Here is a 57,671-nt window from a genome sequence, read left to right as displayed (position 1 = left end):
TCTGCGTTTGCAGAACGTGCCATGGGATCAGGCGTTGGACCTGGTGCTGAAGACCAAGGGGCTGGATAAGCGCCAGGTTGGTAATGTATTGCTCGTTGCTCCGGCAGATGAGATCGCCGCTCGTGAGCGTCAGGAGTTGGAGTCGCAAAAGCAAATTGCTGAGCTGGCTCCGCTGCGTCGTGAACTGATTCAGGTGAATTATGCCAAGGCTGCTGATATGGCGAAGCTGTTTCAGTCGGTCACCAGTGCTGATGGTGCATCATCCGATGCCCGTGGTTCTGTAACGGTTGATGATCGCACTAACAGCATTATTGCTTACCAGACGCAGGATCGCCTGGATGAGTTGCGGCGTATCATTGCCCAGCTCGACATTCCTGTGCGTCAGGTAATGATCGAGGCGCGTATCGTCGAGGCCAACGTGGACTACGACAAGGCCTTGGGTGTGCGTTGGGGAGGGGCAACTCGTCGCGGAAACTGGAGCGTCTACGGCAAGGACGGTGCAACTTCCTTCGATAATGAAAGCGGGCAGGTCTATTTGCCGGGCACCGATACGGTAGGCAACGTTTCGCTGCAGGATGGTGTGGCTCCTGTGCCATTCGTCGACATGGGGGTTTTGGGCAGTACTTCAGGTATAGGCATCGGCTTCCTTACCGACAATGTGACACTGGATCTACAGCTGTCGGCCATGGAGAAGACCGGTAATGGCGAGATTGTCTCCCAGCCCAAGGTTGTTACTTCGGACAAGGAGACAGCGAAAATCTTGAAGGGGCAGGAAGTGCCCTATCAGGAAGCCAGCTCTAGTGGCGCGACCAGTACATCCTTCAAGGAGGCGGCTCTCTCCCTAGAGGTTACTCCTCAGATTACTCCGGATAATCGCATCATCATGGAAGTGAAAGTAACCAAGGATGCGCCAGACTTCGCCCGGGCCCTGCACGGGGTGCCGCCGATCAACAAGAACGAAGTCAATGCCAAGGTACTGGTCAATGATGGCGAGACCATTGTGATCGGTGGGGTGTTCTCCAACACCCAGACCAAGGGTGTAGAGAAAGTCCCATTCCTTGGTGACCTGCCATTCTTGGGCCGAGTGTTCCGTCGTGACATCGTCAGCGACAACAAGGCCGAGTTGCTGGTTTTCATCACTCCGCGCATCATGAACAACCAAGCCATTGCCGTGAACCGATGACCTAAGTGCGGAATGTAATCCTCGTTGGCCCGATGGGAGCTGGAAAAAGCACCATCGGGCGTTTGCTTGCCAAAGAACTGCGCGTGCCTTTCAAAGACTCCGACAAGGAGATCGAGCAGCGTACCGGTGCCGATATTCCCTGGATCTTCGATGTCGAGGGCGAGCAGGGTTTTCGTGAGCGGGAGCAGGCGGTGATCGCCGAGCTCTCGCAGCAGGACGGTCTCGTGCTGGCCACGGGGGGCGGAGCGGTAATGCGTCCCGAGAATCGCCAGGCTTTGCATGCGGGAGGGCGAGTCGTCTACCTGCATACCTCCGTTGAGCAGCAGATCGACCGGACTTCGCGTGATCGTAATCGTCCGTTGTTGCGTACGGCCAATCCGGCTCAGGTGCTCAGGGATCTGATGGCCATGCGCGATCCTCTGTATCGGGAAGTTGCCGATATCATCATCGAGACGGACGAGCGTCCGCCGCGTATGGTGGTTCAGGAAATTCTCTCGCGTCTGGAAGCCTTGTCGCCCCGTTAAAGCGTGGGGCGAACTGCGCTATCCTAGTGGCCTTTTTATTCTGGGGGCCTCATGCAGACTCTTCACGTTGAACTTGGCGAGCGCAGTTATCCCATCTATATCGGCGCGGGTCTCCTGGCAGATCCTGAGTTGCTCACGCGCCATATCGGCGGACGGCAGGTGGCGGTGGTCACCAATGAGACCGTAGCGCCTTTGTATCTCGAAACGCTTATGCGATCTCTTGAGGGTTTCAAAGTCGCCTCGATCGTGCTGCCGGATGGCGAGGTGTTCAAGAACTGGGAAACGCTACAGCTGATTTTCGATGGCCTGCTGACGGCCAGGCATGATCGGCGCACGACAATTATCGCTCTGGGTGGCGGCGTCATCGGCGACATGGCGGGCTTTGCTGCTGCCTGTTACCAGCGAGGTGTGGATTTCATCCAGGTGCCGACGACGTTGTTGTCTCAGGTGGATTCCTCGGTGGGAGGCAAGACGGGGATCAATCATCCGCTGGGCAAGAACATGGTCGGCGCGTTCTATCAGCCTAAGGCGGTGTTGATTGATACGGCCAGCCTGCGCACCCTGCCGGAGCGCGAGCTTTCCGCTGGGTTGGCCGAGGTCATCAAGTATGGCCTGATCTGCGATGAGCCCTTCCTGGTATGGCTGGAGCAGAATATACCGGCCTTGCGTGCGCTTGATCAGCAGGCGCTTACCTACGCTATCGAGCAATCCTGTGCGGCCAAGGCGCGTGTCGTCGCTGCGGACGAGCGTGAGTCGGGAGTGCGCGCCACTCTCAATCTCGGTCACACCTTTGGGCATGCTATCGAGACCGAGCAGGGCTACGGCGTGTGGTTGCATGGCGAAGCGGTCGCCGCAGGCACGGTGATGGCGCTGGAAATGTCCTATCGCCTGGGCTGGCTGTCGGCGGCGGATCGAGACCGAGGCATACGCCTGTTGCAGGCTGCCGGGCTGCCGGTGGTGCCGCCGCAGGATATGACGCCTGCGCAGTTCCTCGAGCATATGGCAGTGGACAAGAAGGTGCTCGATGGTCAGCTGCGTCTCGTGTTGCTCAGGCGATTGGGTGAGGCTGTAGTGACCGCCGACTACCCGCGTGAAATTCTAGACGCCACGCTGCGTAGCGATTACGCAGCGCTGGCTCAGTCGTCCAACTCTTGAAGAGTGATCCATGACCAGTTTGCATGCTGACGAAGCTTTCCTGGCGCATTACCAGTTCAGTCACGACCCCTTTGCGCCACGAGTACCTGGTTTCAAGTTCTTCCCGGCGCAGCGCAAGCCGGTGCTTGGGCAATTGCATCATCTTGCGCGTTACAGTCAGCTGTTGCTGGCTGTGGTCGGCCCTGAGGGAAGTGGCAAGACCTTGCTGCGTCAGGCGCTGGTTGCCAGTACCAACAAGCAGGCCGTGCAGAGCATTGTCGTTGCACAGGGGGCGACCACGGCTGACGCGCTGCTGCGTCAAGTGGCTCAGGGGTTGGCAATCGCTCAGGCCGACGTGCGCTCGGTATTGGCGCAGGTTGCACAACTGGCGCTGACCGGGCAGGAGGTTTATCTACTCGTCGATGATGCCGATCAGTTGGATGACGCTGCCTTGAAATGCGTTCTGGAGCTTGCTGCTGGCAATGCCGACGGGCGTCCGCACATTTTCCTGTTTGCCGAGCGGGGACTCCTGGCGCGTCTGGAGGCGCTGGCGGATGGCGAGGAGTGTTACCACGCCATCGAGCTGCAGCCCTATACCGAAGATGAAACGCGTGACTACCTGGCGCAGCGGCTCGAGGGCGCTGGTCAGGGTATTGATCTGTTATCTGATGAGCAGGTCGAAGACATCCATGTGCGCGCTCAGGGGTGGCCTGGAGCGATCAATCAGGAAGCGCGTGAGCTGCTGGTCGAGCAAATGCTTGCGCAGCGTGCTGCCGGTCGCGGCGTTGGTGGCGGTTTTAACTTACCGAAAAAGCACCTGCTGGCGTTGGCTGTCGTCTTGGTTGGCGTCGCCGCTGCCTGGATGATGCAGGGGCGTGAGTCATCCTCGCCTGCGCCGGTGGCCAGCAGTTCGTCGTTGCCTTTGCAATCATCCGCGCCCGCCGCCGAGGTTCAGGAGTCTGCGCAGGCTTCTGCAGAGAAGGGGCGTGCGCCAGCTATCGAATTTGCCGGCACCAGTCAACCACTGCCTCTGCCGCTGGTGGGGGAGTCGCAAGCCGTGATTCGCCAGCCTCTGGCTGAGGCTGCCGGGGAGGCGTTGGATAACTTTGAGCCGCCGGCTACGCCTGAGCCCTCGACAGTCACGCCGCCGCCTGCGCCAATGACTGCTGCACCTGCACCTGCACCTGCACCTGCACCAGTGAAGCAGCCTGAGCCTGTTGCGGCAAAGCCCGCACCAGCGGCCGCTAAACCAGCGCCTGCGCCTAAGCCTGCGCCCGCTCCGGCTGTAGCCTCAGGTGCTGCGGCGACCAACTGGTATGCGCAGCAGCCGGCGTCCCGCTATGCCTTGCAGGTACTCGGATCGCGTTCGGAGGCCAATATTCAGGCGCTGGTGCGTGAGGGGGGTAGCGAGTACCGCTACTTCAAGAAAATCCATCAAGGGCAGCCGCTGTACGTGCTGACCTATGGTAGCTTCTCCAGTCGCGACGCCGCTCAGGCGGCGGTGAAAACCCTGCCCGCCAAGCTGCAGGCGGGTAAGCCCTGGCCTCGTACGCTGGGTAGCATTCAGCAGGAAATGAGCCGCTAAGCGCTCTGTCTCAAGATGATCGCTTGGTCGTTAGCACGACCTTGCGGTCTTATCCTTCGTTTTTGCGACATAAATATTCACCCCTTCGTCACGAAAATTTGTGACGCCATGGGTGGATATGTACAATGACCTCCCTTTTGCCCATGCAAAGCACGCCCGTGCCTGTTATTCGGGTTTAAGCAATTGAATTAGAAAGTAATTTGCCTGAAGTCTAGGCAGCCTGGTGAGAGTCCCCCCTATGAAAGCAGGTTTGTACCGTCCTGATGAGTTCAAGGATAACTGCGGCTTCGGCTTGATCGCCCATATGCAAGGTGAACCTAGTCATCACCTGCTCAAGACCGCTATTGAGGCCCTCACCTGCATGACTCACCGCGGCGGTATCAACGCCGACGGCAAGACCGGTGATGGCTGTGGCCTGCTGATCCAGAAGCCCGATCAATTCCTGCGCGCTGTTGCCCGGGAACAATTCGGCGTCGAACTGCCTGGGCAATATGCCGTGGGCATGGTGTTCTTCAATCAGGATTCGGCCAAGGCCGAAGCCGCGCGCGAGAACATGAACCGCGAAATCCTCGCGGCTGGTCTGCAACTGGTGGGTTGGCGCAAGGTGCCGATTGACACCAGTGTGCTGGGCCAACTGGCGCTGGAGCGCCTGCCGCAGATCGAGCAGGTGTTCATCGGCGGCGATGGCCTGAGCGATCAGGAATTCGCCATTAAGTTGTTCAGCGCCCGCCGTCGCTCGTCGGTGGCCAATGCCGACGACAGCGATCACTACATCTGCAGCTTCTCGCACAAGACCATCATCTACAAAGGCCTGATGATGCCGGCAGACCTGCAGCAGTTCTACCCGGACCTGGGTGACGAGCGCCTGCAGACCGCCATCGCGGTCTTCCACCAGCGCTTCTCCACCAACACCCTGCCGAAGTGGCCGCTGGCGCAGCCGTTTCGCTTCCTCGCGCACAACGGCGAGATCAACACCATCACCGGCAACCGCAACTGGGCGCAGGCTCGCCGCACCAAGTTCGCCAACGAGTTGATCCCCGATCTCGACGAGCTGGGCCCGCTGGTGAACCGCGTCGGCTCCGACTCCTCGAGCATGGACAACATGCTCGAACTGATGGTCACCGGTGGTATCGATCTGTTCCGTGGCCTGCGCATGATCATTCCGCCGGCCTGGCAGAACGTCGAGACCATGGACGCCGACCTGCGCGCGTTCTACGAATACAACTCCATGCACATGGAGCCCTGGGATGGCCCGGCCGGTGTGGTGCTGACCGATGGCCGCCATGCCGTGTGCCTGCTCGACCGTAACGGTCTGCGTCCGGCGCGGTGGGTCACCACCAAGAACGGCTACATCACCCTGGCCTCGGAAATCGGCGTGTGGGATTACCAGCCAGAGGACGTCATCGCCAAGGGCCGTGTCGGCCCGGGGCAGATCCTCGCCGTCGACACCGAGACCGGCCAGGTGCTGGATACCGAGTCCATCGACAGCCGCCTGAAGTCGCGTCATCCCTACAAGCTCTGGCTGCGCAAGCATGCTCAGCGCATCAAGGCGACGCTGGAAGACCGCGACCACGGTTCGGCCTTCTACGACCCGGATCAACTCAAGCAATACATGAAGATGTTCCAGGTCACCTTCGAAGAGCGTGACCAGGTACTGCGTCCGCTCGGCGAGCAGGGCCAGGAAGCCGTCGGCTCCATGGGTGACGACACGCCGATGGCGGTGCTCAGCCAGCGCGTGCGCTCGCCCTACGATTACTTCCGCCAGCAGTTCGCGCAGGTCACCAACCCGCCGATCGACCCGCTGCGCGAAGCGATCGTCATGTCCCTGGAAATCTGCCTGGGCGCCGAGCGCAACATCTTCAGCGAGTCGCCGGAGCACGCCACCCGCGTGATCCTCAGCAGCCCGGTGATTTCGCCGGCCAAGTGGCGCGCGCTGATGAACCTCGATCGCCCGGGCTTCGACCGTCATGTCATCGACATGAACTACGACGAGTCGCTGGGTTTGGAAGCTGCCGTGCGCAACATGGCCGACCAGGCCGAGGAGGCCGTGCGTGCTGGCAAGGTGCTGCTGGTACTGACCGACCGTCACATCGCCCCTGGCAAGCTGCCGGCGCATGCCGCGCTGGTTACCGGCGCTGTGCATCACCGCCTGACCGAGAAAGGCCTGCGTTGCGACTGCAACATCCTGGTGGAAACCGCCACCGCGCGTGACCCGCACCACTACGCCGTGCTGCTGGGCTTCGGTGCCTCGGCGGTGTATCCGTTCCTGGCCTACGAAGTGCTGGGCGACCTGATCCGCACCGGGGAAGTGCTGGGCGATCTGTACGAAGTCTTCAAGTATTACCGCAAGGGCATCTCCAAAGGCCTGCTGAAGATCCTGTCGAAGATGGGCATCTCCACGGTCGCGTCCTATCGCGGTGCGCAACTGTTCGAGGCGGTCGGCCTGGCCGATGAAGTCACCGAACTGTGCTTCCGTGGCGTGGCCAGCCGTATCCAGGGCGCGCGTTTCGTCGATATCGAGAACGAGCAGAAGCTGCTGTCTCAGGAGGCCTGGAACAACCGCAAGCCGATCCAGCAGGGTGGTCTGCTCAAGTTCGTTTACGGCGGCGAATACCATGCCTACAACCCGGATGTGGTGCGCACGCTGCAGGAAGCCGTGCAGCAGGGCAACTACGAGAAGTACAAGGCATACTCGACGCTGGTCGACACCCGCCCGGTGTCGATGATCCGCGACCTGCTCAAGGTCAAGGAATCCGCCACGCCGATCAGCCTCGACGAAGTCGAGCCGCTGCAGTCGATCTTCAAGCGCTTCGATGCTGCCGGTATCTCCCTCGGCGCGCTGTCGCCGGAGGCGCACGAGGCGCTGGCCGAGGCGATGAACCGCCTGGGTGGTCGCTCCAACTCCGGCGAGGGCGGTGAAGACCCGGCTCGCTACGGCACCATCAAGAGCTCGAAGATCAAGCAGGTGGCCACCGGCCGCTTTGGCGTGACCCCGGAATACCTGGTCAACGCCGAAGTGCTGCAGATCAAGGTGGCCCAGGGCGCCAAGCCTGGCGAGGGCGGCCAGCTGCCGGGCGGCAAGGTCAACGGCCTGATCGCGCGTCTGCGTTATGCGGTGCCGGGCGTGACCCTGATCTCGCCGCCGCCGCACCACGACATCTACTCGATCGAAGACCTGGCGCAGCTGATCTATGACCTCAAACAGGTCAACCCGAAGGCGCTGGTGTCGGTCAAGCTGGTGGCGGAAGCCGGTGTCGGCACCATCGCTGCCGGTGTGGCCAAGGCCTACGCCGACCTGATCACCATTTCCGGTTACGACGGTGGTACCGGCGCATCGCCGCTGACCTCCATCCGCTATGCCGGTGCGCCGTGGGAACTGGGCCTGGCCGAAACCCACCAGACCCTGCGCGGCAACGACCTGCGCGGCAAGGTGCGGGTACAGACCGACGGTGGTCTGAAAACCGGCCTGGACGTGATCAAGGCTGCCATCCTCGGCGCCGAGAGCTTCGGCTTCGGTACCGCGCCGATGGTCGCCTTGGGCTGTAAGTACCTGCGCATCTGCCACCTGAACAACTGCGCCACCGGCGTGGCCACGCAGAACGACAAGCTGCGCAAGGATCACTTCATCGGCACCGTCGAGATGGTGATGAACTTCTTCACCTACGTCGCCGAGGAAACCCGCGAGTGGCTGGCCAAGCTGGGCGTGCGTAGCCTGGAAGAGCTGATCGGGCGTACCGACCTGCTCGAAGTGCTGCCGGGCGAAACCGCCAAGCAGGGCAACCTGGATCTGTCGCCGCTGCTGGCCAGCGCGCATATCCCGGCTGACAAGCCGCAGTTCTGCCAGGTGCCGAAGAACCCGCCGTTCGACGAAGGCCTGCTGGCCGAGAAGATGGTGGAAATGGCCAAGGACGCCATTGCCGGCAAGACCGGCGGTGAGTTCGAGCTGAACATCGGCAACTGCGACCGCTCCATCGGTGCGCGCATTTCCGGCGAGATCGCGCGCGTGCATGGCAACCAGGGCATGAACGGCGCGCCGATCACCTTCCGCTTCAAGGGCACTGCCGGTCAGAGCTTCGGTGTGTGGAACGCCGGTGGCCTGCACCTGCGCCTGGAAGGCGACGCCAACGACTACGTCGGCAAGGGCATGACTGCGGGCAAGATCGTCATCACCCCGCCCGCTGGTAGCCCGTTCGCCACCGAGGACAGCGCCATCATCGGCAACACCTGCCTGTATGGCGCCACGGGCGGCAAGCTGTTCGCCACCGGTACCGCGGGTGAGCGTTTCGCCGTGCGCAACTCCGGCGCCCATGCGGTGGTGGAAGGCACGGGCGATCACTGCTGCGAGTACATGACCGGCGGTTTCGTCTGCGTACTGGGCAAGACCGGTTACAACTTCGGCTCGGGCATGACCGGCGGCTTCGCCTACGTGCTCGACCTGGACAACGGCTTTTACGACCGCGTCAACCACGAGCTTGTGGAAATCCAACGCATCAACAATGAAGCGATGGAGGCCTACCGCAGCCACCTGGAAAGCGTGCTGGCCGAGTACGTCGAAGAAACCGGTAGCGAGTGGGGGCAGAACCTGCTGGAAAACCTGGACGATTACCTGCGCAAGTTCTGGCTGGTGAAACCGAAAGCGGCCAGTCTGAAGTCGCTGCTGTCCAGCACCCGTGCCAACCCGCAATAAGAATGCGCCTGAAGTGGTTTGATGAGGTAATGCAATGACTGAACGTCTGAATAACGACTTCCAGTTCATCGAAGTCGGGCGCAAAGACCCGAAGAAGAAACTGCTGCGTCAGCGCAAGAAGGAATTCGTCGAGATTTACGACAACTTCAAGCCGGCGCAAGCTGCAGACCAGGCGCATCGCTGCCTGGGCTGCGGCAACCCGTATTGCGAGTGGAAGTGCCCGGTGCACAACTTCATTCCGAACTGGCTCAAGCTGGTGTCGGAAGGCAACATCCTGGCCGCCGCCGAACTCTCGCACCAAACCAACACCCTGCCGGAAGTCTGCGGCCGCGTGTGCCCGCAGGATCGCCTCTGCGAAGGTGCCTGCACCCTCAATGACGGCTTCGGCGCGGTGACCATCGGTTCGGTGGAGAAGTACATCACCGACACCGCCTTCGCCATGGGCTGGCGCCCGGACATGTCCAAGGTCAAGCCGACTGGCAAGCGTGTCGCAGTGATCGGCGCCGGCCCGGCCGGCCTGGGCTGCGCCGACGTGCTGGTGCGCAATGGCGTGACTCCGGTGGTGTTCGACAAGAACCCGGAAATCGGTGGCCTGCTGACCTTCGGCATCCCCGAGTTCAAGCTGGAAAAGACCGTGCTCAGCCGCCGCCGTGAAGTCTTCACCGGCATGGGCATCGAGTTCCGTCTGAACACCGAGATCGGCAAGGACGTGACCATGCAGCAACTGCTGGATGAGTACGATGCCGTGTTCATGGGCATGGGCACCTACACCTACATGAAGGGTGGCTTCCCCGGTGAAGACCTGCCGGGCGTCTATGACGCGCTGGACTTCCTCATCGCCAACGTCAACCGCAACCTCGGTTTCGAGAAGGCGCCGGAAGACTTCATCGACATGAAGGGCAAGCGCGTCGTGGTGCTGGGCGGTGGTGACACCGCGATGGACTGCAACCGCACCTCGATCCGTCAGGGCGCCAAGGCCGTGACCTGCGCCTACCGTCGTGACGAAGAGAACATGCCGGGCTCGCGCAAGGAGGTGAAGAACGCCAAGGAAGAGGGCGTGAAGTTCCTCTTCAACCGCCAGCCCATCGCCATCGTTGGCGACGGCAAGGTGGAAGGCATCAAGGTGGTCGAGACCCGTCTCGGTGAGCCTGACGCCCGTGGCCGTCGCAGCCCCGAGCCGATCCCGGGCTCCGAGGAGATTATCCCGGCCGAAGCCGTGCTGATCGCCTTCGGCTTCCGTCCGAGCCCGGCGCCCTGGTTCGAGCAGTTCGAGATCCAGACTGACAGCCAGGGCCGCGTCGTGGCGCCCGGGCAGTCGCAGTTCAAGCACCAGACCAGCAACCCGAAGATTTTCGCCGGTGGCGACATGGTGCGCGGTTCCGATCTGGTGGTGACGGCGATCTTCGAAGGCCGCAACGCTGCCGAAGGTATCCTGGATTATCTGAACGTCTGATTCCGCGCGGTAGCGAACGAGGCCGGCTTGATGTCGGCCTCGTCGTATCTGCTCCTTTACTGACCTGAGGCAATGGGCCGCAGGGTTATCGGCAGTAGGCTGTCTCCAGTACTTTTATCGAGGAGATTGCCATGCTTACCACCGCCATTTTCCCATCCCGCTATGTGCAGGGGCGCAATGCGCTCGAACAGTTGGGCGGCGAGCTAGCGCGTTTCGGCAGCACGGCGCTGGCCTTGCTCGATCCCTTCGCCGACGACCATCTGGGCGCTATTGTGGCCAGTGCCTGCGCAGGGCAGATCGACTGCCAGCGCGTGCGCTTTGCCGGAGAATGCTGCGATGAAGAGATCGCCCGGCTGCTGACCATGGCGTGCGAAAGCAAGCCACAGGTTGTGCTGGGAATGGGTGGCGGCAAGGCCTTGGATACTGCCAAAGCGCTGGCTTACGAGCTGGGCGTACCGGTGGCGATTGTGCCTACTCTGGCTTCCAGCGATGCGCCGTGCAGTGCGCTGTCGGTGATCTATACCGCGTCCGGTGAGTTCAAACGCTACCTGGTGCTGCCGCGCAACCCGGATCTGGTGCTGGTCGACAGTCAGGTGATCGCCCAGGCGCCGGCGCGCTTTCTCGTTTCCGGGATGGGCGATGCCCTGGCCACCTGGTTCGAGGCCGAGGACTGCCGCATTCGCGGCGCCGCCAACATGACCGGGCGACCTGGCCCGCGTACCGCCCATGTGCTGGCGCGGTTCTGCTACGACACCCTGCTGCAGTACGGGCCGCTGGCGCTGCAGGCTTGCCGCCAACAGGTGGTGACGCCGGCGCTGGAGCATGTCATCGAGGCCAACACGCTGCTCTCCGGGCTGGGCTTCGAAAGCGGCGGCCTGGCTGCGGCGCATGCCATTCACAACGGCTTCACCGCGCTGCCTGAAACCCATCACTACTGGCATGGCGAGAAGGTCGCCTTCGGTGTGCTGAGCATGCTGATGCTGCGCGACAGCGAGCCGGCGTTGATCGACGAGGTATACGACTTCTGCATCGCCATCGGTCTGCCGGTGACCCTGGCCGATATCGGCCTGCAGGATGTCAGCGACGAAGCGTTGCTGCGCGCCGCGGAGCTGGCCTGTGCGCCGGGCGAGAGTATCCACAACGAGCCGTTCCCGGTGGACGCCCGCAGTGTACTGGCGGCCATGCGCACGGCCGACGCCGAAGGGCGCCGGCGTAAGGTCGCCTAGCCACATCTGTATCCCCTGAACCTGCGGCACGGCGTCCTACGCCGTGCCTTTTGTTGTCTGCTCTGCGACAATGCGCACAATTTTTGTTCACTGTTTTCTGCTCGGAACCGCCATGACCGCTCTGAAGAACGACCGCTTCCTCCGCGCCCTGCTCAAGCAACCTGTGGACGTCACACCTGTCTGGATGATGCGCCAGGCTGGCCGTTATCTGCCGGAGTACCGCGCGACCCGGGCCAAGGCCGGCGACTTCGTGAGCCTGATGAAGAATCCCACGCTTGCCTGCGAGGTCACCATCCAGCCGCTGGATCGCTACCCGCAGCTGGACGCGGCGATCCTGTTCTCCGACATCCTCACTATCCCCGATGCCATGGGCCAGGGCCTGTACTTCGAGACCGGCGAAGGCCCGCGCTTCAAGAAAGTGGTCAGCAGCCTGGCCGATATCGAGGCGCTGTCGGTGCCCGATCCGGAGCGGGATCTGGGCTATGTGATGGACGCCGTGCGTACCATTCGCCGTGAACTCAATGGCCGCGTACCGCTGATCGGCTTCTCCGGCAGCCCATGGACGCTGGCCACCTACATGGTCGAAGGCGGCTCGTCGAAGGACTTCCGCAAGACCAAGGCCATGCTCTACGACAACCCGCAAGCCTTGCACGCGCTGCTCGACAAGCTGGCGCAGTCGGTTACCGCTTATCTGAACGGGCAGATCCTGGCCGGTGCGCAGGCGGTACAGATCTTCGATTCCTGGGGTGGCGCGCTGTCGGCAGCGGCCTATCAGGAGTTCTCCCTGGCTTACATGAAGAAGATCGTCGATGGCCTGATTCGCGAGCACGACGGGCGTCGTGTGCCGGTGATCCTGTTCACCAAGGGCGGTGGCCTGTGGCTCGAATCCCTGGCTGACACCGGCGCTGAAGCGCTGGGCCTGGACTGGACCTGCGACATCGGCAGCGCGCGCGCCCGTGTTGGTGCCAAGGTCGCCTTGCAGGGCAACATGGATCCGGCGGTGCTGTACGCCAAGCCGGCGGCGATTCGCGCCGAAGTGGCGCGCATCCTGGCCGCCTATGGTGCCGGTAGCGGCCACGTGTTCAACCTTGGCCATGGCATCACTCCGGAGGTCGACCCGGCTCACGCGGGCGCTTTCTTCGAAGCCGTGCACGAGTTGTCCGCGCAGTATCACCAATAAGCAGAACAGCGGCCGTGCAAGCGGCCTCTTTGCTATCGGCCGGGCAAGCTCCTCGCGCTTGTCACAGCCTTTGCATAGAATCCGAGGTCACTCAGGCTCAGGGAGGTGTGCGATGCGACGTGTGGTGTTCAACCAGAAGGGTGGCGTGGGCAAGTCCAGCATCGCCTGCAATCTTGCGGCAGTGAGTGCGGCGCAGGGCTACCGTACGCTGCTGATCGACCTGGATGCCCAGGCCAACTCGACCCACTACCTCACCGGGCTGACCGGCGAGGAAATTCCCATGGGCATCGCCGATTTCTTCAAGCAAACCCTGTCGTCCGGGCCGTTCGCCAAAAAGGGCAAGGTCGATATTTACGAAACTCCCTTCGACAACCTGCATGTGGTCACGGCCACGGCCGAACTGGCCGAACTGCAGCCCAAGCTTGAGCAGAAGCACAAGATCAACAAGCTGCGCAAACTGCTCGACGAGCTGGCCGAAGACTACGACCACATCTATCTGGATACGCCGCCAGCGCTGAATTTCTATACGGTTTCCGCCTTGATCGCGGCCGACCGTGTGTTGATACCCTTCGACTGCGACAGCTTCTCGCGCAACGCCCTGTATGGCTTGCTGGCCGAGATCGACGAGTTGAAGGAAGACCATAACGATGGTCTGGAGGTGGAGGGCATCGTGGTCAACCAGTTCCAGCCGCGCGCGACCTTGCCGCAGCAGTTGCTGGATGAACTAATCGCCGAGGGCTTGCCGGTGTTGCCGGTCAACCTGATGAGCTCGGTGAAGATGCGCGAATCGCACCAGGTGTGCACGCCGCTGATCCATCTGGATGCACGGCACAAGCTGACGCAGCAGTTCGTCGAGCTGCACGATCTGCTCAATCAGGCTTGAAGGTTTGTCAGCGATAAATCAAGGCGCCCGTGGGCTAATGCCAGTCAGTTAAGCCGTTGCACTCGATTTTTGTAGGAGCCGGCTTGCCGGCGATCCGCCATAAAAAGCATCGCCAGCAAGCTGGCTCCTACGAAAAACGCCCCCTCTACTGCAAGTAGGAGGGGGTGGTGACGAACTTATCTGATCAGCATTAGCCCGCGGGCGCCTTGTTCGTTAGCGCACCACGAACACGTCGCAGGGCGCCTTGTGCAGGAAGTGCTGTGCCAGGCTGCCCAGCAATGCCTGGGAGAAGGCGCTGCGGCCATGGCTGCCGAGTACCAGTAGTTCTGCTCGACGCGTCTTGATCTGCTCTTGCAGGCTACGCAGGATGCCACCCTGCAGCACCTCGTGGCTCAGCTTGGGACCTCCGGCCGGGAGCTTCTGCGCTTCGTCATGCAGTAGCTGATCGATCAGACCTTGCTGGGTCTGCAGCTGCAGTTCGACCTGTTGCGGCGTGCCCTTGTCCGGTTCGAATACATGCAGGGCATGCAGTTCGGCATCGCCAGGCAGCAGATGATAGGCCTGGCCCAGAGCGCTGCAGGCGCATAGGGAAAAGTCGATGGCGGCCAATGCCCGTTGATACGGCTGGAAGTCGTTGCGGGCGACCAGCAGCAGTGGCACGGTGCAGCGACGAGCGATACGGTCGAGGCTGGTGCCGGAGAAAAAGTCATGGCGCTGATGGTGGCCGCCCAGTACCAGCAGGTCGCAGCCGCTGTCCTGAACCTGTTGCAGCACCACTTCCGAAGGTTTGCCGCTGAGCATGCGCAGCTCGGTGCCGGGCGGGGTGTATTGGGTCAGGCTGCGATCCAGCGCCTGGCGCGCTTTCTCATGCTGGTCGCTGCTCTGGCCCGGGTCGAGCACATGGAGCATGGTCAGGCGGGCGTTATGCTGCTGGGCCAGCTGGGTGGCGCGGCATAGCGCCATGTCAGCGGTGTCGCGCAGGTCATGGGCGATGAGGATGTGCTTGAACATGGTGACGGCTCTCCTGCCGATACCCCTCGGCAATTTTATTGTGCCTGTTCAGATAGCCGCTCTTTTGACCTATGGCAAGGTCGGGGACTGTTACCGATTGCAAATGCAGGCAGCGGTGTCATTCAGCGTAAACGCAATTGGTAGTGGCCGCGACTTTCTGCGACCACTTCGCCGCTGCTGTCGGTCAGTTGCAGCTCCAGCAGATACTCGGCCTTGCCCTGCTGGCTGGCCTGTTCTTCCAGGTCGGCGATTGCTTCGGGCGAAAGGCGCGCCTCGACCTGAATGTCGGCGGTGGCCGGGCGGCGAAAGCGCAGGTTCATTTCCTTGATGACGGGGTAGAAGCGCTGGGCATCGAAGCTGGTCAGAAACAGGGCGCCACCCGGAATCTCCGCCAGGGTGAAGAGGGCGCCGGCGTACATGCTGCCGATATGGTTCTGGTTGCCTTGCAGGGGCATGCGCAGGCGCACGAAGCCAGGCTCCAGAACCTCGGCCTTGAGGCCGCTGCGTTTGACGAAGGCGATCTGTTCTTCGGTGAGTTGGCGGGCGATTTCAACAGGCAGCGGCATGGCGAAACTCCTTGAGCGGACGTTTTGCCAGACTAAGGGGCGGATAGCGCGCTGCAATTGACCGTAGCGCCCGTGGCGACTGACCGAAGTGCTCAAGCGCCCCAGGCACGATTGCATCCGAGCTATAGGTGCATCCTAAATGCCCTGTTGGCGCAGCCAGGCCTGCAGTTGCGGTAGCGGCATGGCACCACTCTGGCGGGCGACTTCGATGCCTCCCTTGAACAGGATCAGGCTTGGAATGGAGCGGATGCCCAGTTGCCCGGCCAGATTCGGGTTGGCTTCGCTATCGAGCTTGCCCAGGCGGCAGCGTCCCTGCAGTTGCACGGCGGCCTGCTGGAAGGTCGGGGCGAAGGACTGGCAGGGGCCGCACCAACTGGCCCAGACATCTACCAGTAACGGCAGGTCGCCCTTGAGTTGGCTGGCGAAATTAGCCTGCGTGAGGGTGATGGGTACACCTGGCAACACTTCGCTCTTGCAGCGGCCACAGCGTGGGGCATCGCCCAGGCGTTCGGAGGGAATGCGGTTGAGGCCGTTGCAGTGCGGGCAGGGAATCAGCAGGGGATCGGACATGGCGGCAGGCTCCGTGGGACATGCTCACTAGATGGAGCCGCCGCCGGCCGATATCAAGTCAGAGCGGGGTCAGCGGGAAGAACCAGGGGATGACCAGGGTGGCTACGCCCCACAGCAGCAGATTCAGGGGAATGCCAATTCTCATGAAATCGGTGAAGCGATAACCGCCGGCGTTGTAGACGAAGGTGTTGGTCTGGTAGCCGATGGGCGTGGCGAAGCTGGCACTGGCGGCGAACATCACCGCGACCACGAAGGCACGTGGGTCTACGCCCAGGTGTTGGGCCATACCAATGGCGATGGGGGTCACCAGTACGGCCACTGCGTTGTTCGACAGCACCTCGGTGAGGATCGAGGTGAACAGGTAGATGAAGCTCAGCATCAGCAGCGGTCCGGCCCAGGGCAGCCAGCCCATGACGTTCTCCACCATCAGCTTGACCAGGCCGACCTTGTCCATAGCGATGCTGATCGCCAGCATGCCGAAGATCAGGCTGAGAATCTTCCAGTCCACCGCCTTGTAGGCGTCCTCCACGTCCAGGCAGCGGGTGGCCAGGACGGTTACCGCGCCGATGATCGCCAGGCCCTCGATGGGCATCACGCCGAAGGCGGCCAGCAGCATCACCGCCAGGGTGGCACCGATGGCGATGGGCGCCTTGTCGCGGCGGAAGGCGCGTTCCTGCACGGCGTTGAGGCTGATCAGCTCGCCGTTGTCGGCGAAGCGTTTGATCTGCGCTGGCGTGCCTTCGACCAGCATCACGTCGCCGAATTGCAGTTCGAAGTCGTCGAGGTTGCCCTGCACGTTCTCGTCCTGGCGATGTACCGCGAGCACGGCGATGCCGTAGCGCGCGGTGAGGTCCAGGTCGCGCATCGGGCGATGGCTGTAGCGCGAGTTACGCCCGACTATGGCCTCGGCGAGGATCACGTCATGGCTGCTGATGGTCTCGAAGGCGTCGCCGCGGTTGAAGCTCAGGTGGCCGCTTTCGCGCAGTTCCACCACATCCTTGACCTGGCCATGCAGTACCAGACGGTCGCCGCTGGCGAGCAGGGTGTCGGCGTCCGGCTCGGTCAGCTCCTGCTCCTCACGAAACAGCTTGAGCACCTGCAGGCCGCTGCCGCCATTGAGATTGGCCTCGTGCAGGGTCTTGCCGATCATCGGCGAATCGTGCGGCACCAGCAGCTCGGTCATGAAGGTGCGCGACAGGTCCGGGCGCAGCTGACGCGACAGGGTTTCCCGCTCGGGCAGCAGGCGGTGGCCGATGGTCAGTAGATAGAGCATGCCGAAAGCGGCCATGACCAGACCCACGCCGGTGATTTCGAAGATGCCGAAGGGCGTCATGCCGGCCTTGCGTGCCACCCCGTCGACCAGAATGTTGGTCGAGGTGCCAATCATGGTCAGGGTGCCGCCAAGGATGGTGGCGTAGGATAGCGGGATCAGCAGCTTGGACGGCAAAGTACCGGCGCGGCGGGCCAGGGCAATAGCTACCGGGGTCAGAATGGCGACTACCGGCGTGTTGTTCAGGCAGGCCGATACCACCAGCGCGGTGACAGTGAGCCCTGTCAGTACACGGATCGGGCTGGTGCCGACCAGGTTGCCCAGCCAGTTGCCGAGGGCGTCGATGCAGCCGGTGCGCTCCAGGGCGGCGGAGAGTACGAACATGCAGGCGATGGTCACCGGCGCGGAGTTCGACAGCACGCTGAGCACTTCGCCCGGCGTCAGCAGTTGGCTGACCAGCAAGGCGGCCACGGCGATGGCCGCGACGATGTCCGGGCTCCACTTTTCGCGGACGAAGGCATAGAGCACCCAGATCAGCAGGGCGCCGACGAACAGCAGGGGCAGGGAGTCCCAGGGCATGAGCATCCTTAGCGTCGAATCTCGTGTGAGGTATCGGGCGCGCACCGGGGCGGCCTGGCAGGGCGCCAAGATAGTGGGCTTGTATTAGATAGTCTAAGAATGTTTGGAAAGGTTTATATGCCTTTTCGATTTAATGAATAAGGCATCCGGCTCTGCTGGCTGGCGCGTTATCACTCACCTGCGCCGGCCAGTTGGGTCGTGTGAGTGCAACCGCCGTCAGCGGTGGTGGATTTATCCTGCGCGGTCAGCGGGCGCTTGGTGCGCGTGGTGCACCCAAGGTTCAGGCGTCCACCCTCGTCTACGACGAGCAACTGATCTCCAGATGCTTGCCCCACTGTGGCGGGCGTTCGGCATAGCGCTGCATGTCCGGCTGCTCGTCGAAGGGGCGGGACAATACCGTGTGCAGCTCGCGCACCGGGGCATAGTCGCCCTGTTCGGCAGCCTCGATGGCCTGCTGAGCCAGGTAGTTGCGCAGGATGTATTTGGGGTTGACCGCGTGCATGCGCGCTTGGCGTTCGCTCTGTTGCCCACCCTCCAGCTCGCAGCGGGCCAGGTAATCGCGTCCCCAGGCGTCGAAGCCGGCGAGGTCGACGAAATCATCGCGTACGACCTTGAGCGCCTCGGCAGGGGCCTGTTCGCCGAGGCGACGGAAGAACAAGCTGTAGTCGGTGGATCTGCCCGCCTGCATCAGTTGCAGCAGGCGCTGGATCAGCGCGTCGTCATCCTCCTGGGCGCTGGTGAAACCCAGGCGTTTGCGCATCAGGTCGAGGTAGTGCGCCTGGTACAGCGGCAGAAACAGCTCCAGCGTTTCACGCAGCGCATCCACCGAGGCGAAGGGCGTCAGCGCCTGAGCCAGGGCGGCGAGGTTCCAGTGGGCGATGGGCACCTGGTTGCTGAAGCTGTAGCGCCCTGTGTCGTCGGAGTGGTTGCAGATGTGCTTGGCATCGAAATCGTCGAGAAAGGCGTAGGGGCCGTAGTCGAAGGTGATGCCGAGGATCGACATGTTGTCGGTGTTCATTACTCCGTGGCAGAAACCATAGGCCTGCCAGTGGGCGATCATCGCAGCGGTGCGTTCGATCACCTCGCGCAGCAGGGCCAGCCAGGGCTGCTCCTGCTCCAGGCAGTGGGGGAAATGGCAGGCCATGACGTGTTCACCGAGGGTTTTCAGGTGTTCGTGCTGGCGCGTGTAGTAGAAGTACTCAAAATGGCCGAAGCGCACATGACTTTGCGCCAGGCGCAGCACCATCGCCGCGCTTTCCCTTTTCTCGCGCCAGACCGGAGTGTCGGAGCCGGTGACGCACAGTGCGCGTGAGCTGGGGATGCCGAGGGCATGCAGATGTTCGCTGGCGAGAAATTCGCGGATCGACGAGCGCAGCACCGCACGACCATCGCCCATGCGCGAGTAGGGCGTCATGCCGGCACCCTTCAGGTGCAGGTCCCAGTGCTCGTCAGCGTCATTTATCACCTCTCCGAGCAGCAGGCCGCGGCCATCGCCAAGGCGCGGCGTGTAGCCGCCGAACTGGTGCCCGGAATAGACCATCGCACGTGGCTCTGCCTGTTCCCACAGCTTGTGTCCGGCGAACAGTTCGGCGAACTCGCTGCGTTGCGCTTCGGCAGGCTGCAGATCGAGCAGGGCCATGGCCGACTCGCTGACCACCACCAGACGCGGCTGCTCGATGGGCTCGGGCAAAACCTCGGTGGAGAAGGCGTCGCCGAGGCGGGCGAAGCGGTTGTCGAAGGTCAGTTGGTCGAGATTTTTCACCGGGGCTCCTGGCGCTCAGGGCGCTGCGGGCGGTTTGGGTGCTTGCTGCACGCTGGCGGCGCCGGCGGCCGCGGCCTGGGCAAGATCCTTCTGGTCGAGTTTCTGCTCGCCGTGCTGCAGGTTCTTCACGTACACCTCGACCTGGCGGAAGGCGATGTTGATGCCGTTCTTCGGGAACTCACGGTCGATGAAACGGTTGATCTCGTCGGTCGCCGGGTTGCGGTCGCCGAGGTCGCGCACATGGATGCGCAGTTCGTGGTCGAGCGTGCTCTCGCCGAAGTTGAGGAAGTAGACGATGGGCGCCGGCTCCTTGAGCACCCGCGGGTTTTCCTGCGCGGCCTGCAGCAGCAGCTTGCGCACCAAGTCGAGGTCCGAACCATAACCGACACCCACCTTGAGGGTGACGCGGGTGACCGTGTCGGTCAGCGACCAGTTGATCAGCTGACCGGTGATGAAGGTCTTGTTCGGAACGATGATTTCCTTGTGATCGAAATCGGTCATGGTGGTGGCGCGGATACGGATCTTGCTCACCGTGCCGGAGAGATTGCCGATAGTGACCACGTCACCGATGCGCACCGGGCGCTCGAACAGGATGATCAGGCCGGAAATGAAGTTGGCGAAGATCTCCTGCAGACCGAAACCCAGGCCCACCGACAGCGCCGCCACCAGCCACTGCAATTTGTCCCAGCTTACGCCAAGGGTGGACAGCGTGCTGACGATGCCGATAGCGACCAATGCATAGGTCAGCAGGGTCGTGGTGGCGTAGGCGCTGCCCTGTGCCAGGCGCATGCGCGACAGCACCAGCACTTCGAGCAGGCCCGGCAGGTTGCGCGCCAGGGCCACCGTGATGGCGACGATGATCAGCGCGCCGATCACGTCCATCAGGCTGATCGGCACCAGGGCCGCGTTATCCCCGGTGCCACTGCTGTATTCGTAGAGGTTGATGGTGTCGAGGTAGGTGAACACGCCGATCAGATCGGCCCAGACCGCGTACAGGCAGACCAGGAAACCGCCGAGCAGGGCCAGGCGGATCAGGCGCAGGGACTGCTGGTTGACCTGCTCGATATCCAGGGTCGGCTCTTCCAGCGGTGCTTCGCCGTCCAGGCTTTCCTTGCTCTGTGCCTGGCGTTTGGCCAGGGCGCGCTGGTAGGCCAGGCGCCGTGCCGCCACGCTCAGACCGCGTACCAGGGTGGCCTCGACGATCAGCAGGATGATCAGCAGGTAGAGGGTGTCGATCAGCCGGTCGGTGAGCTTGAGCGCGGTGTAGTAATAGCCGAAGGCGACCGCGCCGATCAGCGCCAGTGGCAGCAGGTTGAACAGCACGCCAAGGGCGGTGCGCAGCCCCGAAGCGTTCTCGCGCAATGGTGCGTTGAACAGCAGGTGGAACAGCAGCCAGGCCATCAGGGCGTAGCAGGTGATCACCACGACGATGCCGATCACATCGCCTGCCAGGCTCGCCGGCTGGTGCTCGGCGATGCTCACCACGGCCACCAGGGCCATCACCACCAGACCCAGACGACGTAGGTGCTGGCGGAAGAAGGTGACGTTGGCAGGCGGCCAGTGGAAGTGCAGGACGGCCACGCCATCCGGCGAAAGGATGCGGTGTAGGGTGTAGAACACCAGCCAGGCTTCCGCCATTTCGTAGAGCGCGGCGCCCAGATAGAGGTTCTGTCCGCGTGCATCGTGCAGCAGGGCATACCCGCACAAGGCGAGGAACAGGGTGACCGGCAGCGCCAGGATTATGTTGAGGCCCAGGGCCATCGGCGTGTGCAGCTGGCTGTCATGCTTGTAATGGCCGATGTCGCCATGCAGCGCGCTGAGCTTGTCGAACAGGTACTGGCGCCGCCAGAGGATCAGCGCGCAGAGCAGGATCAGCGGCAGGAACACCAGCGGACGCTCGATCAGGCCCGCACCCAGCTCGCTGATGGCCATGCCCCAGGGCATATCGGCCAGTTGCTTCTGGAATTGACGTGGCGCCGACTTCAGCCAGTCGAGATCCAGCGGCTTGTTGCTGGGAATCCAGAACATCTGCTCGTCGATGGTGGCGCGCAGGCTGCTGGCCGTGCTTTCCAGTTCCTTCTGGTTGAGCTGGAGGGTGATCGATTCGTTGAGCAGTGCGTTCAGCGAGCGGTTCAGGCGGTCGAGCAATTCACGCCGGGTCGTGAGCTGCTCGCGTAGCGCGTTGCGCAGTTCCGGGGTGACTTCTTCGCTCGGTTGGCCGCTGAGCAGGTTCTCCACATAGCGAGCGGGATCACTGATCTCTTCGCGCTGCTTGTTCAGCTCGAACTGATAGAGGCGAATGTCGGCGATCTCGTTGGCCAGCGAGCCGTCCTCGATCTTGAGTTTGGGCAGCGCCTGCTTCTGTTGGTAGAGAATCCTCGACAGCAGCAGGCTGCCCTGCAGCACGCGGATCTGCTCGTCCAGCGCCTGGTTGGCCTGGTTGAGGTTGTCCAGTTGCTGACGGGTCTGCAGGTTCTGCTCGGTCAGGGCGTTGAGGCGCTCCGTGGCGCGCAACAGATAGTCGGAAAGCTTGAGGTTGAGCGAGCTCTCCCTGGCCAGCAGACGGTCGGAACTGGCGCGCTCGGCCTCGCGTGACTGCTCGGCGACGGTCTGCTCGGATTCGGCGCGGCGTCGTTCGTTGATCAGGCCTTGCAGGGCCTGGCGCTCCTGCTCGGCGCGATTGATACGTTCTTCGAGCAGGGCGCGCTGAGCGCTGCCGAGATCCTGCAGCAGGCTGTTGCCGGACAGCTCCTGGCGGCGCAGTTGGGTTTGCGCGGCGAGCAGCGAGAGCTCGGCGTTGAGCTGATTGCGGCGCTCCTGGGTCAGTGCCTTGCCTTCGAAACGGCCGCTCTTGAGCGCGTCGTTGATCAGTTGGCTACGCGCCTGGTTCTGGCTGATCTCTGCCTGAGCACGTTCCGGCCGGGTCTGGGCGGTGATCACCAGGCTGTTGGCCTCGATGATCGCCTTGTTCCATTCGCTGATCTGGCTGGAGCGTTCGTTGAGCAACTGCTCGAGCTGGGCGAGCGAGGTGCGTGCATGGCGCGCGGAAATCTGTTGTTCGGGGCTGGATTTGAGCCTGTCCAGTTCGCGCTGGGCCTCGCTGATCAGGCGCGGAGCACTGTCGAGTTGTTTGCGTAGGTCGTTCAGGCGCTGCTCGGCGTTCTGCCGGTCCTGCAGCATGCGCAGGGTCTGCTCGAGGGTCTGCTTGAGCGCCAGCTGCTCGGCTTCCGGCAGTTTGCGGTCTGCCAGGCTGTCGAGGCTCTGCTGCACGTTTTCGATGTTTGGCGGCTCTTCGGCAAATGCCTGCGGCATGCCGAGACACAGGGCGAACAGGACGGCTGCTAGGGAAAGACGCGACAGATGCATGGTCGATTGAATACCAAAGTGGACGGTTGCGATTGAGGATACCGCGGCACAACGAAGGCGCGGGCCTGTTGGCCCGCGCGCGATGCTGATGCTAGCAGAGTCCCTGCCGGGAGTTTTGACCACCTGCTAGAAGTGCAGCCCAGGGCCCGGACGTGCGCCCTCGGGGAATCTGACGCCGACTTTGCGCACCTTGTTCCCTTCCATGGCCGCCACGGTCCAGGTCAGGCCCTGCCACTCCACCTGGTCACCGACGACCGGCTCACCGCCGATCTCGTGGGCGATGAAACGGCTCAGCGGCTGATTGCCCTCCAGCTCGTCGAGTTTCAGGCCGTAGAGCGCCGCGACGGCGCTCAGCTCGGCGTCGCCCTCCAGCACGAAATCGCCGAAGAAGCGCAGGTCCTGGCCACGCTTCGGCGCCTGGCTGAATAGCTTGCCGAGTGCCGGCAGGTCGTGCTCATGACCGATCACGCAGAGCAGGTCGCCCGCTTGCAGGCGTGTACTGCCCGAAGGGTGGAGCAGTTCACTGCCACGGAACAGCGCGGCGATGCGGGTACCGTCCGGCATGTTCAACTCGCGCAGGGCGGCGCCAATGCACCATTTTTCTGCGTCCAGGCGGTAGACGAACAATTCCCACTGGCTGGTCGGGTGTACTTCCAGGCCGGCACGCGAGATAGGTGCCGGCTCCGGCGGCACGGTAACGCGCATCAGCTTGGCGGCCAGCGGCAGGCTGGTGCCCTGCAGCAGCAGGGAGATGATCACGATGAAGAAGGCCACGTTGAAGAACAGCTGTGCATTGGGCAGGCCGGCCATCAGCGGGAATACGGCGAGGATGATCGGCACTGCGCCACGCAGGCCAACCCAGGCGATGAAGATACGCTCGCGGTCGTGGAAGGCACGAAACGGCAGCAGGCCGAGGAAGATCGACAGCGGCCGCGCGAAGAGAATCATCCACAGTGCCAGGGCCAGTGCCGGCAGGGCGATGGGCAGCAGCTCGTGCGGGGTGACCAGCAGGCCGAGGACCAGGAACATGCCGATCTGCGCCAGCCAGGTCAGGCCGTCGAGCATGTGCAGGATGCCGTGGCGCGAGCGGATCGGTCGGTTACCCAGCAACAGGCCACACAGGTAGATGGCAAGGATGCCGCTGCCACCGACTGCGGTGGTGATGGCGAAGATGATCAGGCCGCCGCTGACCACGAGCAAGGGATACAGGCCGGCGGCCAGCTCCATGCGGTTGATCAGCTTGAGCAGCAGCCAGCCACCACCCAGCCCCAGCAGGGCGCCGAGGCCGAACTGCTGCACCAACTGGATCGGCAGGTCCCAGCTGAAGCCGGTCTGGCCGCTGGCGAGCATGGCGATCAGGGTCACGGTGAGGAACACCGCCATCGGGTCGTTGCTACCCGACTCGATTTCCAGCGTGGAGCTGACCCGCTCGTTGAGGCCGCGTCCGCCGAGCAGGGAGAATACCGCCGCGGCATCGGTGGAGCCAACGATGGCGCCGATCAGCAAGCCCTCCAGCAGGGTCAGGTTGAACAGCCAGGCGGCGGCCAGGCCGGTCAGGCCCGCGGTTATCACCACCCCCAACGTCGCCAATGAGAGCGAGGGCCACAGGGCCACGCGGAAGCTGGAAACCCGGGTGCGCATACCGCCGTCGAGCAGGATCACCGCCAGCGCCAGGTTGCCTACCAGGTAGGCCAGGGGATAGTTGTCGAAGACGATGCCGCCGGGGCCATCAGTGCCGGCCAGCATGCCGACACCGAGGAAGATCACCAGAATGGGGATGCCAAAACGCGTCCCGAACGCGCTGACCAGAATACTGACCGCTACCAGCAATGCGCCGATCAAGAACAGATTATTGATGGCGCTGGCATCCAACTGCGCGTACTCCTGGCTGGGAAACGTGGGGCGCCGCTATGCATGGCGCGTGCCAGGGATTCTAACCGTAGCCTTCCTACCGCTGTCAAAAAGGTTATTACATTTTTCTAAATGGCCCCGAAGCGCCCCGCCTTTGGTCACCTCGGGGCGCTTGGCCCAACCTTAGAACCAGGCGTCCTGCATGCCCAGGCAGGTGTCGTCGCGGGCTTCGAGAATGGCCAGGTCATGGTGGCAGCTGGGTACTTCCCAGGTCAGGAAGTAACGCGCCGCCTGCAGCTTGCCGCGGTAGAAGGCCTGTTCTTCGGCATTGTCCGTGCGGGCCAGGCCCTGCTCGGCGCGAATCGCCTGTTCCAGCCAGCGCCAGCCGATCACCGTGTGGCCGAACACCTTCAGGTACAGCGCGGAGTTGGCCAGGCCCTGGTTGACCTTGCCGTTCATCAGGTCGCCGAGCAGGGCCAGGGTTACCGCCTGCAGGCGGGCCAGCAATTGCTCCAGCGGCTGACGCAGGGCAGTGAGCGATTCGTACTCGCTGGCGCGCTGGCAGCAGTCGTTGATCAGCTTGAGCAGCTGCTTGAGTGCGGCGCCGCCGTTCATCGACACCTTGCGCCCAAGCAGATCAAGCGACTGGATGCCGTGCGTACCCTCGTGGATCGGGTTGAGGCGGTTGTCGCGGTAGTACTGCTCCACCGGGTACTCGCGGGTATAGCCGTGGCCGCCGAGAATCTGGATGGCCAGCTCGTTGGCCTTGAGGCAGAACTCCGAGGGCCAGGACTTGACGATGGGCGTGAGCAGGTCGAGCAGCTCCAAGGCGTGGCTGCGCTCTTCGGCGGTTTCCAGGGTCTGGGTGTCGTCGAACAGGCGTGCGGCGTATAGGCCAAGATCGAAGGCGCCTTCGACGTAGGCCTTCTGCGTCAGCAGCATGCGCCGTACGTCGGTGTGTTCGATGATCGAGATTTGCGGGCTGGTTGGATCCTTGCCGTCCGGCTGGCGGCCTTGCGGGCGGTTGCGCGCATAGTCCAGTGAATACAGGTAGCCGGCGTAGCCGAGCATGATCGCGCCCATGCCGACGCCGATGCGCGCCTCGTTCATCATCTGGAACATGTAGGACAGGCCCGCATGCGGTTTGCCCACCAGATAGCCGACGCATTCGCCGTTGTCGCCGAAGTTCAGCGCCGTCGACGTGGTGCCGCGCCAACCCATCTTGTGGAACAGGCCGGCCAGGGTCACATCGTTGCGTGCGCCCAGGCTGCCGTCGTCGTTGACGTGGAACTTGGGCACCAGAAACAGGCTGATGCCCTTCACCCCGGGCGGTGCATCCGGCAACTTGGCCAGGACCATGTGCACGATGTTCTCGGAGATCGGCTGGTCGCCGCCAGAGATGAAGATCTTGTTGCCCTTGATGCGGTAGCTGCCGTCGGGGTGCGGCTCGGCGCGGGTTCTGATGTCCGACAGCGAGGAGCCGGCGTGCGGCTCGGTCAGCGCCATGGTGCCGAAGAAGCGGCCATCGATGATCGGCTGCAGGTAGCGGGCTTTCTGCTCCTCGCTGCCAAAGGCCTCGATCAGGTTGGCCACACCCATGGTCAGCATCGAGTAGGAGCTGGTGGCGATGTTGGCCGACTGGAAATGCGCGAAGCAGGCCTGCGACAGCAGGTTGGGCAGTTGCATGCCGCCATGCTCGAAATCGCGGGTGGCGTTGAGGAAACCCGCCTCGTGGAAGGCGCGCAGGGCCGGCTCGACCTCGGGAATCAGCACCGCGCCGCCGTCGACGTACTGCGGCTCGTGTTCGTCGTTCTTGCGGTTGTGCGGGGCGAACAGTTCTTCGGCGATACCGCGTGCGGTGCTGATCGCCGCCTCGAAGGTCTCGCGATTGTGGTCGGCGAAGCGCGGGCGCTGGGTCAGGGCTTCGGCGTCGAGTACTTCATAGAGTTCGAACGCCAGGTTGCGGGAACTGAGCAGGGTCTCGGACATGGAACGGGCCTCCAGATGATCGAGCGAGTCTAGGCAGGCGGTCGCCCGGCTGCCCAGCATCATCATTGGCCGTGATAGTCACTGGTTGGTGTATGTAGGGCGGGTGCAACCCGCCTTCTCGGTTATGGCGGGTTGCACCCGCCCTACGAGGTCATACCAGGTTGTCAGGCGAAGCCCCGTGCCAGCTTGCGCGTCAGCTCGGCTGCAGGCATGGGCCGACAACTCGCGACATTCTGCCCGGCCCACAGTGGTGAAAAGTCGCCGCTGCGCTGCGCCTCGGCCGCCGCGCGCAATGGAGCGATGGCCGCAGTGGCCAGGGGGAAGGCTGGCGCCTGCGTGCTCAGCGGCCCCAGCTCGCGCATCAGGCGATTGACGATGCCGCGCGCCGGGCGACCGCTGAACAGGTTGGTCAGCGCGGTATGGCGCGCCGCCGGGCTCTGCAGGGCCGCGCGGTGCAGGACGCTGGTCGTGGCTTCCGGGCACAGTAAATAAGCACTACCAACCTGCACGCCGGCTGCGCCAAGGGCCATGGCCGCCGCCACGCCACGGGCATCACTGATGCCGCCGGCGGCGATCACCGGTACGTCGAGGGCATCGACCAGTTGCGGCAGCAGGGCGAAGGTGCCGAGTTGGCGGCTAAGGTCGAAATCCAGAAAATGCCCGCGATGGCCGCCAGCTTCCAGTCCTTGGGCGATCACCGCATCGACGCCACGTTCCTGTAGCCACAGCGCTTCGTCCAGGGTGGTGGCGCTGGAGAGGATCTTCGCCCCGCTGCGGCGTACTCGCTCCAGCAGGTCAGGCTGCGGCAGGCCAAAGTGGAAACTGACCACAGCAGGGCGGAACTCCTCCACCAGCGCGGCCGCCTCGTCGTTGAACGGCAAGCGCCCAGGCCCGCTGGCAATGCTCGCCGGGTCCACACCCAGCTCGGCGTAGTAAGGCGCCAGGGCTTGGCGCCATGTCGCCTCGCGCGCTGCATCCGGCTCGGGTGGCATATGGCTGAAGAAGTTGAGATTGAACGGGCGCTCGGTCAGCTCGCGCATCGCCTGCAGTTCCTGGCGCAGGGCTACGGGGGTAAGCATGGCGCAGGGAATCGAGCCGAGACCGCCGGCCAGGCACACGGCGGCAGCCAGGCGGTGATCCTGCGAACCGGCCATCGGCGCCTGGATCAGGGGAAGTTCGCTGCCGAGCAGCTTTTGCAGGGGCATGGCGGGGTTCTCGCTGTCCGTGGAGGAGCAGGCAGCCTAGGCCTTGAAGGTGCAATGGAGCAAGTCACGATGCGAGTCGTCAGCGGCCTGTTAAACTGCGCGCCTGATTCGAGGACTCCCGCATGAACTATCGCCACGCCTTCCATGCCGGCAACCACGCCGATGTGTTCAAGCACCTGGTGCTGACCCGCCTGATCGCCCTACTGTCGCGCAAGGAGGCGCCCTTCGCCTACCTCGACAGCCACGCAGGACTCGGCCTTTACGACCTGCGAGGCGATCAGGCCAGCCGTACCGGCGAGTACCTGGAGGGCATCGGTCGCCTTTGGCAGGCTACGCAGTTACCGGATGCGGTGGAGGCCTACCTGGAGGTGGTGCGGGCGATGAACCTGGATGGCGAGCTGCGCTATTACCCCGGCTCGCCGGAGCTGGCGCGACTGCTCAGTCGCGAGCAGGATCGCCTGCAGCTTAACGAGAAGCATCCCGAGGACGGCCGCCTGCTCAAGGACAACATGCGCGGCGATCGCCGCGTCGCCGTGCACCTGGGGGAAGGCTGGCATGTGCCGCGGGCGCTGATGCCGACCCGCGAAAAACGCGTGCTGCTGCTGATCGATCCGCCGTTCGAGAAGGCTGATGAGCTGCAGCGCTGTGTCGAGGCCTTGAACGAAGCGCACGGACGCATGCGCCAGGCCATCGTCGCGATCTGGTACCCGATCAAAGATGAGCGGCAACTGGCGCGTTTTTATCGTGACCTGAGCAAGAGCGCCGCGCCCAAGCTACTGCGTGCCGAGCTTTACGTGCACACGCCGGACGATGCCACGCGCCTGAGTGGTTCGGGCCTGGTGATCAGCAACCCGCCATGGGGGCTGGAGGACGAACTCAAGCAACTGCTGCCCTGGCTGGCAGATGCACTTGGCCAGAGCCAGAGCGGCTGGCGCCTGGATTGGCTGATAGAGGAAGCGCCAAGCGGCAAGTCATAAGCGCGTAGCACGGATGAAATCCTGGAGCCGCGGCCCCCGATCCGCGGATTGCAGCCGGGCTACAAGGGGCTCAAGCGGGCTTGTGGTTGGGCTCGATGTGGTAGTTGAGGTTGCGCCGCGGGCTGAGGTACTCCAGCACCTCCAGCGGTAGCTGCGCGGGGCGCAGGCTGCGGGCGATGGCGAGCTTCGGCTCCTGGCCGAGATCGACGATCAGGGCTTCCTGCTTGGGAATGTCGGCGTCGTAGAGAATCAGCGTCTGCTTCAACGCCTGAGTCGGGTCCATGCCCAGCACCAGCGCATAGCGCTCATCGTCCAGTTGCACCAGGCTGCAGCGTCTTGCGCAGCAGCACAAGGGACATCTGCGCCGATGCCTGACTCGATACCTGGCTGGAAATGCTGCTCAGCTCCACGACCCGTTACCCGTGCTCAAGATTCAGGGGGTAGACATACGCCTGTTCCGCCGAGGCCGCAATAGCCGCCCGGATTCTTCGCCAGGTATTGCTGGTGATAGGTCTCGGCGTAGTAGAAGGTCGGTGCCTCGGTGATTTCAGTGGTGATGCTGCCCACTCCGGCCTTGTCCAGCTCAGCCTGGAAGCGTGCCTGGCTGGCTTTGGCGGCGCTCAGCTGCTCCTCGTCCTGGCAGTAGATCGCCGAGCGGTACTGGGTGCCCTGGTCGTTGCCCTGGCGCATGCCTTGGGTCGGGTTGTGCGCTTCCCAGAACACCTTGAGCAGCGCTTCGAAGCTGGTCTGCTGCGGATCGAACACGACCAGTACCACTTCGGTGTGTCCGGTCAGGCCCGAGCAGACCTCCTCGTAGGTGGGGTTGGGTGTGAGGCCACCGGCATAGCCGACCGCCGTGCTGAACACGCCAGGCTGTTGCCAGAAGCGCCGCTCGGCACCCCAGAAACAGCCCAGACCGAACACCGCCTGTTGCAGGCCGGCGGGGAAGGGCGCCTTGATTGGGTTGCCGTTGACGTAATGAGTGTCCGCTACTGGCATCGCCTCTGTACGGCCGGGCAAGGCCTGCTCGGCAGTCGGCAATGCATGTTTGTTTACGAGAATCTGGGAACGCAGAACCATGGCGGTCTCCTGAAAGTGAGTAGGTCGTGGACTATGCGCAGGGCGGTGTATTACGTCCGTTGGTCGGCCTGTGGCCGGCAGGGGTAGCGGCGCAGGCTGTCGATCAGTTCGCGGCCAGGAATCGGCTTGTCGAACAGGTAGCCCTGACCTACGTCGCATTGCTGGCGGCGCAGGAAACCGAGCTGGGCGCCAGTTTCGATGCCTTCTGCGACCACCTTGAGTTTGAGGTTGTGGGCCATGGCAATCACCGCTGAGGTGATCTCCATGTCGTCCTGGTTCTCGGGGATGTCCTTGATGAAGCTGCGATCGATCTTGATCACGTCGATGGGGAATTTCTTCAGGTAGCTGAGCGAGGAATAACCGGTGCCGAAGTCGTCCATGGCCAGGGTCAGGCCCAGGCTCTTGAGACGACCCAGTTGGTGGCGGGTGTCGTCGGTGGCCTCCAGCAGCAGGCTTTCGGTGAGTTCCAGTTCCAGCAGCCTGGGGTCGAGCTGTTCTTCATGCAGGATGGCGGCGATGGAGCCGACCAGATCCGGGTCGGAGAACTGTTTGGGCGACAGATTGATCGCCACCTGCAGTTGCCCCAGGCCAATGGCGGCGATCTGCTTGCTCATGCGGCAGGCCTGGCGCACCACCCACTTGCCGATGGGGATGATCAGGCCGGTTTCCTCGGCAACGCCGATGAACTGATCCGGGCGGATCATGCCCTTCTCCGGATGCTGCCAGCGCAGCAGCGCCTCCATACCCAGCAATTGCCCGCTCTTGAGGCAGAGTTTGGGTTGGTAGAAGACTTCCAGCTCGTTCTGAGTCAGCGCGCGACGCAGGTTGTTCTCGACGAACAGCTTGTAGTTGGCCTCGGCGTTCAGCGCTTCGGTGAACAACTGCATCTGATGTTTGCCGTTGGCCTTGGCTTTGTGCAGGGCGAGACCGGCGTGCTTCATCAGGGTCTGCGGGTCGTCACCGTGTTTCGGGGCGATGGCCAAGCCCACCGAGCCGGTGATGCTGATCAACTGGTTATCGACGAACAGCGGCTTGTCCAGGGTTTGCAGTACCTGATGAGCGACACGCAGGCCTGCGTCCTGATCGCAACCGTCGAGCAGGATGGCGAATTCGTTGCTGGCGAAGCGTGCCAGGGTGCCCTTGGCACCAAGACTGTTGCGCAGGCGCCGGGCCAGGGCCGAGAGCAGTTTGTCGCCGGTCTGGTGGCCGAGGCTGTCGTTGATCCGCTTGAAGTTGTCGATGTCCACCAGCAGCAGCCCGAGCGACTGAACATTGCGGGCGAAGCGCTCTTCAAGGCTGCGGATGAACGAAGGGCGATTGCCCAGATTGGTCAGGTTGTCGGTATAGGCCAGGCGTTCGATGCGCTGCTGGGCCAGCTTGGCCTCGGTAATGTCTTCGTAGATGCCGATGTAGTGGGTCAGTTCGCCATCGTCGCCATACACCTTGGAGATCGACAGATGGCCCCAGTAGGGCTCCTGATTCTTGCGCCGACTGCGGAATTCGCCTTGCCAGCTGCTGTGTTCGGCCAGGCTGGACTGTGCGTCGAACAACAGGTCGCTAAGGTTGGCCATGGCCGGTAGCTCGGACAGGCGGTGACCGCAGACCTCGTCGCTGCTGTACAGGGTGATGGCCGTGAAGCTGGGGTTGACGTACTCCACCCGGCCGTCGCGGTCGACCAGCAGAAAGGCGCTGGCGCTCTGTTCGACGGCGCGCTGGAACAGATGCAGGGCGCTGGTGGCGCTGCGTTTCTGCTGGTTGATCAGCACCTGGGCGAACTGATCGGCCAACTCGCCGGCGAAGGCGATCTCGTCGGCGTGCCAGGTGCGTAGGCCGCCGATGTGCTCCAGGCAGAGCACGCCGACCACTTCGCCTTCGATGCGTATGCTGGCGTCGAGCATCGAGCAGATATCCAGCGGCTGCAGGTAGCTGGCGGCCAGTTCGCAGGTGCGCGGATCGTGCTGGGCGTCGTGCGCGTCGATGGCGCGGCCGCTGTGCAGTGCTTGCAGGTACTGCGGGAAATTACGTGCGTTTATCGACGGTAGTTGTTCGTGGCGGTCCAGGTCGCGGCGGTACAGCGACACGGAATCCAGGTGATGACTGCCCAGCTTCCAGATGCCGGCGCGAGCGACACCGTAGACCTCGCAGGCGGCCTGGGTGATCAGTTCGGCCGCTTCCTGCTGAGGGTCGCTGGAGGTGTAGCGCTGGCGCGCCAGACGCACGATCAGCTGCTGCTGGGTACGTGAGCGGGCGAGGTGTTGCAGGTGGTCATTCTGGGTGCGCTGATATTGCTGCAGCGAGCTGCGCAGTTGCTGATTCTGCGTGTACAGCTCCTGTTCGGCAGGGGCGAACTGATCGAGGCTCTCGTCCGCTACCAGCAGATAGCCGCGCAGCAACTGGCGGTTGCGCTGTTTGAAGGGTTCGCCCATCTCCAGCAGGGTCAGAGCACCTTGCGGGGTATGTAGGGTGTAGCGCACCAGGTAATGCGGGCCTTGCAGCAGTTGCTGCTGGATGGCGTCGTGCAGGCGATAGCGCGCCTCGGGCTCCATCAGGCTGGCGTAGGGGGCATCCACCAGCGCGCAGAGATCGCTGGCGCTGATACCTAGCTGGCGTTCGCAGGCCGGGTCGAGAAACAGCAGTGCCCAGCTTGGCTCGTTCAAGCGCTCGAAACGCAGCATGCCGAGCCGCGAGGGCACTGGCAACTGCGTCACAACCTCGGCTGCCGAGCGTGCGCTGGCATCGGGATGGCTTTTCATTGGGCGGCGGGCTTCCAGTATGCTGACCAGGCGAGGCATCCGTTCTCAGTACAGGGCCGCTGCCGCCAGAGGGCGCAGCGGCACGGACGGAGACTGAGGCTCAGGCCTACTTCACTATAGCGTTCGGCAAGGGTGCATCATGCAAGCGAGACTGACAAGAAAACTGATGGCCGTGCTCCTGGGGGCGGTGCTGGCTTGCGTGCTACCCGGCATCGCCAGCGCTGACGACAAGGCGTTGCTGCAAGGCGCCGAACAGGCGGCTTATCTGGACGGGCTCAAGCGCCTTTACCTGACTGACAACGAGCGCCAGGCGCTGCTCGCACACAGCAACGCCTTGCTGGAAACCTACGCCCTGCGTGCCGGTTACCAGGTTGGCCAGGCGCAACGGGATGATCTCTTGTACCGCTTCGCGGTCGGCAATGCCGGCGAGTTGATCCTGCGTGAAGAGACCCGTGACACTCAGGGCACCGCCATCTCGGTGCGCAATCAGCGTATTGCGGTGTTCGGTATCGATCCGTTCATCCGCTACGAGTGTCCGACCGGTGGCATCCGCTGTGTGCTGTTCAATCCGGCTGATGGCAGCCCGTTGCTGAGCATCGTGCGTGATCACCAGGGCGCGGGTGAGCTGGCCAAGGCGCTGAGCTTTCTGATTCGCAACGTGCAGAAGGGCTGATTTGCCCCGCTCACAGGTTCAGCAGAAACATGGCCTTGGCCAGGAACAGAATGGCCAACATGTGCAGCAGCACGCTCAGGTGAATACGGCGCGAGCGTGGCGCGGTCATGCGGCCGTTGCGCATCAGGAAAACCACCAGCAGAAAATGCCCCAGGATGCTCAGCGCCAGGATGATTTTCAGGCTGAGCAGAATGCCGAAGCTGCTGGCCAGTGGCGCATGCAGGGCTGCGCGGTAGTGCCAGGCCAGGCCCAGGCCGGCGGCGTAAAGCACCAGTATGACCCCATGCATGACCTGCCTGGCGCGCTGGCCCAGCGCGCGTGAGAAGCCTGCCTTGGTTGCATCCGGCAGTGCCTGTGTGGCACGGCTGAGAATCATCACTTCGAAGAAGACGCCACCGATGAAGAATGCGGCTGCAGTCAGGTGGGCGAATTTGAGCAATAGATAGAGCATGAGGCGCGCACCGGATCGAGATCGATGCAACGATCATGGCGTTTGCTGCGTTCAGCGCCATGATCAGGATCAAGCCGGCCCTGATTCGTGCAGGCAAAAAGAACCCCGCCTGGATGGGCGGGGTTGAGGATGCGAGCGTGGCGTGCTCGAAACGGTTTACAGCAGGATGGTGCGGATATCGGCCAGCAGCTGCGACAGACGCTGAGTGAAGCGTGCGGCGGCGGCGCCGTTGATCACCCGGTGATCGTAGGACAGCGACAGCGGCAGCATCAGCTTGGGCTGGAAGGCCTTGCCATCCCACACCGGCTGCATGGTTGCCTTGCTGACACCGAGGATCGCCACTTCCGGCGCGTTGACGATCGGCGTGAAGCCGGTGCCGCCAATGTGGCCGAGGCTGGAGATGGTGAAGCAGGCGCCCTGCATGTCATCAGCCGAGAGCTTCTTGGTGCGCGCTTTTTCCGCCAGGGCGGCGGCTTCAGCAGCCAGTTGCAGCAGACTCTTCTGGTCGACGTTCTTGATCACCGGCACCAGCAGGCCGTCCGGCGTATCGACGGCGAAGCCGATATGCACGTACTTCTTGCGGATGATCGCCTTGCCGCTCGGCGCCAGCGAACTGTTGAAGTCCGGCAGTTCCTTGAGCAGGTGGGCGCAGGCCTTGAGCAGCAGCGGCAGCACGGTCAGCTTGACGCCGGCCTTTTCCGCCACGGCCTTTTGCGCGACGCGGAAGGCTTCCAGGTCGGTGATGTCGGCCGAATCGAACTGGGTCACGTGCGGCACGTTGAGCCAGCTGCGGTGCAGGTTGGCAGCGCCGACCTGCATCAGGCGGGTCATCGGTACTTCTTCGATTTCACCGAACTTGCTGAAGTCCACGGCCGGGATCGGCGGGATGCCGGCGCCGCCGGTAGCAGCTGCAGCAGGCGCCTGCGGTGCGGCCTTGGCCTTGTGCATCATGGCCTTGACGTAAGCCTGCACGTCTTCCTTGAGAATGCGGCCTTTCGGGCCGGTGCCGGCGATATCCGCCAGCTCCACTCCGAACTCACGCGCCAGCTGACGCACGGCAGGGCCGGCGTGCACCTTGGCGCTGCTGCGCTTGGGTGCATTGGCCGGGTCGGCAGCTGCAGCCGACAGCGAGGCGATGGCGCGTACTTCTGCGGCCACTTCCGGTGCGGCGCCTTCCGGTACGCGGTGCACTTCCTGGCTGGCTTGCGCCGGCGCAGCGGCCGGTGCAGCGCCCGCGACCTTGAGCTTGAGAATCAGGTCGCCGGTGCCGATCTCGTCATCCAGCTTGACCAGCACCTGTTCCACCACGCCGGCAGCCGGCGAGGGGATTTCCATGGAGGCCTTGTCGGACTCCAGGGTCAGCAGGCTCTGGTCGGCTTCGATGCTGTCGCCGGCCTTGACCATGATCTCGATGACCTTGCCCTTGGCGCTGGAGCCGATGTCCGGCACGCGCACGTCCTGCACGCTGCTGCCGCTCGCTGCGGCGGCCGGTGCAGGGGCTGCGGCGGGTGCGGCAGCTTGCGCCGGCGCGGCCGCCGGAGCCGAGGCCGCCGGAGCAGCTCCTTCGACTTTCAGCTTGAGGATCAGGTCGCCAGTGCCGATTTCATCATCCAGCTTGACCAGCACTTGCTCCACCACGCCGGCAGCCGGCGAGGGGATTTCCATGGAGGCCTTGTCGGACTCCAGGGTGATCAGCGACTGGTCGGCTTCGATCGTGTCGCCGGCCTTGACCATGACTTCGATGACCTTGACCTTGCCGTCGGTGCCGATATCCGGCACGTGCACGTCCTGCACGCTGCTGCCGGTGGCAGCAGCGGCGGGCGCGGCTGCCGGAGCGGCCGCTTGCGGTGCTTCGGCAGGGGCGGCTGCGGCTTTCGGCGCAGGCGCCGCTTGCGCAGCACCTTCGACTTCCAGCACCAGCAGCTCGTCGCCTTCCTTCAGGCGGTCACCGATCTTGACCTTGATTTCCTTGATCACGCCGGCCTTGGGCGAGGGCACTTCCATGGAGGCCTTGTCGGACTCCAGGGTCAGTACGCTCTGATCGGCTTCGATACGGTCGCCGACCTTGACCAGCAGTTCAATCACCTCGCCTTCACCGCCGAGGTCGGGTACGCGAATCAACTCACTCATCGCTACGCTCCTTAGCAGTCCAGGGGGTTGGCTTTGTCGGCGTCGATGCCGAACTTGGTGATGGCATCGGCCAGCACCTTGGCTTCGATTTCGCCGCGGTCTACCAGGGCTTCCAGGGCGGCGAGCACGACCCAGTTACGATCCACTTCGAAGAAGTGACGCAGCTGCTTGCGGCTGTCGCTGCGGCCGAAGCCGTCGGTGCCCAGGACCTTGTATTCCTTGCTCGGTACCCACTGACGAACCTGTTCGGCGAACAGCTTCATGTAGTCGGTCGACGCGATGACCGGACCCTTGCGACCGCTCAGGCACTGCTCGATATAGGTCTGCTGCGGCTTCTGGCCCGGGTGCAGGCGGTTGCGGCGCTCCACAGCCAGACCGTCACGACGCAGTTCGTTGAAGCTGGTGACGCTCCACACATCGGCGCCGATGTTGTACTCGTCACGCAGGATCTTCGCCGCCTCGCGGACTTCGCGCAGGATGGTGCCGGAACCCAGCAGTTGTACGTGGTGCGCGGCCTCCTTGTTGTCTTCCTCGAGCAGGTACATGCCCTTGATGATGCCGTCTTCCACGCCTTGCGGCATGGCCGGCTGCTGGTACGACTCGTTCATCACGGTGATGTAGTAGAAGATGTCCTGCTGCTCTTCGATCATCTGGCGAATGCCTTCGCGGATGATCACGGCGAGCTCGTAGCCGTAGGTCGGGTCGTAGGTACGGCAGTTGGGGATGGTCGAGGCCAGAATGTGGCTATGACCGTCTTGGTGCTGCAGGCCTTCACCGTTGAGGGTGGTACGCCCGGCTGTACCGCCGATCAGGAAACCACGGGTGCGGCTGTCGCCGGCGGCCCAGGCCAGGTCACCGATACGCTGGAAGCCGAACATCGAGTAGAAGATGTAGAACGGCAGCATCGGCTGGTTGTGGCAGGAGTACGAAGTACCGGCGGCGATGAAGGAACTCATGGCGCCGGCTTCGTTGATGCCTTCCTCGAGGATCTGACCCTTCTTGTCCTCTTTGTAGAACATCACCTGGTCTTTATCGACCGGCTCGTACAGCTGGCCGACCGAGGAGTAGATGCCGAGCTGACGGAACATGCCTTCCATACCGAAGGTACGGGCTTCGTCCGGAATGATCGGGACGATGCGCTGGCCGAGTTCCTTGTCCTTGACCAGTTGCGCGAGGATGCGCACGAAGGCCATGGTGGTGGAGATTTCGCGGTCGCCCGAGCCGTCGAGGATGGCCTTGAGGGTATCCAGCGGCGGGGTGGGGATGCTGAAGCTCTTCTGCCGGCGCTGCGGGACGAAGCCACCCAGCGCGTTGCGACGCTCGTGCAGGTACTTGTATTCGGCGCTGCCCGGCTCCGGGCGCACGAAGGGCAGGTTTTCCAGCTCTTCGTCCTTGACCGGGATGTCGAAACGGTCGCGGAACTGACGCAGGCTGTCGACATCGACCTTCTTGGTGTTGTGCGCGGTGTTCTTCGCTTCACCGGCGCCGGTACCGTAGCCCTTGATGGTCTTGGCCAGGATCACGGTCGGCTGGCCGCTGTGGTTCACGGCCTGGTGGTAGGCTGCGTAGACCTTGTACGGGTCGTGGCCGCCACGGTTGAGCTTCCAGATCTCGTCGTCGGAGAGATCCTTGACCATCTCCTTGAGCTCCGGGGTGTTGAAGAATTTTTCGCGCACGTAGGCGCCGTCTTTGGCCTTGTAGTTCTGGTATTCACCGTCGACCACTTCGTCCATGCGACGCTGCAGGGCACCGTCCTTGTCCTTGGCGAACAGCGGATCCCAGAAGCGACCCCAGACCACCTTGTTGACGTTCCACTGAGCACCGCGGAACACGCCTTCGAGTTCCTGGATGATCTTGCCGTTGCCGCGCACCGGGCCGTCGAGGCGCTGCAGGTTGCAGTTGATGACGAAGATCAGGTTGTCCAGCTTCTCGCGGCCGGCCAGGGAGATGGCGCCGAGGGATTCCGGCTCGTCGCACTCGCCGTCGCCCATGAAGCACCAGACTTTCTGCTTGCCGGCCGGGATGAAACCGCGGGCTTCCAGGTACTTCATGAAGCGGGCCTGGTAGATCGCCTGGATCGGGCCGAGGCCCATGGACACGGTGGGGAACTGCCAGAAGTCCGGCATCAGCCAGGGGTGCGGGTAGGACGACAGACCTTTGCCATCCACTTCGCGACGGAAGTTCTTCATCTGGTCTTCGCTGATGCGGCCTTCCATGAAGGCGCGGGCGTAGACGCCAGGGCTGGCATGGCCCTGATAGAACACCAGATCGCCACCGTGTTCGTCGGTCGGGGCCTGGAAGAAGTAGTTGAAGCCGATGTCATACAGCGTCGCGGAGGAGGCGAAGCTGGAAATGTGGCCGCCCAGATCCGGGTCGTCCAGGTTGGTGCGCATCACCATGGCCAGGGCGTTCCAGCGCACCAGCGAGCGAATGCGGCGTTCCATGAACAGGTCGCCGGGCATGCGCGCTTCGTGGGTTACCGGGATGGTGTTGCGGTAGGGCGTGGTGATCGCGTAGGGCAGTTGCGCACCGCTACGGGTGGCCAGCTCGCCCAGACGGGTCATCAGGTAATGGGCGCGGTCTTCACCCTCACGGTCGAGGACGGATTCAAGGGCGTCCAGCCATTCCTGGGTTTCGATCGGATCGAGGTCTTGCATGGCTTGCTCCAGGGCGGAAAGGCTTCCAGAATCGGAGGCCAGTTGGGTCTCGCCGGCTTTGTGGGCGGGCGAGTTGAAATTCTTGGATTTACCGGGGGTAGGGCCGGCCGCTTGTAGTTTTACTACATTCCGACGACGGATTCAGCCCTCTGGATACAATTCTTTCGTAGTAAAACTACAATCCGCGGCACCGCCGGCCGCGCGTGCCCCGCTGGAGCGGGGCTGCGGGCGATTGCACCGTGCGTCCGGCAGTCCGCTAAAAGGATAGACCATGAGCCTGCCGTTGCTGGTCGAGTTGCCCCCTTCCCTTATCCCCCTGGCCGAACGTGCCGAGCAGTCACTGCAAACCGCTTTGGCCGAACATCAAGCTCTGGCTGAGCGTGTCGCCGCCTGGCCGCAAGAACGCCGCAATGCCTGGCGGCAGGTTTCGGCCTTGAGCGACTTCGTTGCCGAGCAGGCTCAGCGTGATCCGCAGATGTTCGTCGCCCTGGCGGAATCTGGTGAGCTGGAGCGTAGCCTGGCGCCGGGCGAGTTGCGCCAGCAACTGGAAGTGCAACTGAATGAATGCGCCGATGAGGATGCCCTCGGGCGCTGCCTGCGGCGCTTTCGCAATCGCCAGCAGCTGCGCATTATCTGGCGCGACTTCAGTCGCCAGGCGGCGCTCGGTGAAACCTGTCGCGACCTTTCCGATCTTGCCGATGCCTGTATCGATCTGGCCTATCACTGGCTGTATCCGCGTCACTGCGCGCAGTTCGGTACGCCGGTCGGGCGGCGCAGCGGCCAGGCGCAGCACATGGTCATTCTCGGCATGGGCAAGCTGGGCGCGCACGAGCTCAACCTGTCTTCGGACATCGACCTGATCTTCGGCTATCCCGAAGGTGGCGAGACCGAGGGTGTCAAGCGTCCGCTGGATAATCAGGAGTTCTTCATTCGTCTGGGGCAGAAGCTGATCAAGGCACTGGATGCGATCACCGTCGACGGTTTCGTCTTTCGCACCGACATGCGCTTGCGTCCCTATGGTTCCTCCGGCGCACTGGTGTTCAGCTTCAATGCGCTGGAGCAGTACTACCAGGATCAGGGGCGTGACTGGGAGCGCTACGCCATGATCAAGGCGCGCGTGGTCGGCGGTGACCAGGCCGCCGGTGCCGAGTTGCTGGAGATGCTGCGGCCCTTCGTTTATCGCCGTTATCTGGATTTCTCCGCCATCGAAGCGCTGCGTGCGATGAAGCTGCTGATCCAGCAGGAGGTGCGGCGCAAGGGCATGAGCGAAAACATCAAGCTCGGCGCGGGGGGTATTCGCGAGATCGAGTTCATCGCCCAGGCCTTCCAGCTGATCCATGGCGGACGTGACCTCAGTCTGCAGCAGCGGCCGCTGCTCAAGGTGTTGACCACGCTGGAAGGGCAAGGCTACCTGCCGCCGGCGGTGGTTGCGGAGATGAAGGAAGGTTATGAGTTTCTGCGTTATACCGAGCATGCCCTGCAAGGCATCGGTGACCGGCAGACGCAGATGCTGCCGGCCGATGCGCAGGATCAGGCGCGGGTGGCGGCGATCATGGGCTTTGCCGACTGGTCGAGCTTCCATGAGCGCCTGATGCACTGGCGTGGTCGCATCGAATGGCACTTCCAGCAAGTGATCGCCGATCCCGATGAGGATGAGGCGCAGGCCGGCGAAACCGCAGTCGGCGCCGAGTGGCTGCCTTTATGGCAAGGCGCACTGGATGATGAGGCTGCCCAGCTGCAGTTGCAGGAGGCCGGCTTTGTCGAGGCCGTCACGGCCAATCGGCGTCTCGTCGATCTGCGCAACGGGCCGCAGGTGCGTGCCATGCAGCGGCTCGGGCGCGAGCGTCTGGATGCCTTTATTCCGCGCTTGCTGGCGCAGACCGTCGAGCACGACCAGCCGGATCTGGTGCTGGAACGGGTGCTGCCGTTGGTAGAGAAGGTCGCCCGGCGCTCGGCCTACCTGGTGCTTCTGACTGAAAACCCAGGGGCGCTGGAGCGACTGATCACGCTCTGCGCCGCCAGTCCCTGGATTGCCGAGCAGATAGCCCGCTACCCGTTGCTGCTCGATGAGTTGCTCAATGAAGGTCGGTTGTATTCGCCGCCGCTGGCACCGGAACTGGCGGCCGAGTTGCGTGAGCGACTGGTGCGCATTCCCGAGGAGGATCTGGAGCAGCAGATGGAGGCGCTGCGTCATTTCAAGCTGGCCCACAGCTTACGCGTGGCCGCCTCGGAGATCGCCGGTACGCTGCCCTTGATGAAAGTGTCGGATTACCTCACCTGGCTGGCCGAGGCGATTCTCGATCAGGTGCTGGCTCTGGCCTGGCAGCATACGGTGCAGCGTCATGGTCGGCCGTTCCGTGCAGACGGCACACCGTGCGACCCGGACTTCATCATCGTCGGCTACGGTAAGGTCGGTGGCCTGGAATTCGGCCACGGCTCGGATCTGGACCTGGTGTTCATTCATGATGGCGACCCGCAGGCCGAGACCGACGGCGCCAAGCCCATCGACGGCGCGCAGTTCTTCACCCGGTTGGGCCAACGCATCATCCATTTGCTGACCACTCAGACCACCTCCGGCGCCCTGTATGAAGTGGATATGCGTCTGCGACCATCGGGCGCAGCCGGGCTTCTGGTCAGCTCGCTCGGTGCCTTCCAGCGCTATCAGGAGAACGAGGCCTGGACCTGGGAGCATCAGGCGCTGGTGCGCGCGCGGGTGCTGGTGGGATGTTCGCGTTTGGCCGGCGAATTCGCTCGCGTGCGCGCCGAGGTGCTCGGTCGTCAGCGCGATATCGAGGCGCTGCGCGTCGAGGTCAGCGAGATGCGGGCGAAGATGCGTGACAACCTTGGCAACAAAAATACCGCGGCCGGAACGGCGCCGAATGCCTTCGAGGCCACGTCCTCCTTCGATCTGAAGCAGGACGCCGGTGGTATCGTCGATATCGAATTTATGGTGCAATACGCCGCTCTGGCTTGGTCGTGGCAACACCCGGAGCTACTCGAGTTCACCGATAACATCCGCATTCTGGAAGGTCTGGAGCGGGTCGGTCTGATGGGCGCCGAGGATGCCGCGTTGCTGCGTGAGGTCTACAAAAATTACCGCTCGGCGGCCCATCGCCAGGCGCTGCAGAAGCAGCCTGGAGTGGTGCCGGGGGATCAGTTCCAGGATGAGCGCCGCGCTGTGATGCGCCTGTGGCGCGAACTGGGATTGAGTTGAATGACGGGGCTGCGGCCCCATCTTATTGTGCGAACCGTGAAGCGAATTTGAGGAGCAGGCAAGATGTCGATGTCCGACCGTGATGGCGTGATCTGGTACGACGGCAAACTGGTGCCGTGGCGCGAAGCCAACACCCATGTGCTGACCCATACCCTGCACTACGGCATGGGCGTGTTTGAGGGTGTGCGTGCCTACAACACCCCGGACGGCACCGCGATCTTCCGCCTGCAGGCGCACACCGACCGTCTGTTCGACTCCGCGCACATCTTTAATATGCAGATCCCTTTCACCAAGGAAGAGATCAACGAAGCGCAGCGTGCCGCTGTGCGCGAGAACGGCCTGGAAAGCGCCTACCTGCGCCCGATGGTGTTCTTCGGCAGCGAAGGCATGGGGCTGCGCGCCGCTGGCCTGAAAGTACACGTGATCGTCGCCGCCTGGCATTGGGGCGCGTACATGGGTGAAGAAGCCCTGGAAGCAGGCATCAAGGTGCGCACCAGCTCCTACACGCGCCATCACGTCAACATCGCGATGACCCGTGCCAAGGCCAATGGCAACTACATCAACTCGATGCTGGCCCTGCAGGAAGCCATCTCTGGCGGTGCCGACGAAGCAATGCTGCTGGATCCGGAAGGCTACGTGGCCGAAGGTTCGGGCGAGAACATCTTCCTGGTCAAGGACGGCGTGGTGTACACCCCGGAAGTGACCTCCTGCCTCAACGGCATCACCCGCAGCACCATCCTGACCCTGGCTGAAGAGCATGGCATCAAGGTGGTCGAGAAGCGCATTACTCGCGATGAGGTGTACATCGCCGACGAGGCGTTCTTCACCGGTACTGCCGCTGAAGTCACGCCGATTCGCGAAGTCGACGGCCGCAAGATCGGCGCCGGCCGCCGTGGTCCGGTCACCGAGAAGCTGCAGAAAGCCTACTTCGACCTGGTCACCGGCAAGACCAGTGGCCACGCCGAATGGCGTACGCTGGTCAAGTAAGCGATTGCTCGAAGGCTCGACGGGGAGGCCTCAAGAGTCCGCCGGTAATCTTGCGAGCTAGAGTCAGGCTAGGCGCAACAGGGGCGAGGGCGTGAGTTTACTGCGGTAAATGAACGCCCGAGGCCCTTTGCAACGACGCATGACCGACGCGCAGCTGATTGCAGGCGGGCTCTGAGCCTCCCCGGTCGTTTCTGGAAAAGATATGAAGATACTGATCGTTGGGCCAAGCTGGGTAGGCGACATGGTGATGGCGCAGACGCTGTTCCAGTGCCTGAAACAGCGCCACCCCGAGTGCGAGATCGACGTGCTGGCGCCGGACTGGAGTCGGCCGATCCTCGAGCGCATGCCCGAGGTGCGTGCCGCGCTGAGCCTGCCGCTGGGGCATGGCGTGCTCGACCTGGCCACGCGCCGGCGTATCGGCAAGTCGCTGGCCGGCCAGTACGACCAGGCGATCCTGCTGCCCAACTCGCTCAAGTCCGCCTTGGTGCCCTGGTTCGCCGGCATCCCCAAGCGCACCGGCTGGAAAGGTGAGATGCGCTATGGCCTGCTCAACGATATCCGCACGCTGGACGAGGAACGCTACCCGCTGATGATCGAGCGCTTCATGGCGCTGGCCTATGAGCCAGGGGCTGTGTTGCCGCAGCCTTATCCGCAGCCGCGCTTGCAGATCGACGAGTCCAGCCGCGACGCGGCATTGGCCAAGTTCGGCCTGCAATTGGATCGCCCGGTGCTGGCGCTGTGCCCCGGCGCGGAGTTCGGCGAGGCCAAGCGTTGGCCGGCCGAGCACTATGCCAAGGTGGCCGAGGTCAAGATTCGCGAGGGCTGGCAGGTGTGGCTGTTTGGCTCGAAGAACGACCATGCCGGTGGCGAAGACATTCGCCTGCGCCTGATCCCTGGGCTGCGCGAGGAAGTCAGCAACCTCTCCGGGCAGACCAGCCTGGCCGAGGCCATCGACCTGATGTCGGCGGCCACGGCCGTGGTGTCCAATGATTCCGGGCTGATGCACGTGGCAGCGGCGCTGAACCGCCCGCTGGTGGCGGTCTACGGTTCCACCTCGCCGGGTTTCACGCCGCCGCTGGCTGATCGTGTCGAGATCGTGCGTCTGGGGCTGGAGTGCAGCCCCTGCTTCGAGCGTACCTGCCGCTTCGGTCACTACAACTGCCTGCGCGAACTCAAGCCGCGCCCGGTGATCGAGGCGCTGGAGCGTCTGGTTGGTGATGCCCTGACCTTGGTCGAGGGCGACTGATTTGCGGGTGCTGATCATCAAGACCTCGTCGCTGGGCGACGTGGTGCATACCCTGCCAGCGCTGACTGATGCCGCACGCGCCATTCCCGGTATTCGCTTCGATTGGGTGGTGGAAGAAGGCTTTGCCGAGATTCCCGCCTGGCATCCAGCCGTGTCCCAGGTGATCCCGGTGGCCATTCGCCGCTGGCGCAAGCATCCGCTGCGCACCTGGCGTAGCGGCGAATGGGCACGCTTCAAGCGGCGTCTGCGGGAAACCCGCTATGACCTGGTGATCGATGCCCAGGGCCTGCTCAAGAGCGCCTGGCTGACCCGTTATGTGTCGGCACCGGTCGCGGGGCTGGATCGCGACTCGGCGCGTGAGCCGCTGGCCAGTCGCTTCTATGATCGCCGCTATGCGGTACCCAAGGATCAACATGCCCTGGAACGGGTGCGCCAGCTGTTCGCCAAGGCGCTCGGTTACACGCTGCCGTCCGGCACGGGTGACTACGGCCTCAACCGTACGGCGATGATGGATGCCGCCGCGCAGCCGTACTTGGTGTTCCTGCATGGCACCACCTGGGCCAGCAAGCACTGGCCCGAAGCTGATTGGCGTGCGCTGGCCGAACGCATGGACGAGCTGGGCTGGGCCGTGCGCCTGCCCTGGGGTAACGAGACGGAGAAGGCGCGTGCCGAACGCATCGCTGCTGGTCTGACACATGCCGCCGTGCTGCCGAAGCTGAATCTGGCTGGTGTGGCCAAGGTTATCGCTGGCGCTAGCGCCTGCGTCTCCGTCGACACCGGGCTCGGCCATCTGGCTGCTGCGCTGGATGTGCCGAACATTTCCCTCTACGGCCCGACCTTGCCCGGCAAGGTGGGCGCCTATGGCCGTAGCCAGATTCACTTGTGCGCCAGCGGCCCGAACGCCGGCAGCGGTGACCGTGACAAGCCCTGCTTCGATGGCCTCGGCGCCGAGCGCGTCGGTCTGGAACTGGAGGCGCTGCTGCTCGCGCCTCCCGGCACCCTTTAAGGAGCGGCTATGCAACTGGCCTTCGTTCTCTACAAATACTTCCCGTTCGGCGGGCTGCAGCGCGATTTCATGCGTATCGCCCTGGAGTGCCAGGCGCGTGGCCATGCCATTCGCGTCTATACACCGATCTGGGAAGGGGATAACCCCGGCGGCTTCGATGTGCGCGTAGCGCCGGTACGCGCGTTGTTCAACCATCGCCGCAACGAGAAATTCAGCGCCTGGCTGCAGAGGGACCTTGCGCGCGATCCGGTCGACCGGGTGATCGGTTTCAACAAGATGCCGGGGCTGGATGTTTATTACGCTGCCGATGGCTGCTTCGAGGACAAGGCGCAGACCCTGCGCAACCCGATCTATCGCCGCTGGGGGCGCTACAAGCACTTCGCCGAGTACGAGCGCGCGGTGTTCGCGCCGGAGTCGAAGACCGAGATTCTGATGATCTCCGAGGTGCAGCAGCCGCTGTTCGTCAAACACTACAAGACCCCGCTGCATCGCTTCCACCTGCTGCCGCCGGGCATCGCCCAGGATCGCCGCGCGCCGGCCAATGCTGGCGAGATTCGCGCCGAGTTTCGTCGCGAGTTCAAGCTGGCCGACGATGACCTGCTGCTGGTGCAGATTGGCTCCGGCTTCAAGACCAAGGGCCTGGATCGCAGTCTCAAGGCGCTGGCCGCGTTGCCGCGCGAGCTGCGCAAGCGCACCCGGCTGATCGCCATCGGCCAGGACGATCCCAAGCCCTTTCTGTTGCAGATAAAGGCGCTGGGGCTGTCCGATCAGGTGCAGATTCTCAAGGGACGCAGCGACATTCCGCGCTTTCTGCTGGGGGCCGATCTGTTGATCCACCCGGCTTACAACGAGAACACCGGCACCGTGCTGCTCGAAGCACTGGTTTCCGGCCTGCCGGTGCTGGTAACCGATGTCTGCGGCTACGCCCATTACATCGCTGATGCTGATTGCGGCCGGGTCGTGCCCAGCCCCTTCGAACAGGAACAGCTCAACCGCATGCTCGCCGATATGCTGGCTGATCCCGAGCGCCGTGCATTCTGGGGGCGCAACGGCCTGGCCTATGCCGACAGCGCCGACCTGTATTCGATGCCGAAGAAGGCTGCCGATGTGATCCTCGCGGAGAGGCACGCATGAGTCGCTTGGGTAGGGGGCGCCGTGCGCACCCAAAGGTCGACAGCACGGTGTCATCGGTGCGCACGGATACCCGGCTGGGGGGGCTTGCATGCGCCTGATCCTCGCCGAACCCTTCAAGAGCCTGTGGGCGGGCCGCGATCCCTTCGAGGCCGTCGAGGCGCTCGAGGGCCAGGTCTACCGCGAGCTGGAAGGGCGCCGCACCCTGCGTACCGAGGTCGACGGGCGCGGTTACTTCGTCAAGATCCACCGTGGCATCGGCTGGGGTGAGATCGCCAAGAACCTGCTCACGGCCAAGGCGCCTGTGTTGGGAGCCGCGCAAGAGTGGCAGGCCATTCAGCGTCTGACCGAGGCCGGTGTGCCGACCATGACCGCTGTGGCCTACGGTGAGCGTGGCAGCAATCCGGCGCGCCAGCACTCGTTCATCGTCACTGAAGAGCTGGCGCCGACCGTCGATCTGGAGCAGCTCAGCCTGAACTGGGCACAGCAGCCGCCGAAGCCGACGCTGAAGTGGGCATTGATTCGCGAAGTGGCGAAGATGACGGGCAACATGCACCGTGCCGGGGTCAACCACCGCGACTGTTATATCTGCCACTTCCTGCTGCACACTGACCGGCCGATCCAGGCCAGTGACCTGCGCCTGTCAGTGATCGACCTGCACCGCGCCCAGGTGCGCAGTGCCACGCCACGGCGCTGGCGTGACAAGGACCTGGCTGCCCTGTATTTTTCGGCGCTGGATATTGGCCTGACCCGCCGCGACAAGTTGCGCTTTCTCAAAAGTTATTTCGCGGCGGCAGGGAACGAGCGGCCGTTGCGGCAGATCCTGCGGGAGGAGGCGGCGCTGCTGCTCTGGCTGCAACGCAAGGCCGATCGCCTGCTGGTTCGCTATGCACGCAAGTACGCGCCGGGAGCGAAGCATGAGTGAATGGCGCGTCACCGCCCTGGCCACGCCGCAGGCGGCAAAAGCCTTCGCCAGCCTGGATGCGGTGTTTTCCCTGCAGGGCGAGGCGATCACCCGTGATCCGCTGTCGGACGTGATCCGCGTCGAATTCGATGGGCTGCGCTATTACGTCAAGCGCTATCACGGCGCTGGCAAGGGCGTTCGGCGTTTCATCGGCCGGCCGCGGGTCAAGGCCGAGTGGCAGAATCTCAAGCACTTCGCCGCCTGGGGTATTCCCACTGCGCCCATCGCCGCCTACGGCCTGGAGCGCAAGGTCGGCGCCTTCGCCCGAGGCGCGCTGATCACTCAGGAGATCGTCGATACGTTGGACATGTCACGCCTGGCGGCCACGGACGATGCACGTCTGCATGACCGGGCCTGGGTCGACGATGTCAGCCGCCAGTTGGCCAAGGCCACGCGCACGCTGCATGACCATCATTTCGTCCACAACGACCTCAAGTGGCGCAACCTTCTGGTGGACGAGCAGCGCCGGTTGTTTCTCATCGACTGCCCTGCGGGGACCTTCTGGTGGGGGCCGTTCCTGCGCTACCGGATCGTCAAGGATCTCGCTTGCCTGGACAAGGTCGCCAAGTACCACCTGTCGCGCACCCAGCGCCTGCGTTTCTATCTGCAGTATCGGGATCGCGATCGTCTCAACGACAGTGACAAACGACGGATCGTGCAGATCGTGCGCTACTTCGAGGGAAGAGAATGAAGGACTTCATCGAGGGCGAGGATAAAACGTTGCTCGAGCGTCACGGCCTGGACAGCTTCGAGGCCTTATGGGCACTGCAGCTGTTTGCCGTGGACGAGCCCAACACCGCTTCTCGCGGTGGTTGGAGTGCGGTGTACCGGCTCGACCTCGACGGCACCGGCTACTACCTCAAGCGCCAGAGCAATTACCTGACCCGCAGCTTGCATCGTCCGTTGGGTGAGCCGACCCTGGCGCGGGAGTTTCGCAATACCTGCCGCTATCAGCGCCTGGGCATTCCGGCGATGCGTTCGGCGTTCTATGCCGAACGACGCATTGGCGGCGAGCGCCGCGCCGTCCTGCTGACCCGAGCCCTGGATGGTTGGCGGGATCTGGACAGCTACCTGCCGAACTGGTCGCAACTGGCCGCCGTGCAACGCCATGCCATCGCCAGTGCCTGCGGGGTGCTGGCCCGGTGCGTACATGGCCAGGGCCAGGTCCATGGTTGCTTCTATCCCAAACATATTTTCCTCCAACCCAGCGGCGATGGTTTCGTCGCGCAGTTGATCGACCTGGAAAAGACCCGGCCCCTGTTGTTTGGCGAGCGTGATCGGGTCAAGGATCTGGAACCCCTGCTGCGTCGCGCCAGTGCCTGGGGCGATGACGATGTAGCCTGTTTCCTGACCGCCTATCTCGGTGACGCTCGTCAGTTGGGGTACTGGTTGCAACGTCTCACGGCACGATTCAAGGACAAGGCGAGGCGCTCATGAGGCTTGCTTCCCTGGTCGATGCCGGACGTACCCCCGCGCTACCGCTGCTGATCGAGCTGGAGGGGGCGGGATCTATCCAGTTGCTCAGTCTTTTGCGGGTGCTGCCAGGTCAACGCTATGTCGGTCGGGCGCAGTGGCAGGGGCGTGAGGTGCTGGCCAAGCTGCTGGTCGGCGATAAGGCCGAACGGCATTTCGTCCGCGAGCTGCGCGGCGTTCAGCTACTGGCTGAGCAGGGGCTGAAGACGCCCGAGTTGCTTGTCCACGGTTCGACGCCAGGAGGGGGCGGTTGGCTGCTGTTCGAGTTCCTCGACGATGCCGAAAGCCTCGGAGATGCCTGGCAGGCGGTGGCTCATCTGGCGTGGCTGGACGACGCTCGGCAGCAGGTGTTGGGTGAGGCGCTGGCAGCCATTGCAGGGCTACACCGGCAAGGTCTGTGGCAAGAGGATCTGCACCTGGACAACCTGCTGCGTCAAAACGGCAGCCTGTATCTGATCGACGGTGGCGGCGTGCGTGCCGAGACTCCGGGCCAACCTCTGTCGCGAGACAGGGTGCTGGTCAATCTGGGTGTGTTCTTCGCTCAATTCCCGAGTGCTCTCGATCCATTCATCGAGGAGCTGCTGGTGCATTACCTGCTGGTCAATGGCGAGCACGCGCTGCCGCTCGAGGCTCTGCTCAAGGCGGTAGCCAAGGCCCGTGGTTCGCGGTTGCACCAGTTCATGGGCAAGCTCGGTCGCGATTGTTCGGCGTTTTGCGCATGGCGCGGTGCCTCGCGATTGCAGGTGGTCCGGCGCGAGGAAGATGCCTTGCTGGCGCGATTACTGGCTGACCCTGACGCCGCTATCGCGGCTGGGCAGTCCCTCAAACAGGGTGGTTCGTCTACCGTCGCGCGAGTCGATCAGGGTGCCAGGCAATTGGTCATCAAACGCTACAACATCAAGGGCATGCTGCATTGGCTCAAACGCTGCTGGCGTCCGAGCCGCGCCTGGCACAGCTGGTGCGAGGGCAATCGCCTGGTTTTTCTCGGCATCGCAACGCCCAAACCGCTTGCCGTGCTCGAGTGCCGTACCCTGTGGCTCAGGCGCCGGTCCTATCTTGTTACCGAACACGCATCGGGTGTGGATATAATTACTCGTTTCGCGTCCTGCGCGCCTGGCGAGTTACCAGCCGAAGCGGAACTGCGGGCACTGGATGACCTGTTTGCGGCGCTGCTGCGCGAGCGCATCAGTCATGGGGATCTCAAAGGCAGCAATATCCTGTGGCAGGATGGGCGCTGGATGTTGATCGACCTGGACGCCATGCAGCAGCACCGTCGAGCCGGTAGCTTCGCACCCGCCTATGCGAAGGATCGGGCGCGTTTCCTGCGTAACTGGCCGCAGGACAGTACGCTGTACCAGGTTCTGGACGAGCGCCTTCCATCGGTGGTGGCAAAACCGAACAGTTAAGGCAGTAAATGTGCCCGACCGGGGCGACTGAATAACGAACGCTGTTGCTTGAAGCTTGCCGCTTCAAGCCTGCAGCCGCTTTTTTAAGAGGCTTTATCCTTGGCATTGACGATCCTCGGCCTTTCCGGCGCCCTGAGCCATGATCCATCCGCCGCGCTATACATCGACGGCAAGCTTGTTGCTGCCGCCGAAGAAGAGCGCTTCGTGCGTGACAAGCACGCGAAGAACCGCATGCCCTACGAGTCGGCCAAGTTCTGCCTGGAGCAGGCCGGCATCAAGCCGTCTGACGTCGATGTGGTCGCTATTCCTTTTGCGCCCATCAGTCTGTTCGGCAAGGCGCGTTGGCATTACGCCAAGCGTTACTGGTATGCGCCGGATCGTGCGCTAGACGCGCTGCTCATGGGTAACCGCCGTTACAAGCGTTACCGCAAGAAGATCGTCTGGTGCCTGGAACAACTGGGTTTCGATGCCAAGAAGGTCAAGATCGAACCGGTTGAACACCACCTGGCCCACGCCGCCAGTGCTTACCATTGCTCGGGCTTCAAGGAGAAGACCGCGATCCTCGGCATCGACGGTAAAGGTGAGTACGCCACTACCTTCTTCGGCTACGGCGAGAACGGCAAGATCCACAAGATCAAGGAGTTCTTCGACCCGGACTCGCTCGGCGGTCTGTACGGTGCCATCACCGAATTCCTCGGTTTCGAGATGCTCGACGGCGAGTTCAAGGTCATGGGCATGGCGCCCTATGGCGATGCCAGCAAGTACGATTTCTCGCGCCTGGCCAAGTTCGAGAACGGCGAGCTGATCATCAACACCGATTACGCCAATGTCATTGGCCTGCGTCGCTACAAGGAAAAGGGCAAGGGGTTCTACTTCTCGCCCAAACTGATCGAGTGGCTGGGTCCGAAGCGCGAAGGCGATATCGCCGACGACCCCTACATCCACTACGCCGCCAGCATGCAGGCGCTGTTCGAGAAGCTGGCGCTGGAAATGATGGACTACTACCTGGGCGACATTATCCGCGAGACCGGCAAGATCGCCTTCGCGGGCGGCTGCGCGCTGAACGTCAAGCTGAACCAGAAGATCATCGCCCGCGATGACGTTAAAGAACTGTTCGTGCAGCCGGCCTCTGGCGATGCCGGCACCGCCGTGGGCGCTGCCGCCTACGTCTCGCACAAGCGTGGTGTGCCGGTGGAGAAGATGGAGCACGTCTACCTCGGCCCCTCGTACAGCAACGAGGATGTCATCGCTGCCTGCGCCAAGCACCCGAACCAGCCGGTGTTCAAACGCATCGACAACACGGCTGAGCGCATCGCCAAGATCATGGTCGACGGCAACCCGGTGGCCTGGTTCCAGGGGCGCATGGAGTTCGGTCCGCGCGCCTTGGGTGGCCGCTCGATCATCGGTTGCCCAAGCATTCCGGGCGTGGCCGACCGCATCAACGAGCAGATCAAGTTCCGCGAGCGCTGGAGACCCTTCTGCCCTTCGATGCTCGACACCGTGGCGGCGAAGATGCTCAAGGTCGATCACCCGAGCCCGTTCATGACCTTCACCTTCGAAGTGAACGAGGAGTGGAAAGAGCGCGTCAGCGAAGTGGTACATGAAGACGGCACTTCACGTGCTCAGGTGCTGGAGCGTCGCTTCAATCCGCGCTGGTACGACCTGATGCTGGAACTGGAAAAGCTCACCGGTAACGGTGTCTCGCTGAATACCTCGCTCAACCGTCGTGGCGAGCCGATGATCTGCTCGCCCACCGACGCGCTGAACATGTTCTATGGCTCCGACCTGCAGTACCTGATCATGGAGGACATCCTCGTGGTCAAGGATGGCAAGGACTGGTACGACAATGTCGGCTGAGCCGCTGCTTAGCGTCGTCATTCCCAGTTATAACTATGCCGGCGTACTGCCGCGCGCCGTCGACTCGGTGTTGTCCCAGGCCACCCCCGAGGTTGAACTCTGGGTGGTGGACGATGGCTCCAGCGACGACACGCCGGCGGTGTTCGCCAGCCTCAGTCAGCGTCACGGCGCCGCCTTCCAGGGCGTGCGCCAGGATAACGCCGGCCCCTCCGCGGCCCGCAACAAGGGCGTGCAACTGGCGCGGGGGCGCCATGTGCTGCTGCTCGACGCCGACGACGAGCTGGCGCCCGGGGTGCTGCCCGGCCTCTGCGAACGCCTGCGCGCCCAGCCCGACGTAGACCTGTGGCTGGCCGGGCATGTGGCGGTGCAGCCCGATGGTCGCGAGCGCGAGCATCCCGCCAGTGCCGTTCCCGCCGATGTCTTGCCGCGCTTGCGGGGCTACCTGCTGGACAAACGCATCGCCCTCAGCCACGGCGCCTGCGTGTGCCGCCGCGAGTTGCTGCGGCAGCGGCCGTACCCCGAGCATCTGCGGCACAGCGAGGACATCCCGGTGTTCGCCTACTGCCTGAGCCAGCCTCGGGTGGTGGTGCTCGACCTGATGCTGGCGCGTATCCACAAGCATTCCGACAGCCTGCGGCATAACGCCGAGGCGGCGCACCGCGTCGGCCTGGCCCTGGTGGACGAGGTCTTCCGTCAACTGCCGGCCGACCTGCAAGCGCTCAAGCCCGCCTACAGCGCCCAGCGTTGCCTGTCGCTGTTCCGCACCTGCCTGTTGGCCGGCGACCGCGACCAGGCGCGCGGCTACTACCGCGAGGCGCTGCGCACGGATTGGCGGGTGGCGTTGAAGTGGTCCTACACCCGCAAGGCCATCCGTCTGTGGTTGAGCCGAACCCCATGAAGGTGCTGGCGCTCAGCAGTGTGGGGCGCGAGCCGGATCTGTCCTGCGTCCATGAACGGCTCGGGCAACTGGTCGAGCTCGACTTGCGCATCCTCGGCAAGGACGAGCAGCGCGGCCTGCGCCGCTATCTGCGCGGCCTCGATCTGGGGCGTTATGACCGCGTGCTGCTGGACCTGCACTTCAAGAACATTCGCCGCCAGACCGCCTTCTTGCGGCAGATCCCCGGGCTGTTGATCTACGAGGAAGACGCCTGCCAGAACTACCTGGCCGCCTCCCGTTGGCGCGGGCACTTCAGTCGCTTCTACCGCGCCCTGCCCAACGCCCGCATCGTGGTGACCGGCGCCAGCGTCGCCGAACGCCTGCGCGGCGAGGGGTTCAACGTGCATTTTCTCGCCAAGGGCTACGACCCGCGCACCATCTACTGCGAGGGGCGCGCGCGGGATATCGAGCTGGGTTTCGTCGGGCGTACCGCCAGCGCCGCTTACGGCGGGCGCAAGGAGCTGCTGGAGCGGCTGGCGGCGCAAGAGCCGCTGCAACTGCTGCGCACCGCGCCGGGCCAGCCCTATCGCGAGATGCTCAACCGCATTCGCTACTTCGTCAGCGCCGATGTCGGGCTCGGCGAGTACATGGCCAAGAACTTCGAGGCGATGGCCTGCGGCTGCGTGCTCCTGGCCTGGCGCCAGGGTAGCGAGGAGGCGGCCATCGGCCTGCAGGATGGCGTCCACCTGCTGCTGTATGCCGACCTCGACGAGTTGCGTGGGCACCTCGCCGACCTGCGTGGCGATCCGGCGCGGGCCGAGGCGATCGCCGAGCAGGGATGCCGCTTCGTCGAGGCGCATATGAGCCATGTACACCTGGCCGAGCATCTGTTTGACCTGTTGCAGCAAGCCTGGCCCGAGGTGGGCAAAGTCTCCGCCTGGCAGACCTTGCGCGCGCGCTTCAATTTCTTTTGAGTAGCCTCCATGACGTCCACGAGTGATTCCTCGCAGCCGCTGGTCAGCGTGATCATCGCCTCATACAACCATGCGCCCTATATTGAGGCGAGCATCGAGAGCGTGCTGCAGCAGAGCTACCCGAACATCGAGCTGTTGGTGGTGGACGACGGTTCCCGCGACGACAGCGTGGCGCGCATCGAGGCGCTGCAGAAGGTGCATGGCTTCGACTTTCGCGTGCAGGCCAACAAGGGCCTCTCGCGCACCCTGAACGAGACCATCGAGCGGGCCAGGGGCAGCCTGATCGCCCCCTTCGGCTCCGACGACATCATGTTGCCGCAGCGTATCGCCACCCAGGTGGCTTACATGGCCGACAAGCCCGAAGTGGGCATTTGCGCCGGCGCTATCCAGACCATCGACGCCGACGGCAGGCCCGGCGCCAAGCCGCGCGCGCTGCCGTTTCGGCGGCTGGACTTCGAGGATGTGTTCATGAACCGCAAGCCGGGCGCGCCGGCGCCCACGCTGATGTTTCGTCGGGAGGCGCTGGAGGCGGTCGGTGGCTTCGACCCGGATATTCGCCTGGAAGATGTTTACATCGAGCTGATGATTACCCGCCATGGTTATCGCATCGATGTCATGGAGGATGTACTGGCCTGCTACCGCGTGCATGCCAATAATACTTACAAGCAGCATCGATTCATGGTCGACGCGATGCTGGCCACGCTGGAGCGGTTCGCGGATCACCCGCGCTATGTCGACGCCCGGGGCGCCTATCTGAACTCCATGCTATTGAAAACGGCCAAGCAGGACGTCGAGCTCAGTCGCTGGATTCTGCGGCAACTGCCGTTTTCGGCCTGGCGACTCAAGACGCTCAGGGGCCTGCTACGGCTATTTTTCTCCAGCCACGGCAAGCTGTGACGGGGCGGCTCAGCGACTCATGAGTGCGATGCCTTCCTCCAGGCGCCGTGCATTGTCAGCGCCGCTGGTCTGCGCATAACCGCGAATCCAGGCATCTTTGTGAGTGTGGCTCAGCCAGTCGATATCTTCCGGGTATCGCAGAATGTGCTGCAGGTTGCGGCGTCGCTTCCAGGCGCTCAACGGGGAGGATTCCAGGTGCATGTCCGATACATCGATCAGCGCGAGGCCCTCATCGGGAAGGTAGATGACGTTGCCGAGGTGCAGTGAGCGAAAGTACACGCCCCGCTCGTGCAACTGGCCCAGAAAGGCGCCAAAGCGCATGACGGTTTCTTCCGCCTGAGCATCGGACAGCCCCCTGAGGCGCTGACGTAACGTTTCGCCGGGCAGTGGCGTATAGATAACGGCGCTGAGCTTTGATTCGGGTACCGAAAACAGTTCGTCGATGAGAGGCGCTCTAATACCGCGCTGGTTCAGTGCGTTTGCGTTATCAGCGAAACGTTTGGCCGGCAGTGCCCACAGGCTCGATGAAATAAGCCTCTTGCGCCGGAAGAGTTTCATGAAGTTACCGTCTTTCAATATGGCAACTTTGATTCCGAACCCATCTTGTTCCAGGGTTGTCGCGTCAGCGAGAAGACTCATTAGTTGTGCGCTGGTGATCTTTTTCATCGTGCGTGACGCCTGTTGATGGCCAGTGCGCAACATATGGCCAGCGGCACCCAGATGATGAACCAGCTCTCATTCGGGCGAGACAGGAAGTTGCCGCCTTCGGTGAGGCCGGCACCAATGCCGTAGACCATCAATGCCGAGGCAATCTGGAAGTTGGCTTCGGTGCGGTATTTCAGGACATGCCAGAATGCCTGGGTATACATGACCGTCCAGATCGTCAGGCCGATGAGTCCAAGCTCGAGCAGCACCGCCAGTTCGACGTTGTGCGGATCGTTCATGGGACCGCGCTTCATGCCTGCATCGAAGAGGTAGTTGCTGTCGTAACCGCCGCCCAGCCAAAGTTGACCCAGGGCTTGGCGCAGGGCATCGGCCCAGAGTTCCGGGCGATAGGAAAGCCCTCGATTTAGCAGTGTGTCCGGTGCCAGTGTCAGCAGCAGCACAGTTGCACCACAGACCAATGCAAGCAGGTAGAAGGCGCGCTTGCCGCACATGACGGTCATCCAGATGGAGGTCAGTGCCAGTGCCATCAGGGGGGTTCTGGAGCCGGTGGCTATCAGGGCGCCGAGCAGTGCTAAGGCGCAGATGATCGGCACCACATCATGGCGTTCGTTGGCGGACAGCCACGAGGCGACCCAGTAGGTGCAGAGAAACCCCAGCAGGTGCGAGGTCAACAGTGGGTTGTGCAGCGCTCCGCTGCCGACCATGCGATGGCCGGGAAGCCCGTAGAGGTGGAAATAGACGAGATTGCCCAGCGCCGCGAGCGCACCCAGGCCGGCACCTATTCTCAGGCTCTGCATCAGCAGGTCGTTGTCCTTGAGTGTGATCAGGGCGAAGGCGATGAACAGCATCAGGACATAAAGCGGCCGCTTGAGCAGGCTGCCAGCGTCGTTGTCGGTGGTACTCCAGGTCAGGCTGAATGCTATCCAGACGAACAGCAGCAGATAAGAGCGGATCATCGGTTCGGCGATGATGGCGCGCAGGTCGCGGTACCTGCACAGCGCGGCCAGCAGGGCCGGGGCGGCGATCAGGCCGTAGTAGAATTTCGTGAACTGGCTGCCATCCTTTGCCCAGAACAGACCGGTCAACAGGACGATCACACCCAGCGGCAGAAGACGGCGGACTATGAAGTCGTGAGCACTGTCGAATGTCTTGATCGTCCTGTTCGTCATGGGCTGTTCGCGGCTATTTTGGGGGCGGTAGTCTAAAGTATTTCGGCGTTGATGTGGGCGCGGGAGTGCGGCCCAAACGTGTCGATATGGGGTAGTGCTTTTTGCTAGTATTCGGCCACGATTAATGCCCTGTAGATAGTTTTATCAATGCGTTTTCGAACGCGTTGTTTTGACGATTTATCACGGCTTTGGAGTTTCCGGTTTTGGAGCGTTTATGAGTGTGCCCTTGGTTACAGTGATTATTCCTTCCTATAATCACTGCGACTATATTGAAGCGAGTATTCTTAGTGTGGTCGCGCAGACGCATCCCGCCATTCAGCTTATTGTCATTGATGATGGTTCTGTCGATGGTAGCCAGGCGTTGATCGATGCGCTGGCACAGGAACATGGGTTCACTTTTCTTGCACACGAAAATCGCGGTGTCTGTGCCACATTGAATCGGGCGCTGGCATTGGCCGAGGGCGAGTATGTCGTCACTTTCGGCTCTGACGACATCATGCTGGCGGATCGCATAGAGCGGCAACTGGCGCACATGGTGCAGCATCCCGAAGTGGGCTGTGTCGGGGCCAGAAAGCACATCATCGATGGCCAGGGGCGCCGCACCCAGTCGGCATCCGCGCGTGAACGGGTCAAGTCATATTCGTTTCCCGAGTTGCTGCGCAAGGCGAAGGCCGTGGGCGCGCCGACAGCCATGTACCGGCTCCAGGCCATGCAGGAAGTCGGTGGGTATGATGAGCGAATTACCCTGGAAGACTTTCAAATGAGCCTGCGTATCGCATCTCTGGGATACCGGGTGGATATTTTGCCTTTCCCGGTTACCTGCTATCGCGTGCATGATCGCAATTACAGCAGAAGTTATCGTCGTCACTTTCGCAACGATCTCATGTTGCTCCGCGCATTCAAGGCTCATCCCGATTATCTGTCGGGACGCACGGAGGTCTTCAATCGTTACCTGGGGGCTGCAATCAAGATGGATCTTGTGCACGCCCGGAAGATGTTTTCCCGGTTGCCTCTGACGTACTGGAACCGTTCGACCTGGCGTCGTTACCGTGAATATTG

Annotated in this window: 43 protein-coding genes (1 of these 43 running past the window's edge); 25 read left to right on the top strand and 18 right to left on the bottom strand. The window is 63.0% G+C overall.

The window, feature by feature from the left end; genetic code table 11:
• From N5J71_RS15775 to N5J71_RS15735, 9 genes are all read left to right on the top strand, one after another.
• Positions 1–1,183, top strand: the 3' portion of a protein-coding gene (locus tag N5J71_RS15775) for a type IV pilus secretin PilQ (protein WP_279917206.1). The gene continues 938 nt to the left of window position 1, outside the view; 1,183 of the gene's 2,121 nt are visible here — the last part of the coding sequence; its start codon lies beyond the left edge, outside the window; it ends in the stop codon at positions 1,181–1,183.
• Positions 1,184–1,188: 5 nt separating this feature from the next.
• A complete protein-coding gene (gene aroK, locus N5J71_RS15770; protein ID WP_074855139.1) occupies positions 1,189–1,707 on the top strand; it encodes a shikimate kinase AroK in 519 nt (172 codons plus the stop codon).
• Between the two features lie 51 nt (positions 1,708–1,758).
• Positions 1,759–2,862 (top strand): 3-dehydroquinate synthase, encoded by a 1,104-nt coding sequence (gene aroB / locus N5J71_RS15765; protein WP_147810301.1) that lies wholly within the window; start codon positions 1,759–1,761, stop codon positions 2,860–2,862.
• Positions 2,863–2,872: 10 nt separating this feature from the next.
• Positions 2,873–4,426: an SPOR domain-containing protein gene (locus tag N5J71_RS15760; protein WP_279917205.1), complete on the top strand. Its 1,554-nt coding sequence runs from the start codon at positions 2,873–2,875 to the stop codon at positions 4,424–4,426.
• A 238-nt stretch (positions 4,427–4,664) separates the two neighbouring features.
• On the top strand, positions 4,665–9,113 hold the full coding sequence (gene gltB, locus N5J71_RS15755) for a glutamate synthase large subunit (RefSeq protein ID WP_279917204.1): 4,449 nt from the start codon (positions 4,665–4,667) through the stop codon (positions 9,111–9,113).
• 34 nt (positions 9,114–9,147) lie between these two features.
• Positions 9,148–10,566, top strand: coding sequence for an FAD-dependent oxidoreductase (locus tag N5J71_RS15750; protein ID WP_074855135.1), 1,419 nt, complete (start codon positions 9,148–9,150; stop codon positions 10,564–10,566).
• Between the two features lie 131 nt (positions 10,567–10,697).
• Complete coding sequence (locus tag N5J71_RS15745; protein ID WP_084341409.1) at positions 10,698–11,792, top strand: glycerol dehydrogenase; 1,095 nt, start codon at positions 10,698–10,700, stop codon at positions 11,790–11,792.
• Between the two features lie 112 nt (positions 11,793–11,904).
• Complete coding sequence (gene hemE, locus N5J71_RS15740; protein ID WP_074855133.1) at positions 11,905–12,972, top strand: uroporphyrinogen decarboxylase; 1,068 nt, start codon at positions 11,905–11,907, stop codon at positions 12,970–12,972.
• Between the two features lie 112 nt (positions 12,973–13,084).
• Positions 13,085–13,855: a ParA family protein gene (locus N5J71_RS15735; protein ID WP_074855132.1), complete on the top strand. Its 771-nt coding sequence runs from the start codon at positions 13,085–13,087 to the stop codon at positions 13,853–13,855.
• Positions 13,856–14,068: 213 nt separating this feature from the next.
• On the opposite strand, the gene N5J71_RS15730 is transcribed toward N5J71_RS15735, so the two are convergent.
• From N5J71_RS15730 to N5J71_RS15685, 10 genes are all read right to left on the bottom strand, one after another.
• Positions 14,069–14,866 carry a universal stress protein gene (locus tag N5J71_RS15730; RefSeq protein WP_074855131.1) on the bottom strand — a complete coding sequence of 266 codons (798 nt, stop codon included), beginning with the start codon at positions 14,864–14,866 and terminating at the stop codon, positions 14,069–14,071.
• Between the two features lie 122 nt (positions 14,867–14,988).
• Entirely contained in the window at positions 14,989–15,432 is a 444-nt protein-coding gene (locus N5J71_RS15725) for a PaaI family thioesterase (RefSeq protein ID WP_074855130.1), read from the bottom strand.
• 135 nt (positions 15,433–15,567) lie between these two features.
• Positions 15,568–16,002, bottom strand: a complete 435-nt coding sequence (gene trxC / locus N5J71_RS15720; protein ID WP_074855129.1) for a thioredoxin TrxC — start codon at positions 16,000–16,002, stop codon at positions 15,568–15,570.
• Positions 16,003–16,060: 58 nt separating this feature from the next.
• Positions 16,061–17,851: an SLC13 family permease gene (locus N5J71_RS15715; protein ID WP_279917203.1), complete on the bottom strand. Its 1,791-nt coding sequence runs from the start codon at positions 17,849–17,851 to the stop codon at positions 16,061–16,063.
• A 170-nt stretch (positions 17,852–18,021) separates the two neighbouring features.
• Positions 18,022–18,162 (bottom strand): hypothetical protein, encoded by a 141-nt coding sequence (locus N5J71_RS15710; protein WP_169715560.1) that lies wholly within the window; start codon positions 18,160–18,162, stop codon positions 18,022–18,024.
• Positions 18,150–19,613, bottom strand: a complete 1,464-nt coding sequence (selO, locus tag N5J71_RS15705; RefSeq protein WP_279917202.1) for a protein adenylyltransferase SelO — start codon at positions 19,611–19,613, stop codon at positions 18,150–18,152. The genes N5J71_RS15710 and selO overlap by 13 nt, the downstream gene beginning before the upstream one ends.
• Before the next feature lie 15 nt (positions 19,614–19,628).
• Entirely contained in the window at positions 19,629–22,979 is a 3,351-nt protein-coding gene (gene mscK / locus N5J71_RS15700; RefSeq protein ID WP_279917201.1) for a mechanosensitive channel MscK, read from the bottom strand.
• A gap of 126 nt (positions 22,980–23,105) precedes the next feature.
• Positions 23,106–24,851 (bottom strand): potassium/proton antiporter, encoded by a 1,746-nt coding sequence (locus N5J71_RS15695; protein WP_279917200.1) that lies wholly within the window; start codon positions 24,849–24,851, stop codon positions 23,106–23,108.
• Positions 24,852–25,013: 162 nt separating this feature from the next.
• Positions 25,014–26,819: an acyl-CoA dehydrogenase gene (locus N5J71_RS15690; protein ID WP_279917199.1), complete on the bottom strand. Its 1,806-nt coding sequence runs from the start codon at positions 26,817–26,819 to the stop codon at positions 25,014–25,016.
• 164 nt (positions 26,820–26,983) lie between these two features.
• Entirely contained in the window at positions 26,984–28,024 is a 1,041-nt protein-coding gene (locus N5J71_RS15685; RefSeq protein WP_279917198.1) for an NAD(P)H-dependent flavin oxidoreductase, read from the bottom strand.
• A gap of 122 nt (positions 28,025–28,146) precedes the next feature.
• Here N5J71_RS15685 and N5J71_RS15680 point away from each other — a divergent pair, with 122 nt between their 5' ends.
• Positions 28,147–29,001: a 23S rRNA (adenine(2030)-N(6))-methyltransferase RlmJ gene (locus N5J71_RS15680; RefSeq protein WP_116617783.1), complete on the top strand. Its 855-nt coding sequence runs from the start codon at positions 28,147–28,149 to the stop codon at positions 28,999–29,001.
• A 70-nt stretch (positions 29,002–29,071) separates the two neighbouring features.
• On the opposite strand, the gene N5J71_RS15675 is transcribed toward N5J71_RS15680, so the two are convergent.
• The 3 genes from N5J71_RS15675 to N5J71_RS15665 form a co-directional block, all read right to left on the bottom strand.
• Complete coding sequence (locus N5J71_RS15675; RefSeq protein ID WP_255312144.1) at positions 29,072–29,323, bottom strand: hypothetical protein; 252 nt, start codon at positions 29,321–29,323, stop codon at positions 29,072–29,074.
• Between the two features lie 104 nt (positions 29,324–29,427).
• Positions 29,428–30,081: a peptide-methionine (S)-S-oxide reductase MsrA gene (gene msrA, locus N5J71_RS15670; protein WP_074855122.1), complete on the bottom strand. Its 654-nt coding sequence runs from the start codon at positions 30,079–30,081 to the stop codon at positions 29,428–29,430.
• A 50-nt stretch (positions 30,082–30,131) separates the two neighbouring features.
• Positions 30,132–32,834, bottom strand: a complete 2,703-nt coding sequence (locus tag N5J71_RS15665; protein ID WP_279917197.1) for a putative bifunctional diguanylate cyclase/phosphodiesterase — start codon at positions 32,832–32,834, stop codon at positions 30,132–30,134.
• 166 nt (positions 32,835–33,000) lie between these two features.
• On the opposite strand from N5J71_RS15665, the gene N5J71_RS15660 reads away from it, so the two are divergent.
• Positions 33,001–33,507 carry a hypothetical protein gene (locus tag N5J71_RS15660; protein ID WP_116617784.1) on the top strand — a complete coding sequence of 169 codons (507 nt, stop codon included), beginning with the start codon at positions 33,001–33,003 and terminating at the stop codon, positions 33,505–33,507.
• A 10-nt stretch (positions 33,508–33,517) separates the two neighbouring features.
• Here N5J71_RS15660 and N5J71_RS15655 read toward each other — a convergent pair whose 3' ends face one another.
• The 3 genes from N5J71_RS15655 to aceE all read right to left on the bottom strand — a co-directional run bounded on the left by N5J71_RS15655 (position 33,518) and on the right by aceE (position 38,745).
• On the bottom strand, positions 33,518–33,958 hold the full coding sequence (locus tag N5J71_RS15655) for a CopD family copper resistance protein (protein ID WP_104730102.1): 441 nt from the start codon (positions 33,956–33,958) through the stop codon (positions 33,518–33,520).
• 156 nt (positions 33,959–34,114) lie between these two features.
• Positions 34,115–36,088, bottom strand: coding sequence for a dihydrolipoyllysine-residue acetyltransferase (aceF, locus tag N5J71_RS15650; protein ID WP_279917196.1), 1,974 nt, complete (start codon positions 36,086–36,088; stop codon positions 34,115–34,117).
• Between the two features lie 11 nt (positions 36,089–36,099).
• Positions 36,100–38,745: a pyruvate dehydrogenase (acetyl-transferring), homodimeric type gene (aceE, locus tag N5J71_RS15645; protein ID WP_084340775.1), complete on the bottom strand. Its 2,646-nt coding sequence runs from the start codon at positions 38,743–38,745 to the stop codon at positions 36,100–36,102.
• Between the two features lie 271 nt (positions 38,746–39,016).
• Between aceE and glnE the strand changes: the two genes are divergently transcribed.
• The 13 genes from glnE to N5J71_RS15580 all read left to right on the top strand — a co-directional run bounded on the left by glnE (position 39,017) and on the right by N5J71_RS15580 (position 54,777).
• Complete coding sequence (gene glnE, locus N5J71_RS15640) at positions 39,017–41,959, top strand: bifunctional [glutamate--ammonia ligase]-adenylyl-L-tyrosine phosphorylase/[glutamate--ammonia-ligase] adenylyltransferase (protein ID WP_084340776.1); 2,943 nt, start codon at positions 39,017–39,019, stop codon at positions 41,957–41,959.
• A 63-nt stretch (positions 41,960–42,022) separates the two neighbouring features.
• Positions 42,023–42,946 (top strand): branched-chain amino acid transaminase, encoded by a 924-nt coding sequence (locus N5J71_RS15635; protein ID WP_003459089.1) that lies wholly within the window; start codon positions 42,023–42,025, stop codon positions 42,944–42,946.
• 202 nt (positions 42,947–43,148) lie between these two features.
• On the top strand, positions 43,149–44,192 hold the full coding sequence (gene waaF / locus N5J71_RS15630; RefSeq protein ID WP_279917195.1) for a lipopolysaccharide heptosyltransferase II: 1,044 nt from the start codon (positions 43,149–43,151) through the stop codon (positions 44,190–44,192).
• A 1-nt stretch (position 44,193) separates the two neighbouring features.
• Entirely contained in the window at positions 44,194–45,198 is a 1,005-nt protein-coding gene (gene rfaC / locus N5J71_RS15625) for a lipopolysaccharide heptosyltransferase RfaC (protein WP_074855115.1), read from the top strand.
• 9 nt (positions 45,199–45,207) lie between these two features.
• Positions 45,208–46,332, top strand: coding sequence for a glycosyltransferase family 4 protein (locus N5J71_RS15620; protein ID WP_279917194.1), 1,125 nt, complete (start codon positions 45,208–45,210; stop codon positions 46,330–46,332).
• A gap of 88 nt (positions 46,333–46,420) precedes the next feature.
• Entirely contained in the window at positions 46,421–47,254 is an 834-nt protein-coding gene (rfaP, locus tag N5J71_RS15615) for a lipopolysaccharide core heptose(I) kinase RfaP (RefSeq protein ID WP_279917193.1), read from the top strand.
• The gene (locus tag N5J71_RS15610) at positions 47,247–47,984 is read left to right on the top strand and encodes a lipopolysaccharide kinase InaA family protein (RefSeq protein WP_084340777.1); all 738 of its coding nucleotides are present in this window, start codon (positions 47,247–47,249) and stop codon (positions 47,982–47,984) included. Before rfaP ends, N5J71_RS15610 begins: the two co-directional genes overlap by 8 nt.
• Complete coding sequence (locus N5J71_RS15605) at positions 47,981–48,730, top strand: lipopolysaccharide kinase InaA family protein (RefSeq protein ID WP_084340778.1); 750 nt, start codon at positions 47,981–47,983, stop codon at positions 48,728–48,730. The genes N5J71_RS15610 and N5J71_RS15605 overlap by 4 nt, the downstream gene beginning before the upstream one ends.
• Positions 48,727–50,172 carry a lipopolysaccharide kinase InaA family protein gene (locus N5J71_RS15600; RefSeq protein WP_279870332.1) on the top strand — a complete coding sequence of 482 codons (1,446 nt, stop codon included), beginning with the start codon at positions 48,727–48,729 and terminating at the stop codon, positions 50,170–50,172. Before N5J71_RS15605 ends, N5J71_RS15600 begins: the two co-directional genes overlap by 4 nt.
• Before the next feature lie 99 nt (positions 50,173–50,271).
• Positions 50,272–52,029, top strand: coding sequence for a carbamoyltransferase family protein (locus N5J71_RS15595; protein WP_279917192.1), 1,758 nt, complete (start codon positions 50,272–50,274; stop codon positions 52,027–52,029).
• Positions 52,019–52,927 carry a glycosyltransferase family 2 protein gene (locus N5J71_RS15590; RefSeq protein WP_279917191.1) on the top strand — a complete coding sequence of 303 codons (909 nt, stop codon included), beginning with the start codon at positions 52,019–52,021 and terminating at the stop codon, positions 52,925–52,927. Before N5J71_RS15595 ends, N5J71_RS15590 begins: the two co-directional genes overlap by 11 nt.
• Complete coding sequence (locus N5J71_RS15585) at positions 52,924–53,880, top strand: glycosyltransferase family protein (RefSeq protein ID WP_169970078.1); 957 nt, start codon at positions 52,924–52,926, stop codon at positions 53,878–53,880. Before N5J71_RS15590 ends, N5J71_RS15585 begins: the two co-directional genes overlap by 4 nt.
• 9 nt (positions 53,881–53,889) lie before the next feature.
• Entirely contained in the window at positions 53,890–54,777 is an 888-nt protein-coding gene (locus N5J71_RS15580; RefSeq protein ID WP_279534292.1) for a glycosyltransferase family 2 protein, read from the top strand.
• Between the two features lie 9 nt (positions 54,778–54,786).
• Here N5J71_RS15580 and N5J71_RS15575 read toward each other — a convergent pair whose 3' ends face one another.
• Both N5J71_RS15575 and N5J71_RS15570 read right to left on the bottom strand, forming a co-directional pair.
• Positions 54,787–55,443: a BUD32 family EKC/KEOPS complex subunit gene (locus tag N5J71_RS15575; protein ID WP_279917190.1), complete on the bottom strand. Its 657-nt coding sequence runs from the start codon at positions 55,441–55,443 to the stop codon at positions 54,787–54,789.
• Positions 55,440–56,612: an O-antigen ligase family protein gene (locus N5J71_RS15570; protein WP_279534294.1), complete on the bottom strand. Its 1,173-nt coding sequence runs from the start codon at positions 56,610–56,612 to the stop codon at positions 55,440–55,442. The genes N5J71_RS15575 and N5J71_RS15570 overlap by 4 nt, the downstream gene beginning before the upstream one ends.
• A gap of 214 nt (positions 56,613–56,826) precedes the next feature.
• On the opposite strand from N5J71_RS15570, the gene N5J71_RS15565 reads away from it, so the two are divergent.
• On the top strand, positions 56,827–57,671 hold an 845-nt coding region (locus N5J71_RS15565; protein ID WP_279917189.1), incomplete at its 3' end, for a glycosyltransferase family 2 protein.

The sequence above is a fragment of the Ectopseudomonas oleovorans genome (genome assembly GCF_029845265.1).
GTDB classification, from domain to species: Bacteria; Pseudomonadota; Gammaproteobacteria; order Pseudomonadales; family Pseudomonadaceae; genus Aquipseudomonas; species Aquipseudomonas oleovorans.
This window is presented reverse-complemented; position numbering and strand designations above follow the sequence as displayed.

What these genes read in the sequence shown, in the direction of transcription:
- aroB (WP_147810301.1), top strand. Translation starts at nt 1,759, where the DNA reads ATGCAGACTCTTCACGTTGAACTTGGCGAGCGCAGTTATCCCATCTAT.
- N5J71_RS15760 (WP_279917205.1), top strand. Translation starts at nt 2,873, where the DNA reads ATGACCAGTTTGCATGCTGACGAAGCTTTCCTGGCGCATTACCAGTTC.
- gltB (WP_279917204.1), top strand. Translation starts at nt 4,665, where the DNA reads ATGAAAGCAGGTTTGTACCGTCCTGATGAGTTCAAGGATAACTGCGGC.
- N5J71_RS15750 (WP_074855135.1), top strand. Translation starts at nt 9,148, where the DNA reads ATGACTGAACGTCTGAATAACGACTTCCAGTTCATCGAAGTCGGGCGC.
- N5J71_RS15745 (WP_084341409.1), top strand. Translation starts at nt 10,698, where the DNA reads ATGCTTACCACCGCCATTTTCCCATCCCGCTATGTGCAGGGGCGCAAT.
- hemE (WP_074855133.1), top strand. Translation starts at nt 11,905, where the DNA reads ATGACCGCTCTGAAGAACGACCGCTTCCTCCGCGCCCTGCTCAAGCAA.
- N5J71_RS15735 (WP_074855132.1), top strand. Translation starts at nt 13,085, where the DNA reads ATGCGACGTGTGGTGTTCAACCAGAAGGGTGGCGTGGGCAAGTCCAGC.
- N5J71_RS15730 (WP_074855131.1), bottom strand. Translation starts at nt 14,866, where the DNA reads ATGTTCAAGCACATCCTCATCGCCCATGACCTGCGCGACACCGCTGAC.
- N5J71_RS15725 (WP_074855130.1), bottom strand. Translation starts at nt 15,432, where the DNA reads ATGCCGCTGCCTGTTGAAATCGCCCGCCAACTCACCGAAGAACAGATC.
- trxC (WP_074855129.1), bottom strand. Translation starts at nt 16,002, where the DNA reads ATGTCCGATCCCCTGCTGATTCCCTGCCCGCACTGCAACGGCCTCAAC.
- N5J71_RS15715 (WP_279917203.1), bottom strand. Translation starts at nt 17,851, where the DNA reads ATGCCCTGGGACTCCCTGCCCCTGCTGTTCGTCGGCGCCCTGCTGATC.
- mscK (WP_279917201.1), bottom strand. Translation starts at nt 22,979, where the DNA reads ATGCATCTGTCGCGTCTTTCCCTAGCAGCCGTCCTGTTCGCCCTGTGT.
- N5J71_RS15690 (WP_279917199.1), bottom strand. Translation starts at nt 26,819, where the DNA reads ATGTCCGAGACCCTGCTCAGTTCCCGCAACCTGGCGTTCGAACTCTAT.
- N5J71_RS15685 (WP_279917198.1), bottom strand. Translation starts at nt 28,024, where the DNA reads ATGCCCCTGCAAAAGCTGCTCGGCAGCGAACTTCCCCTGATCCAGGCG.
- N5J71_RS15680 (WP_116617783.1), top strand. Translation starts at nt 28,147, where the DNA reads ATGAACTATCGCCACGCCTTCCATGCCGGCAACCACGCCGATGTGTTC.
- msrA (WP_074855122.1), bottom strand. Translation starts at nt 30,081, where the DNA reads ATGGTTCTGCGTTCCCAGATTCTCGTAAACAAACATGCATTGCCGACT.
- N5J71_RS15665 (WP_279917197.1), bottom strand. Translation starts at nt 32,834, where the DNA reads ATGAAAAGCCATCCCGATGCCAGCGCACGCTCGGCAGCCGAGGTTGTG.
- N5J71_RS15660 (WP_116617784.1), top strand. Translation starts at nt 33,001, where the DNA reads ATGGCCGTGCTCCTGGGGGCGGTGCTGGCTTGCGTGCTACCCGGCATC.
- N5J71_RS15655 (WP_104730102.1), bottom strand. Translation starts at nt 33,958, where the DNA reads ATGCTCTATCTATTGCTCAAATTCGCCCACCTGACTGCAGCCGCATTC.
- aceF (WP_279917196.1), bottom strand. Translation starts at nt 36,088, where the DNA reads ATGAGTGAGTTGATTCGCGTACCCGACCTCGGCGGTGAAGGCGAGGTG.
- aceE (WP_084340775.1), bottom strand. Translation starts at nt 38,745, where the DNA reads ATGCAAGACCTCGATCCGATCGAAACCCAGGAATGGCTGGACGCCCTT.
- glnE (WP_084340776.1), top strand. Translation starts at nt 39,017, where the DNA reads ATGAGCCTGCCGTTGCTGGTCGAGTTGCCCCCTTCCCTTATCCCCCTG.
- N5J71_RS15635 (WP_003459089.1), top strand. Translation starts at nt 42,023, where the DNA reads ATGTCGATGTCCGACCGTGATGGCGTGATCTGGTACGACGGCAAACTG.
- waaF (WP_279917195.1), top strand. Translation starts at nt 43,149, where the DNA reads ATGAAGATACTGATCGTTGGGCCAAGCTGGGTAGGCGACATGGTGATG.
- N5J71_RS15620 (WP_279917194.1), top strand. Translation starts at nt 45,208, where the DNA reads ATGCAACTGGCCTTCGTTCTCTACAAATACTTCCCGTTCGGCGGGCTG.
- rfaP (WP_279917193.1), top strand. Translation starts at nt 46,421, where the DNA reads ATGCGCCTGATCCTCGCCGAACCCTTCAAGAGCCTGTGGGCGGGCCGC.
- N5J71_RS15610 (WP_084340777.1), top strand. Translation starts at nt 47,247, where the DNA reads ATGAGTGAATGGCGCGTCACCGCCCTGGCCACGCCGCAGGCGGCAAAA.
- N5J71_RS15605 (WP_084340778.1), top strand. Translation starts at nt 47,981, where the DNA reads ATGAAGGACTTCATCGAGGGCGAGGATAAAACGTTGCTCGAGCGTCAC.
- N5J71_RS15600 (WP_279870332.1), top strand. Translation starts at nt 48,727, where the DNA reads ATGAGGCTTGCTTCCCTGGTCGATGCCGGACGTACCCCCGCGCTACCG.
- N5J71_RS15590 (WP_279917191.1), top strand. Translation starts at nt 52,019, where the DNA reads ATGTCGGCTGAGCCGCTGCTTAGCGTCGTCATTCCCAGTTATAACTAT.
- N5J71_RS15585 (WP_169970078.1), top strand. Translation starts at nt 52,924, where the DNA reads ATGAAGGTGCTGGCGCTCAGCAGTGTGGGGCGCGAGCCGGATCTGTCC.
- N5J71_RS15580 (WP_279534292.1), top strand. Translation starts at nt 53,890, where the DNA reads ATGACGTCCACGAGTGATTCCTCGCAGCCGCTGGTCAGCGTGATCATC.
- N5J71_RS15575 (WP_279917190.1), bottom strand. Translation starts at nt 55,443, where the DNA reads ATGAAAAAGATCACCAGCGCACAACTAATGAGTCTTCTCGCTGACGCG.
- N5J71_RS15570 (WP_279534294.1), bottom strand. Translation starts at nt 56,612, where the DNA reads ATGACGAACAGGACGATCAAGACATTCGACAGTGCTCACGACTTCATA.